Genomic DNA, 55,873 nt, shown 5'->3' on the forward strand with positions numbered 1-55,873 from the left:
AACCGCGGTGGTGGCGGTGACCGACACTGCCCCGGCCGAGTGAGCGGGTGTCACCGCCGTGATCTGTGTCGAGGAGTTGACCGTGAACGAGGTTGCCGGTGTCCCACCGAAACTCACCGCGGTGGCTCCGGTCAAGTTCGTCCCGGTGAGCACGACTGTCGCCCCACCGGCCGCCGACCCCGAAGCTGGATTGATGCTGGTCAAGGTAGGAACCGCACCACCGTAGGTGTAGGGCAGCGGATTGCTCGTGCCGTCCAGCAGTACCTGCACGGTCACGTTCACCGTGCCGGTTCCGGGCGGCACGATGGCTGTGATCTGGGTATCGGAGTCGATGGTGAATGTCGTTGCCGTCGTACCGAACCGGACAGTCAACGGACCGACATTGGCGAAGCCGGAGCCGGTGATGACTACAGAGTTGAAACCCGCCGGAGGGCCGAAAGAGGGCGTCAGCGAGGTGATAACAGGTGACATTTTTTTACCTTTTGTCGGTGAAGGTGAAATAGTCTCCAACAGCAGACAGGCCGGGCCTGTTGTTCCGCCGCCAATATCCAGTAGTCCTCCGGTGGCGACACTTTGGCAAGAAATTACCGGTCCGGTTGCGTCCGATTTGCTTTGCTTTAGCGACTCTGCGGGTAGCTCTTAGGAAGCTGAATAGTGGTTATGACCTGGATAGCAGCTTCTATCGACGCTTCTGTCCAGTTTAGATGCCTGAGTGTTGTTCGCTAATACTGGTGCCAGTTGTTTGCGAATTCCGACGTCAACTGTTCGCGAATACCGGTGCTGGTCGTTCGCTAATTCCGGAGTCAGTTGTTCACGAATTCCGACATCGGACGATCGACGGCACCGACATCGATTTGGCTGGCTGGTTCCCGATTCTGGTCGCGAGAATTGACATCGACCGACAGTGATCTGCCGCCGTAACGGTGTCGGAATTCGCGGTCACAAAAATCCCGAGTGATCTCGGGATTCACGAACAACTGCTGCCCGGATTCGCGATCAGAACCAGGTGCCGGCGGGAACCGTGTCATCCGGTACTCGACGCAGACTGTCCGATAGCCGGTGGTGGCGGATGCGGTTCGCCATGTGATAGGGGGACTTGACAGGGATGAGCTGATCGGTCGGTGGACGCTCGTCGGTGAAGAGGAGGCGGTCGCGTCCGGTCGTGGTGCGGCAAAGGTTGGGCACCACGGACCACGCGCGGGAAGCCCGCGGTGAACATCCGTAATAACGCCGACCTCTGACCCGGCACCCAAACCTACTGAGGGACAACGCAAGACACCGTCAGTGAGCGAGTCTCTGGACGTCGTCCGGCGAATCGTGGCGCGCGCGTTGAGGAATCGGCGCTGACGAATTCGAGCGACAGCGGCGGTTGATAGCATGTAACTATGGGATGCCCGGCAGGGGAGAGTGCCGATGTCTGATATGTCGAGAGTCGAGTTGTTCGCGGCGATCCGCCAGGATCTTCGTGCGGGTCTGTCCAAGCGGGCCATCGCGCGCAAGTATCGAGTCGGCTGGCACACGGTGACGATGGCGACGCAATCGGTGTGGCCGGAACCGCGCAAGAAGTATCCACACCGGCCACAGAAGCTGGACCCCTACAAGTCGATCATCGATGATGTGCTGCGCGCAGATCTGGATGCAACTGGTAGTCAACGTCATACGGCAACGCAGATCTATCATCGATTGGTCGAGGAGCGCGGCATGAGCGGCGTGTCCTACCAACGAGTCAGTGCCTATGTCCGCGAACGTAAACCCCAATTGCAGGCGGAGCAGGCGGCGACCCGTCGCCGTGACGATCGGCTGATCAGGGCGGCCGGGTTTCCTCGCCTCAAAACGTTGCGTGAGTTCGATTTCGAGGCTGATCCCAGCGTCGACCAGGCCCGGATCCACGCTCTCGCGGAGTGTGAATGGGTCCGAGAAGGGTTGCCGCTGTGCGTGATCGGCGGATCCGGCACGGGCAAGTCGCATCTGCTCATCGCGTTGGGCACTGAGGCTGCGAAGGCCGGATACCGTGTCCGATACACCTTGGCCGCCACGTTGGTCGGTAAGCTGCTCGAAGCCCGAGACGGCAAACGTCTCGCGAATGCCGTTGCCCGCTACAGTGGCGTCGACCTGCTCTGTATCGACGAACTCGGCTATACCGAACTGGGCAGTCGTGGCGCCGAATTGCTTTTCCAGGTGTTGACCGAACGCGGAGGTGGGCAGTCGGTGGCGATCGCGGCCGATCGGGGCTTCTCCGATTGGTCGACCATCTTCACCGACGCGAAACTGCGCGCCGCCGTCATCGAACGTCTCACTCTCGGCGGCACCATCGTCGAGACCGGCACCCACAGCTATAGCCGCGCCCGACCCCATGCATCACCTCCAGAGCCGTGAACTGAGCACGACCTCGCCTGCTCGCGACTGACGACGCCAACCCCGGGGCGAACCGCGACCGCCACGTTCCGCTGTCCCGGTCGTTACGAAAACGATTCCGGGCCGCCCCATGCAGAATGCGGGCAGAACTTTGATGTGTGCGCCGAATGTGGTTGGCTCCGAACATATCAGGCAGGACCTCGCCCCTGGAATCTGTCCCAGGGTGTGCGGGGCTGGACTTGTCGGACTCGTGCGGCATCCTGGTGCGGACGCGTACGCCAACTATCCTGCGGAGTGCATCATGTCGCTGGATCCTGCCGACCAGTCCCTGTCCGACAGCGACATTCAACAGATCACCGAGGAGATCGTCGGCGGCCGAGCAAGGACGGTGTGGTTCACCACGGAGACCATCGGTATGCAAGCAGGGCGTTCAGGAAAAGTGATCGCGATGGCTGCCCCGGACGAGATCGACTTCTGCGGGTGCGGCCCACCGGTTCCACCGATACATTGGCGTTCTCGCCCACTGAACTGACATTGAATAAACCACCGCAGTACCCAAACGAGCGACCACTCCGAAGACGAGGTCGCTCAAGCCTGACCCGTCTCCACAGACCCGGCTGTGGTGGCCACCACGGACAGGACTTGGCGCGGCGATGGCCGAAATCGGTGCTACATCGCGTCCTGATGGACACCTCCGCTGGCTCGGCGCGCTGCTGAGGAGTTCATGGGCTGACACCGGTGGCGGTGGTTTCCGGACCGGGGTCGGTGATGAGCACGACCACGGTCCCGCCACTGGGCGGGCCTGAGTTCGGCGTGACACCGGTGAGGGTGGGCACCGCGATATAGGTGAGCACGACTGTCGCCCCACCGGCCGCCGACCCCGAAGCTGGATTGATGCTGGTCAAGGTGGGAACCGCACCACCGTAGGTGTAGGGCAGCGGATTGCTCGTGCCGTCCAGCAGTACCTGCACGGTCACGTTCACCGTGCCGGTTCCAGGCGGGCTTCGCAGGCAGGGGCCTGGCCCAGATTTCGATCACCGCGACCACCGGCGTAACGGTCAACGGCGTGGTCCTGACCATCAACGGCTCCGTAACCCCTTCACGCGGAAAATATTGGTATCGGCCAATTTGAAGTTCACCGCAACCGTGGTGATGACGGCCCGTGATTGCCGTTGGGGCCAGGAGCACCTCCCCGATCGACGAGGCCGCTCACCACTATCGGATAGCAATCGCCGAATTCCAAGGATATTCCGTAGCACCCGGTGAGGCTGACTTGCGGATCTGGTTGCAGGACAGGGTGTTTAGTGTTCGGGTTGGCTGCCGATGAGGTTGGGCGGCGTGCCGGAAGGTGAAGTTCGTCGCGCGCGGGCGTTCGCGGCCAAGGGGCGCATCTGCGGGTTTTCCCGAGCTACACCGCCACACGTGGTAGGATAGATATATCGGCGAACTATCGTTACGTGGCTATTTCAAGGTCACGTCTTCGCTAGATTCGAATGAAACCTGCCGATTCACGGCCTGAACAGGAGTGGCGACCATGACGCTACCGACGACCTCGGCGTGCACCGGAGTGCCCGGCCCGCCCGTCGAACGCGCGTCTCGAGTGCTGTTGAAGATCGAAGCATCGAAGACCGGGTACGTCGACGGAGCGTGGTGGCCCTACACCGACGAACTGGGAAGGGAGCTTCCGGCCCTGCTGGCTGTCCTGACTGGGCGTCTCGGCCCCATCCATCGTGTGGCATACCGCCAGGATGAATGGGCGAAAACTTCCAGCGAACTCGAAATCGCCGGGCGCGCAGTGCGACTCGATGGACATCGCTACGGAACTGTTCACGCGATCGAAGCATTGGGAGAACGAGACCGCCGACTGGTCTTGCTGGTGATTCCGCCTTTCACGGACGCGCATCGTGCGTTCGCGACGATGGCGTCCGCGTCCGCCACGAACAACGAATCGGCCGTCGACGAGCTGATGACGATCAGCGTGCAGGAGCGCAGCGATCGCACGAAAAGAGTTGCCGCAGTGTGGCGTTGGATCTCCGATGGCAGAGCCTACTCAACTGTGTCGGCGTCTGCGGCGGTCGCGGTTGCCAGGGTGAACTCTGGACACTGCGTCGTGCCGCAGCACGGCTCCGTCACAGCGTTGCTACACGTGGTGCCTCAGCCTCCGCGGCGGTGACGAATTGTTATCATCGGAATCACAGGAGTGGTGGCCAGTGGTTTGCCGTTCTTCTACGGAGTCGTCGGCGCTATCGCTGCGGGCGGGCTGAGCTTTCTGTTGACTGGTTGGTGGCGCCCGGTCCGCCGAGGTGACACGACGCGATCCGATGTGGACCGTTCACATCCCGAGGAAACCGCGATCAGCCGAGACCTCAACGAAAATGCCGGTGGTTCGCGGCATATCCGCACCCACCCGAGTTGGCGAGACCGACGCGAGAACCACACGGACTCCTGATCCCCGTTCGGCGCCGTTCGAGCCGAGACGCATCGCGGCGGCCAGCGCAGGCCGGGTCCTCGTTGTCGGTCCCGTTATCGCGGTCGCAGATCACCCATCGCGCCGCTACCCGGGTCCGGGACTTCAACGGCTGACGTGCGATGTCCTGCGCGATCGGGCGTTGTGCGAACTTCGATCGGTTCAGTCGGTTGCGCCGCCCTCGTTATCCCACTGCTGTTCAGCGGTTTCGCGGTCGGTGCGCGCGCGCCGATCCCGCGTGTCGACCATGAGTAGGTCTTCGACGGTCGAGGTGTCATCGGGTCGGGTTGCGGCGGCCATGATCGCGGTGGCGGTGTCCGGACCGGTTGTCGGTGGGATGACCAGTAGGCCGATGGTGTGGCCGTCGACCCCGCGAACCAGAATGGTGTGGGCGGGTTTGTGGTAGTGGTATCCGTCGAGCCGAACCTTGCGTTCACCGACGGGGAGTTTCGCCGGTGTTTTCGACCATTCGTCGAGATGGAAGAGCACGCGTTCGATCGGTCCGAGCTGGGGGCTCAGGTATTCGAGCAGTTCGGGGAGTTCGGCGGCGAGGTCGTTGCTGTAGGGCTGCCATGCTGCGTCGATGTGACTGTGTGCAGGGGATTCGCGCCGGAGCCGCACCCGCAGATTCGGTGCTGGTGTCATGTGCGTGTTCGCGGTGTGTTGTAGCGTCACGTTCGGTGCTCCATACCCATGAGTTATTCATTCGGTCGAACGGCTCACACAGGTGAGGTCCGGTAGGTGGTGGGTTCGGCGGCGCTGCCGGGGATCGTTACGGGCGGGGGCGTCGACTGTGCCGGCGGTACGGGCGATGATGCTGCGGCCGCGGCGGTTTCGCGGGCGAAGAAGGTACCGATCTCGCCGATCGCGCTCATCAGCGGCGCCGGGAACACGACGGTGGTGTTCTTGTCGACGCCGAGTTCGATCAGTGTTTGCAGGTTGCGTAGTTGAAGGGCCAACGGGTGGGCCATCATGGTGTCCGAGGCATCGCCGAGCGCTGCGGCGGCCAGCGATTCCCCTTCGGCGGCAATGATTTTCGCTCGCTTCTCGCGTTCGGCTTCGGCTTGCCGGGCCATCGCCCGCTTCATGCTCTCGGGCAGCTGGATGTCCTTGAGTTCGACCAGGGTGACTTCGACACCCCATTCCAGGGTGGTGATGTCCAGGCTCTTGCGGATGTCGGCGTTGATGACCCCGGTTTCGGCCAACGCCTGGTCGAGGGTGTGCTGCCCGACGACCTTGCGCAACGTGGTCTGGGCGATCTGATCGATTGCCGAGTACACGTTTTCGATCGCGACAACCGATTTCTCGGCGTCGATGACCCGGAAGTACGCGACAGCGGAGATATCGACGCTGACGTTGTCACGGGTGATGATGCCCTGCGACTGGATCGGCATGGTGACGATGCGCACCGACACCTTCCGAAGCTGGTCGATGATCGGAATGATGAAGTTCAGGCCCGGTTCGCGGACCCCGACCACGCGTCCGAGCCGGAACACCACACCTTTCTGATATTGCAGTACTACCCGAATGGACAGCGCCGCCGCGATCAGCAGCACCACGACCACTACGAGAACAACAACCACGATGTTCACGACTTCTCCTTACGACTGCGATCATGTAGTGGCCACCGACGTGAACGGCAGCCGACGAGGCGAGCTCTGTTATTCCGGGGCATCCGAGACGCCGCGTTTCGGCTCGTTGTTCCCAGAATGCGCTCAGGGTGTATCGGCTTCCCAGAGGCCAATGGCTTTCGGCAGGGGGCACTTCGACGGCTACTACGGGGACCTGACCGGGGACACGCGGCGCGTCTCGCTCGAGCCGGACACAACCCAACCGATGGCAGGTGCGGTCGGCACCCGGCGGGCTTCACCCCGCCGCCGGTCCATTGTCGGCTATGTGGATCTCGAGCATGGCGTCGGGTTGGCTGACGTTGCGCCGTTCGCATGTGCATGGCTGGTTGTCTTCTGTGTAAGTCTGCTGGGCCGTGCCCGCATTGTGCGACCGCAAGAGTTTCTTTCGATCTCGTTCCAGTGTGGGAATCCGGGTCGGGAAGCGTCTGGATTGGCGGCTCGTGGGGCTGGTGTCCGAGGCGTCGGTGCTTTGCCTGTTCAAACGTTATTGCGGGTCAGGTGCTGGGCGGCCTTCCGTGGAGGCCGCGAAGCTGTGACGTGTGAATTGGGGAAGCGCTGAAGCTGTTTTGGGCCTGCGACGTGGCGAATCGCGTTGACCCGTTCCCGTTCCCGTGTCAGGTGCGCGTTGCCTGGTGCATCAGGTTGTCGGCTCGGTCGCGGGGAGTGTCGAAGGGGATGACGAGTAGGGTCGCCTGGGGGCCGCGCGACACGGTCAGGCGCATGATGCCAGGGGGTTGGTCGGCGCTCGGGTCGTGCATGTGTACGCCGTCGTCGTGATCGATGTGGCGTTGGGTGCGGCTGATCCGGTTCCAGTCGAAGCCCACTCCGGTGATCGGGCCGAGACGCGGGGTGAGGGCGGCGATCAGGTCGTGTAGTTCGGCGGTGAGGTTGGCTGTCCAGGGCCACCATGCGCCGTCGACGTCACCGGCGTGGGTACTGTTCCCGCGCATCAGTAGTCGTGGTGTGCGGGTGGGGGCGCCGAACGGTTGGATGTGACTTCCGGGTGGGCCGGTGCTCCTGCTCATGGCGAGGTGGTTCGTGATCGGGCGGTGCGTGGGCGTGTTGCCATGAATCATGATCTTGCTTCCTGGTCGAGAGGCTGACGTGCCGGTTGTAGCGCGGTGCCGATTCGGGTGGAACGTGCGCTGTAGTAGTCGGTGGCCGAGAGGACGACCTGCAGCACGAGCATGTTGTCGTCGCTGCCGAAGACGTACATCGTGTTGCCTGCCTCGAACGGGTAGGCGTCGAGTTGGACCTCGTGCTGGTCGACGGTCAAGGTGCGGGGTGTGGATGTCCAGCTTTCCCGGTCGTAGACGACGCGGCGGATAGGGCCCATCCGAGATTCCAGAAATGTCAGCAGGCCCGGTAGTTCGGTGGTGAGTTCACCGGACCGGGGCCACCAGGCGCCGTCGATGTATGCGTCGCTTTCGGGCTCGAGCAGCAATCGCGGCGTGTGTTCGGGTGGGCCGCGGTGCCGTGTGTTCCGGCGGCGAATGTGGAATCGTGCCATCGTGGTGCTCCCTGGGTCGGTTACCTTCAGTAGACGTCGTGCAGCGCTGTATGTCAACGTTGTAGATCTACAATATATGCGCTGGTGTGTTCCGAGGGATGGAGTTCGTCTGTGATGGCTGAATCGCCGAGTGGTCGAAACAGGGGCAGGGCTGGGCGCGGCGACGGTCCGCTGACTCGGGCAACGGTGTTGACTGCGGCGCTGGAGATTGTGGATCGCGACGGGATCGAGGGGTTGTCGATGCGGCGGCTGGCCGAGACGGTGGGCCGCGATCCGATGGTGATCTATCGGCATGTGCCGAACAAGGCCGCAGTGATCGATGGTGTCGCCGAAATCGTGTTCACGGAATTGTCCGTTGATGCCGCGGCGCCGGACTGGGTCGCCGAGGTACGCCGGGTGGCCCGGGAGTTCCGGCGGGTGGCGATGGGGCATCCACGGGTGGTGCCGTTGCTGGTGACGCGGCCGCTGGCGACGCCGTTGGGGCAGCGTCCGCCGGCGGTGGTGCGTCTGCTGGAGGACATGCTGACGTTGCTTATGCACGTCGGGTATACCGAGGTCGACGCGTTGCACATCTACCGCGCGTTGTTCGGGTTCTTGTATGGACATGTGCTCAACGAGTTGCAGGAACTCGTGGAACGTCCGGAGGAGACCGACGATCTGCTGCGGCTGGGGTTGTATCGGCTGCCGATCGGGGAGTTTCCGAGAGTGCGGAACTTGGCGTCGGTGCTCGCGAGCTACGACGGCGCGGTGGAACTCGAGCGTGGGCTCGACATTCTGCTGGCCGGTCTCGCGGCGACGTTGCCCGGGCCGGGCGATGTCACCGGTGCTGGCTCGGGCAATGCCGTGCTGCCCGGGCCCGAGGATGCGCCAGCTGGGCGGTGACCGGGCGGCCCCGGCCATTGTGTAGTTCATCGCAGACTCCTCGACTCTTCTGCCTGTTCAGCGACGTTGGTTCCACCGTGATTCTACACTGTAGACATACGTCGTATTCGAGCCTAGGGTTTAGTCGTGACCGGTTTTATGCGTCGACCGGTCGGCGATTGGCCGGCCGCGGTTCCGCAGCGCATCCGGGGATGGGACCATCCCGATGACCATCGGCGACAAGATCACCCACCAGGTTCGGGCAGTGAAGGCGAACCTGGACAAGCTGTTCGACAAGGCGGGAGGGGAAGGTCGCCATCGCACGGAAAGCGCCGGACAGCAGGCCCGCAGTGCAATCGACCGGGCCAGGAAACGGCTCGAGACGACATTCGAACGCTGATCCGGTTCCGCAGGCGCGCAGCGCGTTTGCGCAGGTGCCCGGTTGGTTCGGCCGGGCGCGACGTTCGGCGATTCGAGGGTCTGTGTGCCGATTCGATCCAACAGACCTCCGAGCGCCTCGCTCGGACCCGACGGCGGCCGGTCACGGTCGTCGCGCGGCGACGTGGGCGAGTGAGCGCATGAGCACGATCACCGTTTCCTACGCGCATTTGTTCCGGCTGAGCGACGAGTGCGGAATCTTCGAACATGCCAGGCTCACCGAGCCTCGGGTCGAGAACGGCTATTGCGTCGACGATGTCGCACGCGCCTTGGTCGTCGCTGTCCGCGAAACCGAACCCCCGCCGGAACTGCTCGCACTCACCGGGACGTACCTCGATTTCGTGATCGATGCGCTCACGCCCGACGGGCGCTGCCGCAACCGGCGCGGAGCGGACCGGTGCTGGCAGGACGAGCCCAGCCTCGACGATCACTGGGGCCGCGCGTTATGGGCACTCGGGACCGTCGTCGCCCGCAGGCCCGAGTTGGCGCCCACCGTGCTGCCGCACTTCACGATCGCCGCCGGGCAGCGCGCCCGCTCGGCCCGCAGCATGGCATTCGCCGCGCTGGGTGCCGCGGAGGTGCTGCGGGAGTATCCGGAGAACCGTTGCGCCCGTGATCTTTTGGTCGCTGCGGCGGGGGTGATCGGCGCACCCACACGCAGGCTGGACTGGCGGTGGCCCGAGCCGCGATTGCAGTACGCCAATGCTGTGCTGGCCGAGGCGTTGCTCGTGGCCGGTGCGCTTCCCGGCAAGGGCCGCACCCAGGCCGACGGATTGGCGATGTTGCGTTGGCTGCTCGAGGTCGAGACGGCCGGTGATCACCTCTCCGTCACCCCGGTCGACGGGTGGGAGACCGGGGAACCCCGGCCCGGATTCGACCAGCAGCCTGTCGAGGTCGCGACGCTGGCCGATGCCTGCGCCCGCGCCTACGACGCCACCGGTGAGCAGCGCTGGAAGGAGGCGGTGATGCTGTGCGAGGCCTGGTTCCGCGGCGTGAACGACGTCGCCACCGCGCTGCTCGACCCCGACAGCAACGGTTGTTCCGACAGGCTGGAACCCACTGGCCGCAACGAGAACCAAAGCGCCGAAGCGACACTCGCACTGATCTCAACCCAGCAGCAGGCCCGGCGGCTCGCGCGGAGATCCTAGGCGCGAAACAGGATTCGCCGAGGACTCGCACCGGGCGAGCCGCTACGGTACCCGGGCACCGTCGAATCCTTGGGTCGAGAAGTCGAATGGTCCAACCGGAGGGCCCGCAGACGCGGGCGTGGCGCGCGCGGAATCGCTCGTCGTCAGCGAATCTTCTCGGGGATCGTATCGAGGGCATTCAGTACCTGGACCGCGAGCGCGGTCGCGGCGGCGTCGTCGAGTTCCGAGTTCTTCCGCACCGCATCTCGGACGCGAGCCACTCGGCGCTCGTAGGGCGTTTTCGTCGCCATTTCTTATTCCTTTCGGTAATAGGTCTTCTGATCTCGTCGGTAATAGGTCTTCTGATCTCGACTCTTCGCATGGCCGGCGCTGTCGTCGCGGCCGGCGTGGGAGGCGATGTCGACCCCCTCCACTCCTCAGCGTATCCCGCGGTCACAATGGTGTCTACGGCGTAGAGTTACAGCGTAGGAAATATCCGGTCCGGCAGCGTCGAGCAACCGTCGGCGCGACGCTTCGGACAAGCACCGGACCCCGATCCGAATCACCATGGCGGACCGCAACGGCCGCGAGAGGAGTGTCGATCATGACACCACAACCGCACGTGACGAACGCCGGTCGACAGGCGTCGCCGTCCCGCAGTCTGCGGTTCGAACTTGATGCCGCCGGCGCCGGAGATGTCGACGGGGCCTGGTGGCCGCACAGCCGTGATCTCGTCGCGGAGCTGACGGATCTGCTCTCGGTGTTGCGGCCCGGCATCGGCCCGATCCGTCGCGTGATCTATCATCTCGACGAATGGTCAGCTGCGCCAAGGGAACTGGACAGCGCCGGGCGGCGCATCCGGCTCGACGGCTACCGGCACCGGCCCGCGCGCACGCTCGATGTGATCGGACGCGACATCGGCGCCACCCTGACCCTTCGGATCATCACCCCGGTCGCCGACGCCGATATGACTGCCGCACAGCAGCATTGGGATTCCGAACGCGGCGGGGGAACCGACGCCGCCGCGTGGCTCAGGGCTCGGTCGGCGGCGCGGCGGGGCCGCCGCGCAGGAAGTCCTGGTCATGCATCGAGGTAGTCGACCGGCGCGGGTCGGGCATCGCCTGCGGTTCCGGAAATCATCGGCATGGCGGCGATTTTCGCGCCGATCCGCGCAGGCGTCTCAGCGGCGTCGCTCGGCGTAGCGGGCCGAGCACGATGACGGCGCCGGTGGTCGCCGTCCAGGTCGGCAGTGGGTAGAAAACGAGTCGTTCGCTGATGCCGACCTGTTCGCTGATGCCGACCTGGAGGTCGATGGCGAACTGCCGTGCCGCGACTGTTCGCGTCGGCGAAGTGGTCGATGGGCTGGTTGGAGATCTGGTTCCATGGGGATCCGGGCGTGGGCCGCGGTGCCGCCGTCTGGGATATCTAAAGCGTAGACCTACAATGTTGACATCGCGTGCTCGTCGGCGTGTACTGGAAGGACTCCAAAAGAACCGAGGATCGTCATGATCGTCATCATCGGACTAGTCATCCTGATTGCCGCCGTACTCGTCGGCGTCGCGGGTGTGTTCGCCAACGGGGGCTCCACCCACGCTCTGACCGACAATTTCGCGGTGTTCGGCTATCACGTCACCGGATCCAGCGGGGTGCTGTTCCTCTACGGCATCGTGGTCGGTGGCATCGGAATCGTCGGGCTGAGCCTGCTCCTGGCAGGGGCTCGCCGCACCGCCCGCCGCGGGCGCGCTGCCCGCCGCGAACTCAAAATGACCCGGCACGACACCACTGTCGACGAGGTTCGCCACCCCGACCCGCCCAAGCCGTCCGGCGCGCCGCGGAACGCGCCCACCCACTAAAAAGCCACACCGGCACCACCGATGCCGCGGGCGAGGCACCCGGTAACAGCGCCACACAGCACATCGGTGACCAGCCCGCACCCGGGCGCCCAGGTCAGATGTTCGGCCGCGCCGACGGTGGCACTCAGCACCTCGACGCCCCGCTCCGCCGCCGAAGCCGATACCTCGCCCGCCATCACTCGGGCATCTGCTGCTTTTGGCGCTGACGGCAGTCGTCCACATCGCGTACGTTCGTGCTGCGATTGTCTGGGGCATCGGTCGTTCGACAGGGGCTGTCCGGTCGCCCACCGCATCCGGGTGGTGGCCTGTTCGGGCGCGATGCCGGCGGGGACCAGGAGCAGTGCCAGTCGTGCGCCCTGTAGGCCGAATAGGTGCATGATGCCGCCTTGCCCACCATCGCCGGTGGATGCTGTTGTGTTCCAATCGAATCCGATTTGCGCCAGTCGGGCGAGGCGTGGTGCGAGAACAGCGATTATCTCATGTAGTTCGGTCATCGGGTCCACGGTTCGCGGCCACCAGGCGCCGTCGATTGATCCGGTGGCGGTGTCTTGCTCGCGCAGCACCATCCGGCTTCACCCGTCCGACGATCTATCGGCATCTGTTTCCTTCGGGTGCGACGATGTGACCCAGCGTGCGCGTGGAAGTGGGGTGCGCCGAAGCCGATACCACCAGTGCAGACCGGCTACGTGTAAACGATGCGTTATCGACGCATTGTAGTCTCGGTGTGCTCGCGGCGGAGCAACTCGTCGACTGCGATACCGAGGCTGCCAACCGTCACGACCCCATGCGGCAATCACACGTGGTCCCATCCGGGTCCGGCAATGAAAACCGTCGCTGCGCAATCGACGCAGGTTCGCACGCCTGCGGCAGAACCTGTCGACTCATGTTGCGACCACAGCAACACGCACGTGGATACGATGCGCCTGGTCAGCGCGCTGCGGAGGGCGGCGATGGGTACATCGGCTCCCAGCATCGGGCCCGCGACGCCGTGTTCGGCCAGCGCAGCACGGACGGCCTCGAGTTGCAGATGGTGGTGCTCAGCGGGTAATCACGCCAGCACGATCGGAATCGTCGGCGGTCATCGCGAACTCGACAAGGGCCCTCTCGCCACAGTTGCCCCACGCGATTTGCCCGGTCGCACTTTCCGGCCCGCCATCTTCGGTACTACCATTGGTCGTCGGTGCCTCTGTGCTATTGCATCTGTCTTGCGTTATTGCTGCATTTTGTAAGCAACCTGCCAAAGAAGGAACGCCCGGATGGGTCGATACCTGCTGGCTGCAAGTGCGATACCTGGTCATGCGCTTCCGATGGCACGCATCGGGGCAGAGTTGGTGCGCCGTGGGCACCGGGTCCGGCTCGTGACCGGCCGCGCATTCACCGAGCTCGCCACTCGGCGGGGGTTGCCGATGGAGCCGTTGCCACGCGCAGCGGAGGTGTCCGCGGTGGAAAACCTCCACAGCCGTTCAAGGGTCCTGCGCCGCTGGCGTACCGGGCGCGCCGAGCTGCGGTCGGTGTTTGTGACCCCGCTCGCCGCACAATATGCGGCGCTGCGAGCGGCGATCGAACGCGACACCGTCGACGCGGTTCTCGTCGATATCGCTTTCACGGGCGCCATACCCCTGCTGCTGGCGGAACAGCCCCGACCAGCGACGCTGGTGTGCGGCCTCGGGCCGCTGCTGCTGTCCAGCGCCGACACCGCGCCGTTCGGTACCGGCTGGCGACCACGGCGCGGGATGCCCTACCCGATGATGAACCGATTCACCCACGGCATCCTGTTCCGCGATGTACAAGCCCAGCTGGATGCGATTCTGACGTCGCTGACGGGTCGGCGCGCGCCGGTGTTCCTCACCGACTGGCCCATGCTGGCCGATCGGATTCTCCAGCTCACCGTGCCCGCTTTCGAATACCCTCGCCGCGACCTGCCGGCGTCCGTGGTATTCACCGGCCCGCTGCCCGCCGAGGAGGACGGAGCGGACGAGTTCCCGGCGCCCCTCGGCCGCCGCAGACTCCATGTCACCCAAGGAACGTGGGACAACACCGATACCAACCAGCTTATCGTTCCTACCCTGATGGCATTGGACGGACGTGACGATCTCGAGGTGATCGTCACGACCGGACGCGCGGAGCCGCTGCCGGTCGTACCGCCGGCCAACGCGCGGATCGTCGAGTACTGCTCGTACGCGGCACTGCTGCCCACCGTCGATGTGATGATCACCAACGGCGGCTACGGGGGCGTGCACGCGGCACTTGCACACGGCATTCCGCTCGTCGTGGCTGGAGATACTGCGGACAAGCCCGAAGTAGCCGCACGTGTCGCCCAGGCCGGAGCGGGCGTGGCCCTGCACACCTCCAGGCCCGCTCCGCAGGACATCGCAGCCGCGGTCGACCGGGTACTGAACACCGCCTCCTACCAGCGCGCCGCACAACGACTGGCCCGCGACATCCTGGCGACCCGCCCATTCGACACGATCGAGCGGGCCCTGACCGCATATGACCACTCCGATTCGATTCGCAGTCGGGAATATCCGATCTTGCGGTCGCAGTCGCCCTCACGCCGAGCCGAGGAGTGCTCGTGAATGCCGCTGGTGATCAATCCGTCCGATCATCCTGGCCCGCGGTGTTTTTCGAGAGTCCTCATCGGAACGACACCGAAGCGGTCACCCGGTGGCAGGCCGTCGCACGCAATGGCGTGCTCGGCGAGCTCGACACGTTTCTGCGCGGCCACCGCCTTGGCGTCGTGCATGGCATCGCTCTCGACCACATCGCGCACCGATGTGTATCGGGCGGGGAAGGAAGTACCTGCGCTCGACCTTCATGTACGTGGGCTGGTTGTGTGGTGCGCCGCCCGACGCGGTGGTATCGCGCGCCGCGGCCGCACTACCCGAGCCGGCCCGCGGCCTGCTCGATGGTTTGGCATTCATCTGCGCTGATCGCAAGGTTCAAGAATGGAGGACGATGCGTACGATCACCGGTCGCAGCGACCATATCGTCGTCATCGGAGCCGGGCTGGCCGGCCTCTCGGCCGCCCTGCATCTGGCCGGCCGCGGCCGAGCGGTCACGGTGCTCGAACGCGAGCCCGTACCCGGCGGCCGCGCCGGTCGCGCTGATGTGCGCGGCTACCACCTCGACACCGGGCCGACCGTGCTGACCATGCCGGACCTCATCGAGGAGGTATTCGCCGCGGTCGGGGAGAATATGGGTGATCGGCTGTCGCTCGAGCCCGTCGAACCCGCCTATCGCGCACACTTCGCCGACGGACGGCAGCTGGACGTGCATACCGACGCTGAGCGAATGGCTGCCGCGATCACCGAGTTCACCGGTGCCGAGCAGGCAGCGGGATATCGGCGGTTGCGTGCCTGGTTGACCCGCCTCTATCGCTGCGAGTTCGACGACTTCATCGCCACCAACTTCGATACGCCGCTGTCGATGCTGACCCCCGCGCTGGGTCGACTCACCGCATTGGGCGGTTTCCGCCGCTGGGACCGTGCTGTCGCGGCGCACATCACCGACCCGGACTTGCGACGCGTGTTCACCTTCCAATCCCTCTACGCCGGCGTCGCACCGGCCCGAGCGATGGCCGCCTACGCGGTGATCGCCTATATGGACACCATCGGCGGGGTCTGGTTCCCACGCGGCGGAATGCGAGCGCTACCCGACGCCTTCTCCGCCGCCGCGACAACAGCGGGGGTGCGGATCCACTACGAAACCACCGTGACCGGCATGGATCGCACCGGGTCCCGGATCGATGCCGTCGTCACCGACGCGGGCGATAGAGTGCCGTGCGACGCGGTCGTGTGCACCACCGACCTGCCCGAGACCTACCGGCTGCTGCGACATCGGTCCCGGCGCCCGCTGCGGCCGACGGCGGCGCCGTCCGCGGTGGTCGTGCACATGGGCTGCGCGAGCGCACCCGAGGTTGCGCATCATTCGCTGCTGTTCGGACGGGCCTGGGACGAGGCGTTCGGTGACATCATGACCGGCGGACGTGTCATGACCGATCCGTCGCTGCTGGTGACCCGGTCCACGGCAGGCGACGCAGCTCTGGCCCCACCCGGTCGTGACCTGCTGTATGTACTTGCGCCGGTCCCCAATCTCGCTCGAGGCCGAATCAATTGGGATCGATTCGGCCCCGCCTACGCCGAGGAGATGTTGACGGCGGTAAACGATCGACTGCCCACACCGGTGTCCGACCCCGAAGTGCTACGAATCACGACGCCCGCCGATTGGGCCCGTCGGGGAATGCTGGCCGGCAGCCCATTCGCCCTGGCACACACCTTCGCTCAAACCGGTCCTTTCCGGCCCGCCAACATGATCCGTGGATTGGACAACGCGGTCCTGGCCGGTGGTTGCACCGTTCCGGGCGTCGGTATCCCGCCCGTGCTGATCTCCGGCCGATTGGCCGCCGACCGGATCACCGGACCGTCGGCGTCCTCACCCGTGGTGGGTCGGTACGCCGCCATGTCCGAGCAAGGGTCCTCCCGCCCAGCCAGCTGATCGGAGACAACATGCCTCGAAACGCATACGTGCGCGACAGCCGCACCGATATGCGACTTCGGCGGTCGTATCGGGCCTGCCGGATTCTCAACGCCCGCCACGGCAAGACCTTCTTCCTCGCCACCCGGCTGCTGGCACCCGATCAGCGCCCTGCGATCCACGCGCTCTACGGTTTCGCGCGCCGCGCCGACGACATCCTCGACGAGATCGACCCGACCCGACCCACCGCCGAGCGCGCCGCGCAGCTGGACACCCTCGCCGACCGGCTCCGCACCGGTGAAGCCGATGCCGACCCGATCTTGCCTGCGGTACTGGACACCGCGCGGTCCTACCGGATCCCCGGCGCACTGTTCGAGGCGTTCCTGGCTTCGATGCGCATGGACCTCACGGTGACCGACTATCCGGATCGGCGCGCCCTCGACCGATACATCTACGGGTCCGCCGAGGTCATCGGCTTGCAGGTGTTGCCGGTGCTCGGCACGGTATCGCCGCCCGACGTGGCCGCCCCGTACGCGGCCGCACTCGGAAAGGCGTTCCAGCTGACGAACTTTCTGCGCGATGTGGACGAGGACCTGGCCCGCGACCGGGTGTACCTACCTGCAGACGAGCTCGCCGCACATGATGTCGACCGCGATCTGCTGCAGTGGTGCCAGGCGCACCGTCGCACCGACCACCGCGTCCGCTGGGCCCTCCTCGCTCAGCATGAGCACACCCGTGAGGTCTACACCTACGCCCGGGCGGGCATCGCTTTGCTCGATCCGCGGTCCCGCCCCTGTGTATCCGCCGCGCTCACCTTGTACTCGGAGATCCTCGATCGAATAGAGGCCCTCGACTTCGACATCTTCTCCTATCGTGCTCGCGTCGGTATTCCGCGGCGGGCAGTGGTGGGAGGTCGCGGTCTCGCACATGCTCTCTGGTTCCGCAGGCACTCGTGGGCGCCGGCCCAGCGTGCTGCGCTGCGGCCGGTTTCCCATCCTGATGAGCAAGCGGGCTGACATGGGGCATTGGCACTATCTGACAATGCTGGCCGCGTGCCTGGTCTCGACCGCGCCCCTGGAACTCCTCGGCTCCGGGGTCTACCGACGCCCTCGCCGGACGTTGCTCGCGGTGGCGCCCGTCGCGGTGCCGTTCCTCGGCTGGGACATTCTTGCCACAGAGCACGGGGTGTGGCGTTTCGATTCGCGCCAGGTGATCGGTTTCACCGTCCCCGGCGGACTGCCGATCGAGGAGGTGTTGTTCTTCGTGGTGATTCCGCTGTGTGGATTGTTGACCTACGAGGGCGTTGCCGCCGTGACCGCTCGTATTCGTCGCCTCGGACGGGCCGTATGACCTTCGGACCTGGTTATACCCTCCCCGCCCTGGGTGCGGTCGCGGCCACGTGCATCGTCGAGGTCATCGTGCTCCGCACAGGTCTTTTCCGGCGTCCCCGGTACTGGGTCACCATGGCGATCGTGCTGGCATTCCAGGTTCCCGTCGACGGCTGGCTCACGCACGGCGAGCCACCGACCGTCGCCTACAACCCCGCCCACATCACCGGTATCCGAGCGCCCCTGAACATACCGCTCGAAGACTTCCTGTTCGGCTTCGCCCTGGTGACGTTCGTACTGCTGATCTGGGAACACCTGCGACAACGCGAAAGCGGTGAACGATGACCACCTCGGTCCACCACGGCCGGACATCGATCGGCACCGATCCCCGCCGGGTCCGTCACCCCGCCGCTCCCGGAAGACAAGACCTCGCCGCCGCAGGCCGTCCGCCACGCGTGGCCGTCGTCGGGGCGGGTATCGCCGGTTTGGCCGCGGCAACCGGGCTGGCTGAGCGCGGCGTCACCGTCGACCTCATCGAGCGCGAACGTTTTCTCGGCGGTCGGGTCGGTGGCTGGAACGAGCGGCTCGCAGACGGCAGCACCGTAAGCATGAACCGAGGCTTCCACGCCTTCTTCCGTCAGTACTACAACCTGCGAAAGTTGTTGTGCCGCAGCGACCCTGGTCTACATCGGTTGATCCCGGTCGACGACTACCCGCTGATCGATGCCGATGGCCGCCGCGACACCTTCCGCCACTTGCCACGCAGGCCGCCATGGAATGCGCTCGCGTTCGCGATACGCAGCCCGACCTTCCGGCTCCGCGATCTGGCGCATCTCGATACGCGCGCAGCCGCACCGCTGGCCGCGGTATCGGTCCCCGACATCTACGCCCAGCTCGATGACTGCGACGCTGAAACCTTCCTGCACCGAGTACGTTTCCCCACCGCGGCGCGGCATCTGGCCTTCGACGTGTTCTCCCGCAGCTTCTTCGCACTCCCACAGGACATGTCCGCAGCCGAACTCGCCGCGATGTTCCACATCTATTTCCTCGGATCGAGCGAGGGACTGATCTTCGATGTCGCCGAGGACAATTTCGACACGAGTCTCTGGGAGCCACTGCGGGACTACCTGACCGCCGCGCACGTCCCCGGCCGGCCCGGCACCGTCACGATCCACACCGGCGTCACCATCGCCGGCATTCACCGCCACGCGGATCACCGCTTGCGGCTCCACGACACCACCGGCGCCACCCTGGACTCCGACGCGGTCGTGCTGGCCACCGACGTCGACGGTTTGCGCGATATCGTCGCGCGCTCACCCGACCTCGGCGATCCGCCGTGGCGCGCACGCATCGCAGGACTGCACATCGCTCCCCCATTTCTGGTGCACCGGTTGTGGCTCGACCGGCCGGTGCACGCCGACCGTCCCGCCTTCGTCGCGACCGGTGGCCTGAGCCCGGTGGACAACATCAGTGTCCTGGACCGATACGAGCGTCAGGCGGCGAGCTGGGCACGCCGCCGCGGAGGCAGCGTCGTGGAACTGCACGCCTACGCCGTAGCCGGCGATGCGCAACCCGACGACCTGCGCGCACGGATGTTGGCTCGGCTCCACCGGATCTACCCCGAAACCCTGCGGGCTACCATCGTGGGCGAGACAGCGGTGTGGCGGCAGGACTGCCCACGCTTGGCTCCGGGCGATTTCGCGAACCGTCCGGGCGTATGCACCCCCGACCCACACCTCGTCCTCGCCGGTGACGGCATCCGCATCGATCTTCCGGTCGCTCTCATGGAACGTGCCGCCACGACCGGCTGGACCGCGGCCAATCTTCTGCTGAATCGGTGGGGAGCGGCCGGGCACGGACTGCAGACGGTACCGACCCGGGGACGCTCCTGGGTACTGCGCACACTCGCGAACCGAAGGATACAGTCGTGAAGTTCACTCCGCAGATTCCCGCGCATTGGTGGAAAACCTCTCCATTGCAACCCTTCTCACCCGAAACCTGGGCCGAGCAGCGGCCGACCTACGCGCAGGCTCAGCCCGATCTGATCCGATCCACGTTGTCCGCGGTGCTGCGTCGCCCCTCCGGAAACTGGTACGTCATCGCCGCCAGCCGCGACATCACCACCGCGCATCCCTTCGGGGCAACTGTCGCCGGTGTGGAGATTGTCGCGTGGCGCGATACCCGAGGAAAACTGCACGCCGGACCCGGCGCGTGCCCGCACCTGGGTGCAGACCTGGCCACCGCGCACGTCAGCGACGGTGCACTGATATGCCGCTGGCACGGCTTGCGCATCGACAGCCGATGCGCCCCGCGGTGGGAGCGGTTTGCGAGCTACGACGATGGCGTCCTGGCCTGGGTACGACTGGACACAGTCGGCGGCGAACCGCCCACCGACGCGCCGGTTCTCGCCACACGCCCGGCCGATACCCGGGTACACGCCGTGACAACCCTGACCGGCGCCTGCGAACCCGCCGACATCATCGCAAACCGGCTCGACCCCTGGCACGGAGCATGGTTCCATCCGTATTCGTTCGCCCGGCTCGAGGTCACCGAGACGCCGACCCCCGACAACGATCACCGGTTCGTGATAGCGGTGACCTTCCGTGTCTCGAGGCATCTCGGTGTGCCCGTCGAAGCCGAGTTCGTCTGTCCCGACCCTCGGACCATCGTCATGCGCATCCTGTCGGGAGAAGGCGCCGGCAGTGTCGTCGAAACCCATACCACACCGGTCGGACCCGGTGCCGACGGCTACCCACGCACGAACGTCGTCGAAGCGATCATCGCCACCTCGGCCCGTCCCGGATTTCGTGTCGCGCGCCATGCGGTGCCACTGCTACGCCCCCTCATGAGCCGGGCCGCGGCACGCTTGTGGCGCGATGATCTGGCCTACGCCGAACGCCTCTACCAACTGCGCAACCGGACCATGGAAAACGAGGTGTCATGCGCCAAGCCCCGAGCGCAATCGACGCCTGACAGCTGACCTGATGAGGCCACTGTGCCGGGTCCATCATGCGGATCCAGAACCCGTGATGAGTGGCGAACCGGCCCGTCGGGGGCGCGGTCAGCGTGGGGATCTTGCCGCGCAACCGCAGCGGGCCAGATCGGCCATCGCGGCCGGATCGGTGTCATCGGCGATCAGCGCTTCCAGCATCGCTCTCCCGGACATTCCCATGATGTGATGATTGTCGGTGGCCACCGACGACAACTTGATCCCGGCGTCCTCGACGATCTTCTCGATCTGCTGGACCCGTCGGCGACGATCACGAGCCACCGTGGTCCGTGCCCGAGGCAGGTCTCGCAATACGTCTCCGCCGCCCTCGGCCGTGCGATCGGACGGTGGTCAGCTCGGGACGTCTGTGGATCGGGGTGCGGGTGTGGTGTGTGATGGGTTGAGCGTGTCTTTCGAGGTTCGGTATGTCGGTGGTGTGGCGGGGGAGCGTAACGCTGCTGCGCAGGCGAAAGCGCTTGCCGCACTGTTGAAATGGCAGGCGGATTGCTCGGGAGTTGGCGGGTCATGAATCCCGGTGAGTTATCGGCCGGGTTGCCCATGTTTTGTGTTTCCTGGGGGCTCGTACCAGGGCAACTGTTTGACCTGCACGTTTTCGGTTTCGTCGGCGATCCGGAGGCGACGTGCGGGTCAGGTGCACCCGCTGAACTGCGGAAACGTGTCGCAGGTTTGGTGCCCCCGGCGGGGCACACCGAACATGGGAACGGGTACGACCTGCGGTTTTCAGTAGGACAGCTGATAATTGAAGCCGATTACCAGCTATGAAAGGGTGCCGTATGTCGCTGGTATGCCTCGAGGCAGGGCGTCCACTTTGCGTAACCGTGTAGTTGGCTTCGGCTGTCTCCAGTCGCGTGTGGTGTCCTCGGATCGGGGTGGTTCGGTCTCCTCTTCGCTGGGCTCGACGTCGTATCGGTCACAAGAAATCCCACGGATCGGTACTCGGCGTCTCAGAGAGCAGGTCGCCCGGACCGCGATAGTGCAGGCGAATCCCAGTGTCGGCGTGGTGTCGTCGAGCACGCAAAATCCCTTGGCGTTTTGCGGTTGAGGTAAACAGTAGCTTCGCCGAGCAGGTCGAAGCCCGTTGACCAGATCTCGATCTTGTCTAGAACAAGAGTGACGGCAACATTCTCTACCGGTTTTAGGTTGGCCGGACTCACCGAGTCGATCGGGGAGTCCGAGGCGGGGGCGAGCAGGGCCATGACTTTCTCCAGACTATCGATTCCCCCCGGCCGATGGCCCCGGCACATCTGCGGAACGATATCGCCGGGTGCCCTCGAGTGTAAATCATCTAGTTGGTTGACTTATGCGTGTGTGCCACGTCATGGGGGTGGTGCGGCCGGCGTGGGGCAAGCGAACTCCAAGCACGCTTGCCGCCCGCGATGTCGACAACGGGATCGGTGATCTACCAACCCGTTGGTTGACTCCGGGAGGTGGTCGCTGATAGCTTCGAACCGAATTCAACCGGCCCAGTGTCTTCAGAGATGCGCGTTACGCCTGAGGGGAGTGGTGAATGACCGACCGTGCGCGAAGTGGGATCGAGTTCGACTTCGCCTCCACGATCGAGCTTGTCGCGCGAACATTCCCTGATCGTCCGGCGATCATTCACGGGATGAGGCGAGAGACGTTCAGCGACTTTGTCGTTCGTGCTCGTCGCTTGGCTCGGTTTCTCAGTGATCGGGGTTTCGGCTGTTTCGCCGAGCGCTCGGAGCTCGCCGGACATGAGGTCGGGCAGCACCTGATGGCGCAATACCTCCACAACAGTCCCGAGTATCTCGAAGGCATGATCGGCGCGTACCGGGCACGAGTGGCGCCGTTCAATATCAACTATCGGTACGGGGTCGACGAGCTCCGCTATCTCTTGCGCGATGCTCGGCCCGCGATCATCCAGTTCCACTCGACGTTCGCACCGGTGCTGCGAGAAGCACTGGGCTCCGAGTCGGCGGGCATACTCCTGCTGCAGGTCGCCGATGATTCCGGTGAGCCACTGCTGCCCGGTGCTATCGACTACGAGCAGGCATTGGCCGCAGTAGAGCCCGTAATCGACGTCACACCACGCGCCGACGATCTGTACGTGCTGTACACCGGCGGAACGACCGGAATGCCGAAGGGCGTGCTGTGGCGTCAAGCCGATATCGCGGTGACCGCATGTGGGTTGCAAGATCGACGCAATCGTCGGGAATGGGCTTCGATCGAACAGTTCATCAGCAGTCTGCCCGCGGTGGGGGGACGAGTAATGCCATGCGCGCCACTGATGCACGGTGCCTCACAGTGGGGCGCGCTGCAGGCGCTGACATCGGGCAATGCGGTGGTCCTGCCGAGCGACACAGCCCGCTTCGATCCTGCCGATGTGGTTGATACGGTTTTGCGCGAAGGCGTCACCCAGGTGGGGATTGTCGGTGATGCGTTCGCGGTGCCGCTGCTTGCGGAACTCCACCAGAGACCGCGAGCGCTGGCGTCGCTGCGTTACCTCGTGAGTGGCGGTGCGGCGCTGCAGCCCACACATAAGCAGCAGCTGCTGGCCACGATTCCCGGATTGCGGATCGTGGAGACGATCGGATCATCCGAGTCCGGTATTCAAGGGCGCTCGGAAGCTCGGGACACGACCGGCGCCGAAGAACGCGGCTTTCGTCCCGCGGCGGGAACAGTTGTGGTGGCTGACGATCGCAGCAGTCTGCTCGGCGCCGGGCACACCGGGATCGGTTGGATAGCCAGCCGCGGGCGTGTTCCGCTGGGCTACCTAGGCGATGAGGAAAAGACTCGCGAGTCGTTCCCGGTCATTGATGGTGAGCGCTTGAGCGTGCCAGGCGATCGTGCGCGGCTGCTGGACTCGAATGTCGTCGAGTTGCTCGGGCGGGATCGTGCCACCGTGAACAGCGGCGGCGAGAAGATATTCGTCGAGGAGGTCGAGGCCGCCGTCAAAGCGCACCCCGCGGTGGCGGACGCGGTCGTGTGCGGTCGGCCGAGCGAGCGTTGGGGTAACGAGGTTGTGTGCATTGTCGCGGTACGGCTTGGTGCCTGCGTGAGCGAGCAGGAGCTGAGGGCCTGGTGTGGTCAGCGTATCGCCGATTTCAAGGTACCGAAGGCGGTGATCTTCGTGCCTGCCGTTCAACGGAGCGCGGTGGGCAAGGTCGACTACCGGTGGGCCGCAGCGCAGGCCGCAATCTAGGTCGGTGGGCCACTGGCGACCTACTGCGGTTTTGAACACCGCGCGCCGCGCCTCGGCAGCGCAGACCTCACGAGAGGCAGCGGAAATGACGACCATACCGCCTCCGGCGTCCGATAGGGACCGTCGGCGTAGCCGCTCATAAATCCCGCCTCCGATCGGAAATCGATCCGGTTGACCAGTGTTCGTGGACTGTGGCCGGTGACCCAGCATCACAGTGGTCTCGGGACGGCCACATCGGAGACTGCCTTGGGCGGCGATATGCCCGGCGTGCTGGGCATATCGCCGGGAGATGTTGCGCTGCTGCGATAAGCAGCTCGAGGCGCGCCATGCCCAGCCTCAGGGTGATGTGCTCTCGGCGTGCTCACCGCGGATATCGGTGGTCGGGCCACGCCCGAAGACGAGTTGCGCGGGATGTTTCTGCTGCTGATGATCGCGCGGGCACGAGACGACGGCGAACGCGCTGGCTGAGCATCCGGAGCAGCGGCGTCGCATGGTCGGGGACCCGGAGCTTCTTCCCATGCGGCGATCGATGAGTTCCTGCGGTACACCTTGGCGGTCCGTGGTCCGGCGCGGATGACGACTCGCGATGTCGAGGTAGGTGGCCTTGTGACGCCGGAAGGGTCACCGGTCGCGCTGATGTTCAGTTCCGGTAGTCGCGACGTAAAGGTGTTCGAGGACGCCTGCGCGCACGCCGCTATCGGCTCGATCACAGCCAGAGCCTTTGACAGGGTGCCACATCGCGTCATACGCTCAACCAACAGGTTGGTTGAGAGGAGCGTGGCTTGACTACATCGAGCGAGCCGGTCTCATTGCGAGACAAGGTGTCGGCCGAGATCGCCGACTGTCTCGTCGGGTATGTCGCGGCGCCGCCGACTGTGCTCGGCGCGGGTAGCGATGACATCGAAGGCCCCCGCGAATTCTTGCGGGTGCTCGCCCCGACCGGATGGGTCGTGCCGCGCTGGCCCACTCGATTCGGGGGCCGGGATTGTTCCCCGGCCGAGGCGCGCGTGGTGCGGCAAGTGCTCGACAGTTTTCATCCGCCGGATCTGTACCCCTTCCAGGTAGGTCTGGCGCTCGTCGGTCCAGCGCTGTTGCAGCACGCGACCGAGGAGCAGTGCGCGCGGTGGCTACCCGATATCAAGTCGGGTGCGACGATCTGGTGTCAGCTCTTTTCCGAGCCGGGTGCCGGATCGGATCTCGCCGGTCTGGCCTGCCGTGCGGAGCGCGATGGTGACGGCTGGCGGCTGACCGGCACCAAGATATGGTCCAGTCGCGCGCATTACGCCGATCTGGGGATTGTGCTTGCGCGCTTTGATTCCGATCTACCCAAGCACGCGGGCATTGTCGCGTTCGCCGTCGATATGAAATCGTCCGGAATCGACGTTCGTCCGCTACGGCAGATGAATGGCGACAGCCATTTCAATGAAGTCTTCCTCGATGATGTATTCGTGCCGGACTCGTCCAGGATCGACGCTCCGGGTGCCGGTTGGAATGTCGCTCGCACGATTCTCGGCTTCGAGCGGCAACTGTTCGGCGCGGAGGGCAGTGGCACCGGTGCCGGTATTCGGCAGCGGCTTGTCGAGCTGGCCCGTTCCAGCGATATCGCGGGCCGTCCCGTCTACCGGGATCGACTCGTGCGGGTCTGGTGTGAACTGGAGGTTGCCAAGCTGACGAGTCGACGCGCTGCGGCGCTGGCCGCGAGTGGCAAGTCGGCGGCCGCGGCGGGCGCCGGTGGGAAGTTGCGGATGGCCAAAAATCTGCAGGCGGTGGCCGACCTGGCGGTCGACCTGCAGGGCATCGCCGGTACGCGCGCGGCCGACAGTTGGGCCGACCTCGTGCTGACGTCGCCATCGCTATCTATCCGCGGTGGCACCGATCAAATCCAGCGCAACACGATCGCCGAGCAAGTACTCGGGCTGCCCAAGGAACCACGCGTCGATGCGGGTCCGTTCTCAGCGATCGACAGGGGTCGGGCATGAGCAGCGTCGATCAGATCGTGCCCGTCGCGGAGTTTCGGCTCGAGGCGCGCGCCTGGCTGGCCGAGCAGAAGCCGCCGGAGCCGACCGAAGACAGCGAGCGGCGATTCGATGACCTGCGCCGGTGGCAGCGCTGCTTATCCGACGCTGGGTGGTTGGGCTTGACGTGGCCCGTCGAGTGCGGTGGGCGGGGATTGACCGCTCTGCACCAAGCGACTTTCAATCGCGAACTGGCCCGCGCCCGCGCGCCTCGCCCGGCGGGCGTTGTGGGTATCGAGGTGGTAGGGCCGACGATCGTGGCCTTCGGCTCGGAATCGCAGCGACGTGAGCTACTTCCTCGTGTGCTCTCCGGTGCGGACATATGGTGTCAGGGTTTCTCCGAGCCCGAAGCGGGTTCGGACCTTGCCTCGTTGCGAACTCGTGCCGAGCGAGTAGCCGATGGTTGGCTGCTCAACGGTCACAAGGTGTGGACCACCTGGTCACACAAGGCCACCAAGTGCGCCGTACTCGCCCGAACGAACGCGGCGGCAAAGCCGCACCATGGCATTTCCTACCTGATTGTTCCACTCGCGCTGCCTGGGGTAACTGTCCGCCCGCTGACCCAGCTCAACGGTGACACCGAGTTCGGCGAGGTGTTCTTCGACAATGTGCTCCTACCGGAAGACGCTGTGGTCGGTGAGGTCGACAAGGGTTGGTCCTACGCGTCGCACACCTTGTCCTCCGAGCGCGGTTCGCTCGTATTGCGTCGTGCTGCGGACCTGTCGGTGGCCTTCGACGACCTTGTCGCGGAGCTGTCGGCCGGCGGGCCGATCGATGACGACCAACTGGTGTCGATCGGAGACCTGGCGACAGATTTGTTTGCACTCGACGCGCAATGCGATCGGATCGTCGAGCGGATGACATCGGCTCCCGACGCACCCAGTCCCGTCGATTCGCTCGACAAGGCGATGCTCACCCGGTTCGAACAATCGCTGTTCGGCTTTGCACGTGACTGCCTCGGCCCGTGGGCGCATCTGCCAGGGCGTCGTCCACACGGTCTGGATTCGACCCGCTGGTCGCACGACTACTTCTACGGACGCGCGGCGTCCATTTATGGAGGCACGGCGCAAGTGCAGCGCAACATCATCGGCGAGCGACTGCTCGGCCTGCCCAGGGAGCCGCGCGGATGACCGGCGCAGAGTCCGCGGCGGACGCGGACGACATCGTCCAGCTCGTGCAAGTGGCCGAGCGCTTTCTGTCGGAACAATGGCCGCTCGAGGGCGAGCAACCGATCGGCGGGGTACCGCCGGAGCGTGCGCGAGACCTGTGGAAGAGAGCGGCGGAACTCGGGTGGGCGTGGATCGCGCAATGCGAGCGTCCAGAACAGGCGGCGCCGACGTTGGCGGCACTGTTCGGAGCCCTGGGACGGCACCCCGCTCCCATCCCGCTCGCCGCCCTCGCGATCTCGTATCCAGTACTGGCCGCAGCGGAGGGCGCCGAGTTGCTTGCCCCATTCGCCGACGGCGAGCGGTTGCTCGCGTTCGCCACCCGATCGGATGAGCGTCACCCCGAGGATGATGTGTGGGCCGGTGTCGAGCTGACGGCCGGTCGGCTCACCGGGACCAAGATCGCGGTGCCGGCGGGTGTCGTGGCGGACGCGTTCGTCGTGAGCGCCTCGTCGTCTGATGGGCCCTGCTATGTCCTTGTCGAGCGAGAGCAACCCGGTGTCCGCGTCGAGCCGATGCGGTCCCACGACCGCCTGGACATGCCTGCCGAAATCAGCCTGCGGGATGCGGAGGGTGTTGTACTCGTACGTGGCTCGGCAGCCGAGCAGGCCGAGCGGACCATTGCGACCCTCGTTCGGATGGCGACCGCCGCCGAGTTGGCGGGCCTGGCAACCGGGGCGGTGCGCCTTGCGGTCGACTATGGCACGCAGCGGGTGCAGTTCGGGCGTCCGATCGCCGGCTTCCAGGCGATGAAGCATCTGCTGGCGGATGCGTGGATCGATGTCTACGCATCTGAGTCAGCGGCGCTCGCAGGCGCCCGCCGAGTCGCGACGGCCGCGACTGAAACCGACGCACGCTACGCGGCGGACCTCGCACTCAGCTTCACGGTCGGGGCGTCTCGCCGCGCACTGGAGACCTCGCTGCAGGCACACGGCGGTATCGGCTTCACGCTCGACTATCAGCTCAACTGGTACTTCAACCGGGTGTTATCGCATTCGGCCGTGGCCGGTTCACCACGACGGGCACGGCTGGAACTGGGACGCGCGACCGTGGAGGGCCGATTCACATGACGCTGCCACTGGCCGGCCTGACAGTCGTCGATCTGACATCGGTGATCATGGGGCCCTACGCGACGCAGATCCTGGCCGATCTCGGGGCTGATGTGATCACCGTCGAGGAACCAGGCGGCACGCTGAGCCGGGTGATGACACCAGGTCCGCATGCACAGCTGTCGGGCATCGCCCTGAATCTGCTGCGTAACAAGCGCAATGTGGTCTTCGACCTCAAACAGCCCGCCGGGCGGGCGGCATTGCTGCGGCTCATCGAGACGTCCGACGTTTTTGTCACGAATCTTCGCCCAGCCGCAATATCACGGCTGGGCCTGGATTATCACGACTTGACGGCGTTACGGGCCGACATCATCTACTGCCAGGCACAAGGCTGGCCATCGGACTCCGCCGACGCCAACCGACCGGCATATGACGACATCATCCAGGCCGCGACGGGGGTCGCCGATGCGGGCTTGCGTGCGAACGGTTCGGCTCAGTTCGCGCCGACAATCCTGGCCGACAAGGTGTGTGGCCTGACGATCGCCTATGCCGTGATGGCCGCGGTGATACATCGTGACCGCACCGGCCAGGGCCAGCACGTCGAGGTGCCGATGGTCGATGTGATGTCGAGCTTCATGCTCGTCGAACATGGCGCTGGGGCGATCGGCCTCCCACCCCAGACACCCGCCGGCTACCAGCGCATCCTGAATTCCGAACGCCGCCCGCAGCGTGCGCTCGACGGCTGGGTCAGTGTGCTGCCCTATTCGAGGCAGAACTACCAGGATCTGTTCCGCGCCGGCGGTCGCGCGGATCTGGAGGACGACGAGCGGATCGCCTCGGCTCGTTCCCGGGTGCGCCATGCCGCGTCGTTGTACCGCGACGTCGCAGAAATCGTCGCCAAGGAAACCGCCGCGCATTGGCTGGATTTCTGTGCGCGAACCGGCATCCCGGCCACACCGGTCGCGAGTCTCGACGATCTCGTGGACGCACTACCCGTACAAACCCACCCGGTCGCCGGTCCGTATCGAGTTACTGCGCAGCCGGTGCGATTCACGGCAGCTACGACCGAGCCGACCGTGCGACGGCCGGCAGCGCTTTCAGGTGAGCACACCAGCGAGGTGCTCACCGAATTGGGATTTGACGCATCGATGATCGAAGCCGTGATCGAGGAGGCGACGCAGCCGAGTCGCGGCAGAAAACCTCAGCCAGCACAAAAGGAGAACACGTGAGCATCGGACGCCCGCCACTGGAGGTGTGGAACAGTAGTTTCTCGATACCGCGATGGACAGCTCGGCAAGGTGTGATCGTCGAGGAGCTGGGTTTCGATGGGATCACGGTCAGCGACTCGCAGAACTTGAGTTCGGATCCCTACGTCACCATGATGGCGGTTGCCGCCGCGACGTCGACGCTGAAGGTCGCGCCGTCGGTAACCAACCCGGTGACCAGGGACGCTGCGATCACGGCATGTGCGATTGCGAGCGTGCAGGCCGAGAGCAAGGGCCGTGCCGTGCTCGGTATCGGTCGAGGGGACTCCGCGCTCGCGCATCTGGGCCTTGCTCCCGCGAGCGTGAAGCGCTTCGAGGACTATCTTTCGCGTGTCCAGGGTTACCTGCGCGGCGAGGACGTGCCCTTCGAACGCTCAGCGCACCTGCAAGCCGGTGTTCGTGATGTGGAGACGCTGGGGCTGGTGAATGCCCCGACGTCCAGTGTCATGTCCTGGATTCGCACCGACTTGCCGAAGGTCCCGGTGTATGCGACAGCCACTGGACCGAAAGTCATCGATGCCGCGGCCCGAACCGCGGACGGCATCAACTTCGCGGTCGGGGTCGACCCGACCCGGGTGAAATGGGCTATCGACCGTGCACGGTCGGCCAGGGCGGCGGCTGATCTGGATCCGGACACGTTGTCACTGGGCCTGTATGTCAGCGTTGTTCCCGAGAGCGACCAGAGCAAAGCACGCAGGTTGATCTCCGGCGACGTGGCTTCATTCGCCCGGTTTTCGGTGATGCACGGGGAAGCGGTCGGCAACGTGAGTGAAGAGAGCAAACGAGTACTGCAGGACATCCACAGCACTTACGACATGAACGGCCATTTCCGCGATACGTCGCCGCAGGCGCAGGTGCTGACCGACGAGTTCATCGACAGCTACGCGGTTACCGGGGAGCCTCGACGCTGCCTGGACCAGATCGCCGAGCTACTCGACCTCGGAATCGACCGCCTGCTCGTCTCGACATCGGTGCGCGGGTCCGACCGTGCATCGGCCGACGAGTACCGGACAATATTCGCCGGTGAGATCCTGCCCGGTCTGCGCGATCTGCGTCGGCCCTGATGAAAACAGCGCGTTGGGGAGCGTCATGAAGGTTGTCACCGACTTCGGCGACGTGTCGGTCGAGGTCGACGACGACGCCATAGGGACCGTTCGTCTGTGCCGTGGTCCGTCGAATTTCTTCGATACCGCGTCGGTCGGCGACGTGCGCCGCGCGTTGACCTTCGCCGCGGAGAAGAACGCCCGGGTTGTCGTTCTCGCCAGTGAGGGCAAGCATTTCTGCGCCGGAATGGACTTCGGCAACGACAAGCGTTCGGCACCGGAAGAGTTGTACGCGCACGCCGCGGGCATCCTCGAGACCCCGCTGCCGATCATTGCCGCGGTGCAGGGCTCCGCAGTCGGCGGCGGACTGGGATTGGCCTTGGCCGCGGACTTCCGGGTGGCCTGCCCCAGCACCCGGTTCTGGGCCAACTTCACCCGGCTCGGCCTGCACCACGGTTTCGGGATCACGGTGACGCTGCCCGCTGTGGTAGGACAGCAGCGAGCAGCGGAGATGCTGATGACAGCGCGGCGCGTCGACGGCGCAGAGGCGCTGGCCATCGGTCTGTGCGACCGGCTCGTCGATGAGCCGAATCTGGCGGCCGAGGCGAGACGGTTCGCGGCCGAAATCGCTGCGTGCGCGCCGCTCTCGGTGCGGGCGACTCGGGAGACACTGCGTGGTGACCTCGCCGACCGGGTGCGTGCGGCAACCAAGCGAGAGCTGGAGCAACAGTTGCTGCTGGGACGCACCGAGGACTTCAAAGAAGGTATTCGCGCGTCGCGCGAACGGCGGGAACCACGCTTTCTGGGCCGCTGAAGTGATCGGTCCGCCGACATCGCTGCCCAGCCGATCCAAACCAAGTACAGAGGTGAAGAAATGATCGATTGGTCCGAGGAGCAGCGACTGATCCGCGACAGTCTGCGTCGCTTCGTGCAGACCGAGATCGAGCCACACCGTGACGAGCTCGAACACGGGGACTTGGCGCCCTATGACATTCTGCGGAAGATGTACACCTCGTTCGGGATGGCCGAGCTGGCCCAAGAGCGTTATCGCAGGGCCCTTGACCCATCGGCGTCATCGACCAGCGACAAGCGGCGCGACCCGACCGAGCTGGCTGCCGTGTTGTTGCCGTTGGTCGAGTTGTGTCGGTGTTCACCCGGGATGGTGACCGCGCTCGGAGTATCGACCAACCTGACGCCGGGTGCGATCATGAAGTCGGGCAGCCGCGAACAGATCGAGCGGTGGGTGGCGGACTTGGTCACCTTGCGCAAGGTCGGCGCATGGGCGCTCACCGAGCCAGGCTCGGGCTCGGATGCGTTCGGCGGTATGAAGTCCACCGCTGTTCGCGAGGGTGACGAGTACGTCCTCAACGGCTCGAAGACCTTCATTACCAACGGTCCGCATGCCGACACCATCGTGTTCATCTGCAAGGAGGCCGGATCCGGGCAGGACGGATCGCGGCCGCGGATACTGTCGTTCGTACTCGATCGGGGTATGCCGGGGCTCGTGCAGACACCACCGTTGCGCAAGATGGGTATGCACTCCTCGCCGACCGGCGAGCTGTTCGTCTCCGACGTGCGCGTTGGCGCCGATCGATTGCTGGCGGGCCGGCCGGATCGCGCGAAGTCCACCAGTCGCGACGGCGCCAAGGGGACCTTCGCCTCCGAGCGGGCGAGTATCGCCGCGATGGCACTGGGCATTATCGAGAAGTGCCTCGAGGCATCAATCGAGTACGCCCGTACCCGCGTCCAGTTCGGGCACCCGATCGGCGAGTTCCAGTTGATCCAGCACAAGCTGGCACAGATGGAAATCGCCAGGCTGAACGTGCAGAACATGCTTTTTCGCTATATCGAGTCCCTCTCCACAGGGCATGGCGTCAGTCTGGCGGAGGCGTCGGCGATGAAGCTGTATTCGGCGCGCGCGTCGGTGGATGTCGCTATGGAAGCGGTGCAGATCCACGGTGGCAATGGATATATGAGCGAGTTCCGGGTGGAACAACTCGCGCGCGATGCCAAGGTCTTGCAGATCTACGCCGGCACCGACGAGATCCAGACCATCGCAATCGCCAAGGACTTGCTGCGCGTCAGCTGAGCGGGGCTTGTGTGGTTTCTCCACACAGTGCTGCCCGAAGTTCCTCGTGAAGGCTCGATCGAGGCGTTTGAGTCCCGATTCGAACTGGCATACGTGCCCAACCAGAATCTCTTCGATCAACTATCCGGGTTGGTCGAAGAGATTCTGCTTTGGCTACGAATTCGCCGACCGCTCCAGAATGTGTACGCCGCAGGCTGAGCCGAGGCCGATGACATGAGCCAGACCCACCCGTGCGTCCTCGATCTGGCGCTGTCCCGCTTCCCCGCGTAGGTGGTGGCAGATCTCCCACACGTTTGCGATACCGGTCGCGGCGATCGGATGCCCCTTCGATTGGAGGCCGCCGGAGACATTGACCGGCATGCTGCCGTGGCGCCAGGTGGCACCAGATTTGAAGAAGTCGACCGCACCGCCTCGAGCACACAACATGAGGTTGTCGTAGTGCACCAACTCGGCGGTGGCGAAGCAGTCGTGTAATTCGACAAGATCGAGATCATCTGGGCCGATGCCGGCTTGGTCGTAGGCCTGACGTGCCGCGTCGCGGGTGAGCGTGTTGACGTTCGGCAGTACCTGACAGCCTTCTTCCCACGGATCAGAGGTGAGCACCGAGGCCGAGATCTTCACTGCCCGCCGACGTTGTTCCAGCGATAGCGTCCGCAGTTTCGCATCGCTCACCAGGATTGCCGCCGCCGCGCCGTCGCAGTTGGCCGAGCACATCGGTCTGGTGTTCGGATACGCGACCATGGTGTCGTTCATGATCTCTTCGAGGGAAAATCGTTTCTGGTAGGTCGCGAGCGGATTCAGCGTCGAATGCGCGTGGTTCTTCTCGCTGACTCGCGCGAACAGTTCGAAATCGGCACCACCATAGGTATGGCCGTATTCGGTGCCGACTTGCGCGAAGACCCCGGGCATCCCTTGGGTGCCGATCCTGCCCTCGATCGGTCCGAGCGCGCCGAACCTGCCACTGGCCGTCCAGGTCGTCGGTTCACTGACCGGTGCGCCGGCGCTGCCCAGCAGACCGGCCCCGGCGAGTTTCTCGACGCCGACGGCCATGCCCATATCGCATTCGCCCGCTCGGATCGCCATGATGGCCACCCGAAGCGCGGTGGCTCCGGTGGCGCAGGCGTTGGCGACGTTGTACACGGGAATTCCGGTCTGGCCGATCTGCTTCTGCAGCTGCTGGCCGATCGAGTTGGCGCTCATCAGATTGCCGTAGGCGAGCACGCCGATATCGCGCATAGTCACGCCGCCGTCGGCCAGGGCTCCGAGCGCGGCCTCGGCCGCGAGGTCGACGATGTCCTTATCGGGGTATTTTCCGAATTTGGTCATCGTGATCCCGAGGATCCACACTGCGTCGCTCATGCCTGCGCCTCGCTTTCCAGCGGTTCGAACCCGAATCCGATTGCTTCATTACCGAGTTGGTCGATTCCGAGTGAGTAGGTGGACAGCCGGACGGACATGCCGAGTCCGACATGATCCAGGTCGGGCGGGCAGCCGACGATATTGCCTCGAACGCTCGTCCCCGCGCAGTCGACCACCGCCGCGACGAACGGTACGGGTACACCGGGTGCGGCGACCGAGACGATGGTGAAGGCCTTGACGGTGCCGGTTCGCGAGATCTCGACAGGTTCGAACTCGCCGCGTCCGCAGGCGGCGCAGGCGTTTCGGCGGTCGAAGTAGCGCGCCCGGCACGACGAGCATTCGGCGGCCCGCAGATGGGGTGCATCGCCGAGGACTAGATAGTCGACGAAGGGTAATTGACCTGGCACGCTACTCACTTCCCTGACCTTGCCTGTCTCGGAACAGATCCATGGCCACCATATCTCTCTATCAACCGGTTGGTACAGTCGAATGGCGGAACTTTGTGATTTAGTTCAACTAACTGGTTGGGTGGTTTTCGGGCTATCGTGGTTCCATGCGGTCGAAGCACCGCCTATCACGAGGAGGCTTAGTTGGACATCAAAGGTGTATCTGCGATCGTGACCGGAGGCGCGTCGGGACTCGGGGAAGCCACCGCGCGTGCCCTCACCGACCGAGGCGCTCGGGTCGTGGTGCTCGACCGGCAGGAAATCGGGCAGAAAGTGGCAGATTCGATCGACGGTGTCTTCGTCTCCGCCGACATCACCGATGAGGGTGAGGTGGCGCAGGCGGTCGCCGCCGCGGCCGACCTCGGACCGCTGCGAGTGTTGGTCAACTGCGCCGGTGTCGCCAGGGTGACCAGGACACTGGATCGGCAGGGAACGCCACTGGCCCTCGGGAAGTTCGACTTCGTGCTGCGAGTGAACGTCTTGGGCACGTTCAACTGCATTCGGCTTGCCGCGGAGGAGATGGCCAAGACCGAACCGGACTCGTTCGGCCAGCGTGGTGCAATATTGAACACCGCTTCGGTGGCGGCGTTCGACGGGCAGATCGGGCAGGCGGCCTACTCGGCTTCCAAGGGGGCGGTCGTCGGAATGACGCTTCCTATCGCCCGCGACCTCGCCGTCGTCGGGATCCGGCTCAACACAATCGCGCCGGGCCTGTTCGACACTCCGATCTACGGCACTGGTGAGGAGGCCGAGGCGTTCAAGGCGAAGCTGGGGGAGAGCGTGGTGTTCCCGCGTCGACTCGGCCGCTCCGATGAGTTCGCGACGCTGGCCACCGAGCTCATCACCAACGATTACATGAACGGCGAAGTCGTCCGGCTCGACGGCGGCATCCGATTGCAGCCGAAATGAGTACTGCGATGAATCAGGAACCTGCCGGTGACGCGGGTAATGAAGTATTGACCGAGGTCCGAGGGCGAGTTCTCGTCATCACCCTCAATCGGCCCGCCGCGGTGAACGCCATCGACACCGCACTCGTTGCGGGTCTGGGTGCGGCGGTCGAGCGTTTGGACACCTCCGACGATCTCGCGGTCGGGATTCTGACCGGTGGGCCGACGGCCTTCTGTTCGGGGATGGATCTGAAGGCGTTCGCGAAGGTCGGCCTGCCCAAGGGATTGCACGAATTCTATGCCAACGGCAGCCGCAAGCCACTGATCGCCGCCTTGGAGGGTCCCGTCCTGGCCGGCGGCTTCGAGCTGGCTTTGACCTGCGACATTATGGTCGCGTCCGCGACCGCGAAGTTCGGGATCCCCGAAGTGAAGGTTGGCTTGTTCGCTGCGGGCGGTGGTCTGATTCGGCTCCCACGCCGGGTCGGCCACGGGATGGCGATGGAACTGGCGATGACCGGTGATCAGATCGACGCGCCGACCGCGTACCGCATCGGTTTGGTCAACCATCTCACCGAAGCCGGACGGTCACTCGAGAAGGCACTCGAGATCGCCGATCGGGTGGCCCGTAATGCGCCACTGTCGGTGGCCGCGTCGAAAGAGCTGATCCAGGCCCAGCACAACCACACCGAAGAGGCGTTCTGGGCTCTTCAGCGCCCCCTCATCCGCACGGTCTTCCGTTCGGAGGATGCGAAGGAGGGGCCGCGCGCGTTCGCGCAGAAGCGCTCGCCGCGGTGGCAGGGGCGCTGACTCGACCGGCGCCGTGGTGATCGGCTCCGCTCAGACGCCGATCACCACGACTTGCTGGGCCCGCGCGAGCAACGTGCCGCGCTGATTCCATAACTCACCGTCGTCTTCGGCGTACCCGTCGCGCGCCGATCCCGACCGGAACACCGCCAGCGCATAGTCCCGCGAGCGCTCGTTTTCCAACGGGAGCGGGCACAGGAACTGTACGAAGTACACAAGTGTGAGCATCCGACTTGCCGCGACCTTCGTCGTGGCCGCGGCCACCCAAGAGTCGAGGAATGTGACGGCCGAGAGATAGTCCAGTGGCTGCGGGTCACTGAGCCTGATCCAACCGCCGACATCGAATGTCTTGCGGGCACTTTCGGCGAGTCGCCGTCGTTCGAACCGCGCATGCAGCGGGAACCGCGCTCGCACCTCGGCCCGTACGGTCAGCGGCTCGGACAGCTCAGGCGGATCACCGACCGGCATCGAGTGCTCGTCGAGCAGCGGCCCGCCGCGATCACGACCGAACGCGACCACGGCGAAGGCCCGGCACGATCCGCCCTGCGACAGAGTGGCGGTTACCGTGGAACTCGATCGCCCTGCACTGACGGCGCGTGTCTGGACCTCGGCTGGACCGGGGCGCACCGCCGAGATGAAGTGAACGGTCAGCGACAGTGGCCGCTGATCCTGCCCGCATTCGGCCTGTGCGGCCCGGAGCAAGAGCGCGGCGAGGTAGCCGCCATACGCAGTGCCCTCGATCCACCAGGCCGGGGACAGTGCTACTTTGGCGATGCCGGCCCCGACCGGTTCGAGCGAGGTGGCCAATTCGAGCGAGGTGGCCTCGGTCGTCATGAGTGTTGGCGTCCGTTCTGTTCCCGTTCGACCGGGACATCGAGTCGTCGAAATGTCGTGGGCAATCAGTGGATCGGCTCAGAGACCGAGCTGTTCAGCGATCACTGTGCGGTGGTGCGCCGGATCGCCGAGATAGAGTTCGGAGCATTTCGCCCGGCGGTAGTACAGATGGGCGGGATGTTCCCAGGTGAAGCCGATGCCGCCGTGGATCTGGATATTCGTCTTGGCGGCGTGGTAGTACACCTCCGAGGTGACCGCTTGTGCCAGGCTCGCAGCAACCCGCAGATCGGCGGAGTCCTCGTCGGCTGCCCAGGTGGCTTCGTAGACGGCCGAGCGTGCGCCTTCGACCGCGAGGAGCAGGTCGGCGCAGGCGTGTTTGATCGATTGGAAACTGCCGATGGCGCGGCCGAACTGGGAGCGCAAGATGGCGTATTCCGTGCTCATCTCGAGTAGGCGTTGTGCGCCGCCGAGTTGCTCGGCGGCGAGGCTTATTGCCGCCAGATCCAGCGCCCGCTGGATATCGGGCCAGGAATCGTCGGATTCCCCGACGAGCTCAGCGGTGACGTCGTGGAATTGCAGGTGGGCGTATTTGCGGGTGTGGTCGACGAGCTCGGCGGGTTCCGCGCTCAACCCGGCAGTGGGGGCTGTCACCGCGAACAGGCCGATACCGGCCGATATTCGCGCCGTCACGAGAACGAGGTTGGCGGTCGCCCCGTCGACAACCCAAACTTTGCTGCCGGTGAGGCTCCACCGGCCGTCGCGCTCGGTCGCGGTCAAGGTCACCGTGTCCGGGCCCCAGTGGCCGTCGGCTTCGAGGTGGGCCAGGGTCGCCGTGGTCGAGCCGTCGCTGATCCCGGGCAGGTAGCGCTGCTGCGCCTGCTCGTCCTGGCTGGCCAGTAGCGCGTTGGCCGCCATCGCCACGGTCGAGAACAGCGGTGCGCATGCCAACGCGCGTCCGAACTCTTCGAAGACGACGGTGAGTTCACGCTGTCCCGCGCCCGCCCCGCCGAAGCGCTCCGGCACGATCAGCGAAGTGAGCTCGAGGTCCTTGGTGAGCTGTGACCAGAACGCTGGGTCGTAGCCGTCGGAGGTCGCCATCAGGCGCCGCACTTCGGACTCGGGCGACTTGGCTGCCAGGAACCCGCGCACCGAGTCGCGCAACTGGTCGTGTTCGTCGTCGAAGACCAACTTCATCGGTACTCCTCCTCGAGGCGCATGTCGCGCCAAAATATCGATCGGTGGCCGTCGCTTGCCGGTGCAGAAGGCGCGACCGGGTCGGTGGCCCGGACCCCTTGGCGGATACGGGCCGCCGTCGCCGCGAGTTCGTCGTCGGAGACGACGTGGTCGGGCTCGATCTCGTCGGCCCCGTCGCGAGGAAAGATGTGCACGTGCACATGCGGCGCGTGCTTGTAGTCCGGCTCGCCGTCGGAAAGGAACATCTTCACGTCGGCACCGGGTAGGTCAGAGGCGAGAATCGCTCGCTGTAGACGTTGCGTCACGGCGAGCAGATCGCGCCCCATCTCTGGCGGCAGGTCATCGAGATAGTTGGCGTGTGCTTTGAGCATCAGCAGGACATGGCCGGCCACGGCGGGTTGCCGGTCCAGGACGGCCAGGGTGTGCTTGTCCTCGTAGATCGGATGGCTCGGCACGTGTCCAGCGACGATCGCACACAGCGGGCATGTCGACTCAGGGACGGTCATGGCTGAGTTCATTCACACTCCCGGTTGTCGCGATTCAGTGGATGGTTGCGGCTGTCTGCCATCGGCTTGACATCACGCCACAGTCTCAGCGTACTGTATCAACCAACGGGTTGGTAGACAATGAGAGGAGGCGACGTGGAAGGGTGGCCGTACACCACGTTTCCCACCGGATGGTTCCAGATCGAATGGTCGAAGGAACTCGCCAGTGGCCAAGTGAAGACCCTGCGCTACTTCGATCGAGACATCGTGCTGTATCGCACCGAGTCGGGCCTGCCGGTTGCGACCGACGCCTATTGCCCGCACCTGGGCGCGCACCTGGGGCGCGGCGGTTGTGTGATGGGCGAGAACCTGCGTTGCCCCTGGCATGGGTGGCAGTGGGATACCGAGGGGCGCAATGCCGAGATCGCGTTCGTCGATATGACGCACCCGAAGGCTCGCCTCGGGCAATGGGAATTGCGCGAGATGAACGGCCTGATCATCGTCTGGTATGATGCGCTCGGTCGACCGCCGATGTGGGAGTTTCCGGGTGTGCCGGAGTACTCCGACGCGGGCTATTACGAGCCGTTTACCGCGGTGATGGGTCCGGCGGTGCTCAATCCGCAGCAGCCCCGCGAGAATACTGCGGATCTCTATCATTTTCCGTTCGTGCATGGTTCCGCCGAGCCGTCCGAACTGGCCGAAATGGAGGAACGCGAACATATTCTGTACGAGACGATGGATCTGAAGCTCGGTGGTGGGAAGGCCTCGACCTGGCTCACACCCAATGGCCCGGTCAACGCGCAGATCGTCACCAATCTCTACGGACTGGGACTGGGCGTTGATCGGGTTATCGTCGACGACGACCTCACTGTGGTCCAGGTGGTGGCGGTGACTCCGGTGACGAAGACGGAGTCGGTGCTGCTGAGCACGACGGCGGGTACGCGTGAGCCGGGGACGACGGAGCCCACCGGGCGTTCGAAGCGGATGATGGAGAGCCAGCATCTTCAGATCGGCAACGACTTCGAGATCTGGGCGCACCAGAAGTACGTGACGAAGCCGTACTACGCGCCTAAGGAAGGTCGCTTCTTCAACCGGGTGCGCTCCTGGGCGCACCAGTTCTATCCCGCGGACCAGCACGAACTGGTCGAGCACGATGGCTGAGAACGGGATTCTGCCGGAGTTCGAACGGATCCGGACCCGGCTCGTCGGCCGCGTATTGGTGGCGACTCTCGACCGGCCGGCGGCGCGTAATGCGATCGATGTGGTGTTGCGCCGCGAGTTCCGCGAGTTGCTGGCTGCGCTGACCAACCAGCGGGCGATCGGCGCGATGGTGTTGACCGGCGCCGGTGACGCGTTCTGCGCGGGTGGCGATGTCGGCATGATGACGGGGTTCATCCAGTCGGACTGGCGGGATCGCGCACGCAATCTCGAACACGGCCTGCTGACCCTGCGCGACCTGCTGTCGGTGCAACAACCCGTCATCGCGGCGGTCAACGGTCCTGCGACCGGTCTCGGTGCGACGATCGCGATGGCGTGCGACCTGATCGTCATGGCGGACACGGCGACGCTGGCCGATACGCACGTGAATGTGGGCATCGTCGCCGGCGATGGCGGCACGTTGCTGTGGCCGGCCGCGATGAGCACTGTGCAGGCCAAACAGTACCTGCTGACCGGGCAGAAGATGACGGCCGCCGATGCCGAACGCTTCGGTGTCGTCAATGAGGTTGTGCCCGTGGCCGATGTCGTGGACCGTGCCGTAGAGATAGCGCGCGGACTGGCCGCCGGCCCTCGATTCGCGATCGAGTGGACCAAACATGCGATCAATATGCGGTTGATCCGCGACCTGTACGAGCAGATGCCGCTATCGCTCGCCTTGGAGGCGGCCACCTTCGAACAGCCGGACCTGGCGGAGGGCATCCGTTCCTTCCGCGAGCGGCGCCCGGCCGCGTGGCCCAGCGTCGCGCCCGAATGAGCGTGCGACACAGCGCGTTCGGAGAAGAAGTGGAGGACAGGAACTATGCGGGATAGTCAGATCGTCATCATCGATGCGGTGCGGACACCCATCGGACGCCGCAAGGGAGGGCTGGCTCCGGTGCATCCGGTCGACTTGCTGGCGACGGCACATGCCGGTCTCATCGCACGCACCGGCATCGATCCCGCGCAGGTCGGGCAGGTCGTCGGCGGGTGTGTGTCGCAGATCGGCGAGCAGTCGTTCAACGTCACCCGGACCGCGTGGCTGGCCGCCGGGCTGCCGTATACGGTGGCCGCGACCACGGTCGACGCTCAGTGTGGGTCGGGGCAGCAGTCGGTCAACCTTGCCGCGTCGCTGGCCGCGTCCGGCACCGTGGACGTCGCGGTTGCTTGCGGCGTCGAGGCAATGAGCCGTATCCCGATCGGAGCAAACTCGAGTGGTGATTTCGGTCGCCCCATCAATCGCGGCTACCGGCGCCATTACAACTTCGTGAGCCAGTTCGAGGCGGCCGAACGGATCGCCGCGCAGTGGAAGGTCACCCGGCGCGACGCGGACGAGCTGGGCGTTATATCGCAGGAACGCGCGGCCAGGGCGTGGGCCGAGGGGCGCTTCACCGACCAGATCGTGCCGGTCGATGCCCCGGTACCAGGTCCGGATGGCAAGCCGACGGATCAGCATGTGCGGGTAGATCGAGACGAGGGCCTGCGCCCGACGAGCCTGGATACGCTCGCGGGGCTCAAGGCGGTGGGTCGCGATGACGCCGTGCACACCGCCGGGACTTCCTCGCAGATCTCCGACGGTGCGGCCGCTATCCTGATGACGACCGCGGCCCGCGCCGAAGCGCTGAGCTTGCGGGCTCGGGCTACCATCCGGGACACCGTCGTGGTGGGCGTGGATCCCGAACTCATGCTCACCGGCCCGATCGACGCGACTCGCCAGCTCCTCGACCGCAATGGGCTCACGATGCAGGATCTCGATGTGATCGAGATCAACGAGGCGTTCGCCTCCGTCGTGGTCGCCTGGGCGCGTGAGCTGAAGGCCGATATGGAACGGGTGAACCCCAACGGTGGCGCGATCGCCCTCGGGCATCCGCTCGGCGCCAGTGGTTCTGTGTTGGTGACCAAGGCGCTCAACGAACTCGAACGCGTCGACGGCCGCTTCGCCCTGATCACCATGTGCTGTGGCGGTGGCCTCGGCACCGGCACCCTGATCGAACGCCACTGAGCAGGTTCGCGCTTGTCTCAAAGTCAGATGGGGACGATCTCGACCAGGTCTTCGAGATCGATAAGGTCGCTCGCATTGCGGGTGTACGGACGGGCGTCATAGGCGTGTGCGGTGGCCGCGATGAGGTCGAAGTCGCGCTGTAGCGCAGCCAAGCGGCGCAGTCGTCGCGTCCGTGTCGCCCGGCTGGCGGCGACCAGAACGCCGGAGCGCAGTCCGGCGACCGTCGCGGAACTTATGGCCAACTCCCCCCAAGGGAACGATCACGCTCGGCGGGCGGCGCATCGACCGACTCCGCGCCGAAGCGCGAGCAAGCCTCGGCGTCACCCGGTCGTTCCAGTCGATCGAACTGTTCGAAGATCTCACCGTGCGCGACAACCTGGCGGTGGCGTGCGAGCCATGGTCAATGTTCACAGCCGTGCGCGACATGTTCCTGCCGAAGAGATCGGTGCTATCCGATGCGGCGCTGACCGCCATCGCGGACTTCGACTTGGAAGGCGTGCTGGACCGTAGGCCCGATGTGCTCTCCTTCGCTCAACGCCGGTTGATCGGTATCGCCCGTTCGGTCGCCCGAGGGACATGCTGGCCGATGACCAGGTCCGGGCGTCGTACACCGGTGCCAAGGCGGCGCACCGTCGGCACGACGAGGAGCCGGCCCGCCATCCGTCGACGGATGGCGCACCGTCCGGTCATGCCGAGCGGTTGGCCCGGCGCGGCTGGGCCCGTCGGCGGGCGGGCTTGGCCGGTACCGCGGACCTGTCGACCAGTAGTCCGCCGAGGAATATCCTGCTGAACTCGTGAGCGACATCGCGCGGGCTGTACCGGCTGTTCGGGTCATACCACCGGTAGAACCAGCTCGTCATGCCGATGAACCCGACCGTGAGCATGGTCAGATCGTAGTTCTGGAATTCTCCGCCCGCGATACCTCGCTGCAGGATGCCGCGTACGTGGCGCTCGAAGTTTTGCTCTCGTTTGCGAATCTCGGTTACCTGATCCGCGGCGAGCCACTGGTCGAGGAATGGTGATTCCTGAAAGTACACCGCGGCTTGCGCGAGATCGGAAGAGATGAGCTCAAAGGTGCTGAAGACGTAATTTTTGAGCTGGTCGGCCGGTGATGCGGCGCTCTCCGCCTCGTCGAGGATCGCGGTGATCTCGTCCGTCGCCTTGAGGTAGAGGTCGAAGAGGATCGAGGCCTTGCTCTCGTAGTAGTGGTACAGAGTCGCCTTGTTGAGCTGGGCGGCCTCCGCGACGTCGTCCATTCGGGTGCCGTGATAGCCCCTCGTCCGGAAGAGGTCGGTCGCCACTCGGAGGATGTCCTGTTTGCGATTCGAACCTCTGGGAGTCGCCTGTTTCGGTTGAGCCACGGGCTTATATGTTAACCGACCAAGTGGTCGTACGGGTGGTGCGGTGGCGGTACCCGTGGCTATTGGGTGAGTTCGACCAGAAGGTCCGTGATCCGGTCGGGTGCGGACAGGAGTGTCGGCCATGGCCGCGAGTAGGTGCCCGTGCGCCTGTGGCGTCGACAGCTCTCTGCGCGGCGGCGCGGTGTCCTCGGCGGGCGTGCCTCGGTGCATACCGATTATGACCAACCCGTTGGTTGACTCTTTTTTGTGCCGCTGGTAGCTTCGAATTGAATTCGACCAGCCAGTGTCTTGGAGATGCGCGTGGACTTTGCTGAGAGCAGCGAACATTCGATGTTGCGAGCGGCTATTGCGAAGTTGGCGGCCGGCTTCGGGCACCGTTATTTCCTGGAACGGTCCCGTGATGGCCGCGGGATGGGTGAGTTGTGGGACGCGGTCTTCGCCAATGGCTTCGGTGCGGTGAATATCCCGGAGGAATTTGGGGGCGGCGGCCGGGGAATTCAGGAGCTGGCGATTATCGTCGAGGAACTCTGCGCGGCCGGTTGTCCATTGTTGATGCAGGTTGTCTCGTCGGGTATTTGTGGCTCCGTGCTGGCCGCGCACGGCACCCCGGCCCAGCGGGACGACTGGCTGCCGAGACTTGCCGAGGGCCGGGCGAAGATGTGCTTCGCCATCACCGAGCCCGACGCCGGATCCAATTCACACAAGATCGCGACCAGGGCGAGGAAGGACGGGGACCGTTGGATACTCAACGGCTCCAAGTACTACACGACGGGTGTGGACCAGGCGGATGCGGTGCTCGTGGTGGCCAAGACCGGCACCAGGGAGAATGGCCGCGGTGTTCTGTCGCTGTTCATCGTCGACGCCGATGCGTCAGGTTTCGTGAAGAAGCCGATCGAGATGGAGATCGTCGAGCCGGAGAAGCAGTTCCTCCTCTCGCTGGACGACGTCGTCGTCCCGGCGGAGGGTCTCGTCGGGGCGACGGACGGGGCCGGCCTCAAGCAGATGTTCGCCGGACTCAATCCGGAGCGCATCACGGCATCGGCGAAGGCCACCGGACTTGGCCGGTATTTCCTGGACCGTGCCACCGCTTATGCCCGTGACCGGCAGGTCTGGGACGTGCCGATCGGGGCGCATCAGGGGATCGCTCATCCGCTTGCCGCGGCGAAGGTCAAGCTCGAGCTGGCTCGGCTTGCCACTACGCGGGCGGCGTGGCTGTATGACAACGGTCTCGATGCGGGGGAAGCGGCCAACATGTCGAAGCTCGCGTCTGCCGACGCGTCGATCGACTGCTTCGAAGCCGCGATCCAGACCCATGGCGGCAATGCCTATGCGACGGAATTCGGGATCGCGCATCTGTGGGGTCTGACCCGGCTTGCGCGGAGTGCGCCGGTGAGCCGGGAGATGGCGCTGAACTACGTTGCCATCCACAGCCTCGACCTTCCACGTTCGTACTGACCGCGGGGTAGGCGAGCGATGACTATTCCCTTGAGAGCCGGGCTCGTCAATGTGGATCCGGCCTCGGCTGTGCACGATGCCCGGCTGGCCGAAAAACTGGGTTTCGACCTGCTGGCTTCGGGCGATCACGTGTTCTTTCGCCGTCCGGTGCCCAGCACGTTCGTTCAACTCGCGGTTGCCGCGGGAGCCACCGAGCACATTCGGCTCGTCAGCACCATCGCCTTGCTTCCGCTGTATCCCGCGGCGCTGTTGGCCAAGCTGGCCGCCAGCCTCGACCAGGCATCGCAGGGCCGCTTGGAACTCGGTTTGGGAGCCGGCGGAGAGTTCCCCGCCGAGTTCGCCGCGGTCGGTGTCGACCCGGCGACACGCTTCCGCCGGATGGACGAGGGCTTGACGGTGCTTCGCCTGCTCTTCACCGGTCGGTCCGTGCGGTTCGAGGGCGAGTTCACCAAGCTTCACGACGTGGCGCTGAACCCGCCGCCGAGCCGGCCGGACGGACCGCCGATCTGGCTCGGCGGCCGCAAAGACAAGGCCATCCGACGCGCGGGCCGGTTCGCGGATGTGTGGCTGCCCTATCTGGTGACACCGGAGATGATGGCGAGCGGTATCGCCAAGGTGCGTGGGGCGGCGGTCGAGGCCGGTCGCCAGGCCGAGGAGGTGCGCGGAGCGGTGTTTGCCTGGATGTGCGTCGATGAGGACGAACACTGGGCGCGCCGCACCGGTATCGAGGAGGTCAGTGCCGCCTATCAGCAGGACTTCCAGGCGATGGCCGACCGTTACCTCATAGTGGGCAGTCCTGCGTCGGCCCTTCGCCGGCTTTCCGAGTTCGCCGATGCCGGGGCCGAGACCGTGATCATGCAGGTCGCCGCGCCACCGGACGCCCGCGCGCGGGTCATCCAGACGATCGCCGATCAGGTTCTGCCCGAGCTTCGTTCCCACGCATAGTCGGAGGCCCAATTGTCAGCCGGAAGCGGTCCGCTGAGTGGTGTGAAAATCGTCGAGCTGGCCGGTATAGGCCCCGGGCCGTTCGCCGGGATGGTGCTGGCCGACATGGGAGCCGACGTGGTCCGGGTGTCTCGCCCCGGGGACACGAGGTACGCCGCGGCCCAGTCGATCCTCGAGCGCGGCAGGCGGTCCGTAGTGGTCGATTTGAAGGCCGAGGGCGGGGCCGAGGTCGTGTTGCGGCTCGTGGAGAACGCGGACGGGCTGATCGAAGGTTTCCGTCCGGGTGTCGCCGAGCGGCTCGGCGTCGGGCCGGAGCCGTGCCTGGAACGCAATCCACGCCTGGTCTACGGCCGGATCACCGGATGGGGACAGCACGGGCCGCTGGCGCACACCGCCGGTCACGATATCGACTACATCGCATTGACGGGCGCGCTTTACTCGATGGGGCATGCCGACCGCCCGCCGGCTCCGCCGCTGAATCTCGTCGGGGACTTCGGGGGCGGCGGCTATTTGCTGGCTTATGGGCTCGTATGCGGACTGTTCGACGCTCTGCGGTCGGGAAAGGGCCAGGTCGTCGACGCGGCGATCGTGGACGGGACGGCCGTGTTGCTGGCGAATCTCTTCGGCATGCGGTCACAGAGCCTCTGGACTGCCGAGCGCGGTGCGAATCTGCTCGACGGCAGCCGGCCGGAGTACTCCACCTACGAGTGCTCGGACGGGACGTTCATCGCGGTCGGTGCCCTCGAATCACAGTTCTATGACGCGTTCATCGACGGGCTGGGACTCGAGGACCCGCCGGACCGCCGGGAGCGCGACCAGCTCCGAACGCGGATCGCCGAGCGGTTCCTGACCCGTTCGAGAGATGAGTGGATGAAGATCTTCGAGGGCACCGACGCTTGTGTCGTTCCCGTGCTCACGCCTGCGGAAGCGGCGACGCACCCACACCTGACAGCCCGCGAGACCTACCTCGAGGTGAATGGCGTCACGCAACCGGCGGCGGCGCCGCGCTTCAGCCGGACTCCGGGGCGAACAGGTGGTCCGGCCCCTGAACTGGGGGCCGACACCAGGGCGATATTGCGAGAAGTGGGTTACGACGACCCGGCCGTCGGCGAACTCATCCGTACCGGTGTCGTGGCAGCTTTGGACTGAAACCTCTCATTCATGATTCGAGTGCGGTAAGGGAGTCGAGATCGATTGTGGCCTGGGCCATTCGCTCGATGTTGGCGAGGCAGATGTCGTCCGGCTGCATCTTCGGCTGCAGGGGTCCGTAACCTATGGTGTAGAGCCAGAAAAGCAGAGCGTGCAGGGTCTGCTGCCGGTAGGCGAGCCAAGCTTGGTCGAAGTCGAGGGACCTCACGCCCTGCCGGTGCAGCGATTCCACGTAGTGTGCGATCAGGTCCCGTTCATACGCACGACGATCCTCGACCGTCAGCGCCGCGGCGATGGTATAGGCGACATCCTTGGCCCAGCCGCCGACGGCCATGCACTGCCAATCGAACAGACCCATGCGATCCGCTTCCGGTCAGCCGCTCGGTTACGAGGTGGGTGCCGATTCGTGTCATCGTCTTGGCGACGTGGATCTTGCTTTTGAGGGTCACAGTATGTCTCCATCGGGGTGGCGGCTGGATGGCCGCGCCCGGGGCGGGGGTCAGCGGGTCCGTTGGTGGTAGCGGCGGCCGTCGGGGTCGATGACCTCACGAATGAGCCGTAACTGCTGGGGTGAGGGTGCCGGTGTGGTGCCGATCGACTCGGGAAGTACCGGTTCGAAGCCTGTGGCCGTGAGAACCTGCTCCAGGGTTACGCCGGGATGAAGGGACTTCAGGCGCATTCGCTGGCTGTCGGGCGCGAAGTCGAACACGGCGAGGTTGGTGACGACGAGTTCGGGGCCGCCGGCCAGGCCGAGCTGGGCGCGTTCACCGTAACCGCCGAGGAATCCTGCTGCCGACCGGAAATCGACGCGATCGACCAGGGTTCGCGGACTGTGGTCGTTCACCCAGTACAGCAGCCGCTTGGGCATCGAGCCCATATCGGCCAGCCCGGCTGTGCCGGGCAGGCGGACCTTGGGGTGGTGATAGTCCTGCCCGATCACGGTGTTGTTCATGTTGCCGAATTGGTCGACCTGCGCCCCGCCGACGCAGAACTTTTGAAGATAACGTGGGCTGGCTATGAAGTTCCAGAAGTCACGCTGGTCGACGTACATGCCCGGGCACCGTTGAACGCATATCCGTGCGCGATGAGACAACCCTTCGGCATACCGGTGGTTCCCGAGGTGTAAAAGATCGCTATCGGGTCCTGGGGACGCACCGCCACGGCCGGTGTGGCGTGGCCGGTTTCCAGAAGGTCCTCGTAGTCGATATCGGGCCGTGGATCCGGCCCGTCGAATCGCCCCACGCCGATGAGGGCTTTCAGTCCGGTCAGGTCCAGATTCAGCCGTGCCACGGTCTCCGTGGCAGCGGCATCGACGATCACCACCGACGGGTCCGCGTCATGCAGTTGGTACCGCAGGAACTCGCCTTTGAGATACGCGTTCAACGGCACCGCGATGGCACCCAGTTTCGCGCTCAATCCAACGACCTCCGGCTACTCAGCGGTTAACGGACTTTTGGCAGTACTGCTGCCCTGCTGCATGGGATAGATCGTCTTCAACTCCAGGTACGGCTGGATGCCCTCGGGGCCCAGTTCGCGACCCAGCCCGCTCTGCTTGAATCCGCCGAACGGGAAGTCGTTTCCGGACACCATCGTGTTCACCCGGACCTGGCCGGCGTCGATTCGCCGGGCGAGCGCGAGCCCGCGCTCGGCGTCGCCGGTCAGGACCGAACCCGACAGCCCATAGTCCGAATCGTTGGCAATGGCAACCGCTTCGTCGTCGGTGTCGTAGGGGATCACCGCGAGGACCGGGCCGAAAATCTCCTCCTGCGCGATTCGCATCGAGTTAGACACATGCCTGAACACAGTCGGTTCGAAGTAGAAGCCCCGGTTCAGATCCTTGGGCCGTCCACCGCCGAGAACGATTTCGGCACCTTCGCTCTTTCCGAGCTCGACATAGGATTCAACACGGGCCCGCTGCCGATCGGCGACCAGTGGCCCGAACGCGGTGCCGGGGTCCTTCGGGTCGCCGACCTGCCCGGCTCGCATCGCCTCGGCCACCATCTCGACGATCTCGTCGTAGCGCGTGCGGGGTGCGAGGATCCGCGTGTTGGACACACAGACCTGGCCCGAGTAGGGAGAACAGAGGGGGACGACCACCCGGGCCACCGCATCGAGGTCGGCGTCGTCGAGCACGATCGCGGCGGATTTGCCGCCCAGTTCCAGTGTCACGCGCTTGAGCTGCGCGCCGGCCTCGGCCGCGATGATCTTCCCTGCCGCGGTCGATCCCGTGAACGCGATCTTCGAGACGAGCGGATGCGCGACGAGCGCCGCGCCGGTCTCCCGGCCGCCGGTCACGATGTTGACCACGCCGTTCGGAAGGCCGGCCTCGATCACCGCGGCGGCGAAGGCGTTCATGTCGAGCGAGGTCTCGGGAGCGGGTTTGATCACCGTCGTGCACCCGGCGGCGAGCGCGGCACCGAGCTTCCAGGCCAGGATGATGTGGGGCGAGTTCCAGGGCACGATGAGACCCGATACGCCCACGGGCTGGCGGCGCACGATGCCGGTGGCGCCGTCGCTGACGCGAGTTTCTTCGATGGGGAGTTCGCGAGCGAGGTTCGCGAAGTACCGGTAGGCCTGAACGACCAGCGGTCCGTTCAGGTAGGACGACATCGAGATCGGCATGCCGTTCTGCTCGGTGAGCGACATCGCGATCTGGGAACTACGGGCCTCGAAGGCGTCGGCGAGCTTGTCAATGTATTGTGCTCGGTCCTCGCCCCGCAGTTCAGCCCATCCCGAAGAGATGAACGCCTCGTGCGCGGAGCGAACCGCAGTGTCGACGTCCTGGGCGTCGCTATCGACGATCTCTCCGATCTTTTCTTCGGTCGCGGGGTTGACGACTGTGCACGTCTGCTGCGAGTGAGCGTGGATGAACTGGCCTCCGACGAAACTCATCGAGGTTGCCAATGTCATTTGCGTTCTCCAATACTGGCGGATTGATGAATTCGAGTCGGGGCACATGATCCAGCGGAGAACGACCAGGCGTTGCTCATTGCGGATTGATGGCGACCAGTCCCCGGATGAGCTTGCCCTCGTCGAGATCCTGATTGCCCTGGCCAACCTCAGCCAGGTCGTATCGGTGCGTTATCAGCTCATCGAGTTCGAGGTGCCCGGTCCGATACAGGCCGAGAAATTTCGGAATGTCGTTGCGCGGGTTGCAGCCGCCGTAGAGCGAGCCGAGTATTCGCTTGGAGTACATGGAAAGAATGCCACCGGGAAGCTGCTCCGTGCCCTTCCTGATGTGCTCGTCGGAGTAGCACAGTCCCGCGTAGGCGACCCTGACGAGCGCCTCGCCGGCGCGGGGCGGATCGAGTTCGAGGTCGGCGAGCTCCCAGTTTCCTCCCATTTGCCGACAAACGATGGCGGCAGTCTTCACAGCTGACCTCGTTTCATCAGGTGCGTCCCAGGCGCCTCGCCACTAGTGACGCCTTCGATCCGAACGTTAGCTCCCGACCCACTAGTTGGTCAAGTATTGGCGGTAGGTGATGACCGTGATCGATAGCGAGCGAACACGCGCGATCCATGCCCAGCGGAACAGTCGGCGGGCTCCAATTCCGGAAGCAATTCGACGAGTTGCGGCGAGTAACAGAAGAAATCGCGGTAGGTGTACAGAGAGAATTTGAGTCCCGCTGCGATTTCGTCCGAATTTGCGGCACCGGCACGATCACGTCGGCCAGATACGATGTCTCATTGCGGTACCGGTCGGTGCTGACGAGGTAGTCGAGGGATCAGGCTCGTCTGCAAGGTCGCGTAGCGATCGTCACTGGATCCGCCGGAGGCACCGGCATTGAGACCGCGACGAGTCGCAATCGGGAGCGCGGCGAGCCGTTCGTCCGGGCGCTACAGAGCTTGAATCGTCGGGGTTAGCGCACGGCGTGTCGGGCTTAGTCGTGTTCGATCCGCCAGCGGATCTTGGCCAGTCGCACCAGTGTCTTGATCGGAGTGTCGGCGGGCAGGGCGGACAGCCGGTAATCGGTGGCTCGGGCTCACCGGGTGGCCATTCGGCCAGCAGCCTGCATTCCGGAAGGCTACCGCCGGTCTCGCGACTGCGAACTCGAGACCTGCCTCGGACCGACTCACTTCGAGGGCCGTCGTCGAGCACTTCCGCAAGGGCGAGCTGGCGCTGTCGGACATGCTGGGCCCGCGCCTGCCGCTGGAGCGGGTGTCGTCAACGGCGAGACGTACGACAACCGGTACCTCGCGGTCTGGCCGTAGTGGTCGCCGAGGCAGCGCCGACCCAGCTGTCACCTCGGCCACATCGGGCAAAGGATCTTGGACAGTGCGGCCTTTCGAGCCATAGTCTCAACCAATAGGTTGGTTGGGGGGAGTCGGTTGAGTCCAACGAGCGAGCAGGCGGCGCGACTGGAGCCGTGCTGGTGACCAAGAGGCTCAACGAGCTCGAATACGTCGACGGCCGGTTCGCGCCTGGTCACCATGTGCTGTTGCGGCGGGCTGGGCACCGGAACCCTGATCGAACGCCACTGACCGTCGCCCACCGGGCATGAAGGCGCCCTGGTCCGTTTCGTCCGGGGCAGGGCACTGCTCGGGTTCAGCGCCGTCGGTACACGAGTGCTTCGTCCTCGCCCTGCTCACTCGTGGCCTGGCCGCGCGTGACGAGTACGTCCAGATGCGCTCCGGTCTCGTTCACGGCCAGAACCTGGTCGAAGACGCTCAGCTCGGTGAAGGCCAGCTCGCGGCGGGTCCACGGGATGAGCTGCGCGACCTCGTACGCGGTGGCCGTTTCACCGATGCCTTCCAACGTCTCGGTGAGCCGCCGCTCGTGATGCTCGAGCAGCTCGTGCACGCGGGCGTGGACGCTCCCGCCCGCCGGGCCGTGTGCGGGCAGCAGGCGAGCGTCGGGCAGTGTCAGCATCAGCCGGAGCGAGTCGAGGTAGTCGGCCAGCGGCCCGAGATACGGTGCCGGCTGAAAGCCGATCGACGGCGTAATGTGCGGGAGTACGTGGTCGCCGGCGAACAGCAGCCCGGCCGCGGCGTCCTGGAAAACCACGTGGCCACTGGTGTGGCCGGGGGTCGCGAGCACGCGGAGCTTCCGCCCGGCGACGTCGAGTTCGGCGTGGTTGTTCAGCCACCGGTCGGGCATTTCCCACAGTTCCGCGGTGGGCTGCTGTCGATGGGAGGCGGCGGCCTCGTCCATCAGTTTCCTCGCCCCGCCGCGGCGCAGCCTGGCGAGATAGCTGGGTTCGGTCGTGCCGTCGATGACCCCCTTGATGTACGCCAGGTTCTGGCGCTCCCGCTCACCGATCGCTATAGCGCTGCCGAACAGTCGCCTGATTTCGACGGCCATCGTGTAGTGGTCCCGGTGCGCGTGGGTCACGAAGAACTCGTGGATGTCGCCGAATTCGCGATCGAGGCCCTTCAGGGCCCGGCCGAGCTCGGCCTTCGCCTCGGCGAGTGCCCAGCCCGCGTCGATCAGCGTGACGCCCCCGTCGTCGAGGATCGCGTAGACGTTGACCGCGCGCAGCCCGTCGCTGGGAAGCGGCAACGGAATGCGGTAGACGTCGGGGGCGACCATCTCGACGCCTGATTCTGCCCAGGCGTGGCGGGATTCAGAACTCATTCGGGAACGTCCGTTTCGGTATGTGGGTTGCTGGGGGTACTGAAAGTCGCGCACCATGCCACGCCCCCGGGGCCGGCCGAACGGATGTCCCCAGGGGCCCCTGCGCAGTCGGCCACCGCGTTTTCCTTCGTGTCCGGCCGGACGCGGTGACGGGCCGGCCCGGGCCCGTTGTGGCCTCGGGTAACCGATCTCGTTCCGCGCCCGGCGTTGTTGACGTTACCTGGACCTCCAACTACTCTCAACCGAGTAGTTGGTTGAGGCGGTGACAGCCGTGAAAGGGAGTTACGTCTGGTGCGGCTCCAATTGAAGGACAAAGTAGCGATCGTGACCGGGGCCTCCCGGGGAATCGGCCGCGCGATGACGGAGTCGTTTGTGGACGCCGGGGCGCGGGTCATGATGGTGTCACGGAAACTGCTGGGCCTGGAGCAGGTGGCCGCCGAGTTTCCCGATGGTGTCGTCGACGTGTTCGCGGCCGATGCGGGCAGCCCGGAAGCGCCGGTGCGTGCGTCGAGGCGACGCCGGGACGCTTCGGGCGGCTCGACATTCTCGTCAACATGCGGCGACCAACCCCTACTACGGCGGCGTGATGGATATCGAGACGTCGCAATTCGACAAGACGATCGAAGTGAACCAGCGTGGGTCGCTCGTGTGGACCCAGTGTGCCTACCGTCAGGCGCTCGTGGTCGTCCTCAACATTTCCAGTATCGGTGCTTTCCGTACCGTGAAGAACCTTGCCGTGTACAACATGAGCAAGGCCGCCCTGGTTCATCTCACACAGCAGCTCGCCTACGAACTCGCTCCCGGTGTGCGGGTGGCAGGGATCGCGCCCGGCCTTGTGGAGACCACGATGGCGAAGTCGCTGACCGACCCTCGACCTGCGGGCGGCGAAGCTGCCGATGAAACGGATCGGCCAGCCGGCCGACATCGCGAACATGGCGCTCTTCCTGGTCTCCGACGCGGCGAGCTGGCTCACTGGGCAAACGATCGTGATCGACGGCGGAGCGAGCCTCCGGCCGCTTTCAAATTGACTCTTGACTTAATACATTGATCGCGAGCGGATCCCGGATCGCTCGCCGGACGTAAGGAATGTTCGCACCGATGGATGTTGGGATGCGGGTCGTACGCGAGGTGTTGCGCCGTCGAGCCAATGAGGAGCCGGACCGGAACTTCGTCAAGTGCGGCAGCGACGACTGGATCACGTTCGGCGACATGGCCGGCCGCGCCGAGCGCCTGGCGGCGGGTTTCGCCGCATTGGGCGTCGAAAAGGGTGATCGGATCGGTGTCCTCTCCGACACTCGTGAAGAGGTCTTCGCCACGCTCATGGCCTGCTCGCAGGCGGGTGCGATCAACCTCGGGCTGAACACGTTCCTCAAGGGCGACTTCCTCAAGTACCAGCTGGTCGATGCCGGGGTCAGCGTGCTGGTCGCGGACCGGGCCGGGTGGAACACGGTGCGCCCGTTCGTGTCCGAAACCCCGCTCCGGCACGTCATCCTGCTCGATGGCGAGGCGGAACCGGTAGGCGGCGTCGCCGTGCACCAGTTCGCCGAGGTCATGACGATCGGTACCCGGGTGCCCGAGCCCGACCTGAGTCCACGGGATCTGCTGGGCCTGCTGTACACCTCGGGGACGACGGGGAACCCCAAGGGCTGCATGCTCAGTCACGGCAACTACACCAACGTGCCCAGCTCGTACCTGGCCAGCGACCGGATCCGGCCGGGTGACCGCATTTTCACCGCGTTCCCGTTCTTTCACACGGCAGGCCAGATCATCATCCTGATGAGCGGCCTGGTCGCGCCGCTGGAGGTCGTGTACGAGCCGAGGTTCAGTGCCTCGACCTACATGAAGCGTGCCAGAGAAGAGAAGGCGACCCTCCTGTGGGGCGTGGGGGCGATGGCACTCGCGGTGCTCGCGCAACCGGAGTCGAGCGACGACGCCACCGGGTCGTTCCGCCTCGCGCAGTTCCAGCCACTGCGGCCCGACCGCCAGCTCGAGTTCAAGGAGCGTTTCAACGTTCCGGTGATCGCCGAAGGCTACGGTCAGACGGAATGCGTTCCCATCACCACCAGCAGGCTGAGCGACGAACGCCGCCGGGGGAGTGTCGGCAGGCCCGTCGACCACCTCGAGGTGCAACTGGTCGACGAAAACGACGAGCCGGTGCCGGTGGGCACCGTGGGCGAGATCGTGGCACGCCCACGTCGTCCTGAGGTCATGTTCCAGGGCTACTGGGGGAAGCCGCAGGAGACCGTGAAGTCGATCCGTAACCTCTGGCACCACACGGGCGACTTCGCGACGCAGGACGAAGACGGGTTCATCTACTTCGTGGACCGCAAGAGCGACGCTTTGCGCAGGCGCGGCGAGAACATCTCCTCGGCCGCGGTGGAGGGCGTCATTCGCACCCATCCGGCGGTCGACACCGTGGCCGTCGTGGGTGTCCCGTCGGACTTCACCGAGGACGAAGTGAAAGCGGTGGTCGTCCTGCACGCCGGGGCGGAGTTGCAGCCCGGCGAGTTGTTCGAGCACTGTAAGGATAAGTTGCCCTACTTCGCGGTGCCACGCTACGTCGAAATCGTCGACGAGCTGCCGACGAACGCCCTCGGCAAGATCAGGAAATACGTCCTCCGGGAAAACGGGATCACCCCGAACACGGTGGATCTGGAAGCGCTGGGGTTCCGGATCGAGCGTCATGAGCGGCGCTGACGAAGCCTGCCGTGGTGGGAGCCGGGAGAAGGCCATGAACGCTGCGCCGGGTGCGGAAGCCGGGGCATTCGAGCACAACGACGGGCGAGTGACGACGAACGGTCGTGGCACGGATCCACGTGACGGGCGCCCCTATCGGGTCGTCCAGTGGACGACCGGGTTCGTCGGCCGGTCGGCGCTGCGCTACCTGCTCGACCGGCCCGGTTTCCAGGTGGTGGGCGCGAAGTGTCACAGCCCGCGGAAAGAGGGCCGAGACGTCGCCGATCTCGTCCGACGGCCACCGATCGGTGTGCGGGCGACATGCGACGAGTCGGCACTTCTCGCGCTCGACGCGGATTGCGTGGTCTTCACCCCGCACGATTCCGGGCAGCGCGACCCGACAGTTCCCGGCACGCTCTCGCACGAGCACTTCCAGACCGCGCTGCGGATCCTGCGCAGCGGCAAGAACGTGGTCAGCTCGCTGTGCCCGCCGACCCATTTCCGTCACCTGGCGGATCCGGAGCTGTTCATGGGGGAGATCGAGGCGGCCTGCCGGACGGGGGAGAGTTCGATTCACTTCACCGGGGTCGACCCGGGCTTCTTCACCGACGCTCTCGCCGTGGCCGTGTCCAGCGGGGTAGGCCGCGTGGACCGGATCCGTACC

Annotated in this window: 59 protein-coding genes and 2 pseudogenes (1 of these 61 cut by a window edge); 37 read left to right on the forward strand and 24 right to left on the reverse strand. The window is 65.1% G+C overall.

Annotated elements, in window-relative coordinates:
- Positions 1-471: IPT/TIG domain-containing protein (locus tag NV1_RS28490; RefSeq protein WP_174557490.1), on the reverse strand; the 471-nt coding region annotated here is incomplete at its 3' end.
- Positions 472-1,413: 942 nt separating this feature from the next.
- On the opposite strand from NV1_RS28490, the gene NV1_RS46485 reads away from it, so the two are divergent.
- Positions 1,414-2,376, forward strand: a complete 963-nt coding sequence (locus NV1_RS46485; RefSeq protein ID WP_169813425.1) for an ATP-binding protein — start codon at positions 1,414-1,416, stop codon at positions 2,374-2,376.
- Between the two features lie 280 nt (positions 2,377-2,656).
- Positions 2,657-2,887: a hypothetical protein gene (locus NV1_RS28505; RefSeq protein WP_157117427.1), complete on the forward strand. Its 231-nt coding sequence runs from the start codon at positions 2,657-2,659 to the stop codon at positions 2,885-2,887.
- Between the two features lie 190 nt (positions 2,888-3,077).
- Here the strand turns inward: NV1_RS28505 and NV1_RS28510 are convergent, their stop codons facing one another.
- Positions 3,078-3,338 carry a hypothetical protein gene (locus NV1_RS28510; protein WP_067898072.1) on the reverse strand — a complete coding sequence of 87 codons (261 nt, stop codon included), beginning with the start codon at positions 3,336-3,338 and terminating at the stop codon, positions 3,078-3,080.
- Positions 3,339-3,889: 551 nt separating this feature from the next.
- Here NV1_RS28510 and NV1_RS28515 point away from each other — a divergent pair.
- Positions 3,890-4,528, forward strand: a complete 639-nt coding sequence (locus NV1_RS28515; protein WP_245713971.1) for a DUF5994 family protein — start codon at positions 3,890-3,892, stop codon at positions 4,526-4,528.
- Positions 4,529-4,984: 456 nt separating this feature from the next.
- Here NV1_RS28515 and NV1_RS28525 read toward each other — a convergent pair whose 3' ends face one another.
- From NV1_RS28525 to NV1_RS28540, 4 genes are all read right to left on the reverse strand, one after another.
- Entirely contained in the window at positions 4,985-5,497 is a 513-nt protein-coding gene (locus NV1_RS28525) for a DUF5994 family protein (protein WP_174557491.1), read from the reverse strand.
- Between the two features lie 44 nt (positions 5,498-5,541).
- Positions 5,542-6,414 carry a slipin family protein gene (locus tag NV1_RS28530; protein WP_084525866.1) on the reverse strand — a complete coding sequence of 291 codons (873 nt, stop codon included), beginning with the start codon at positions 6,412-6,414 and terminating at the stop codon, positions 5,542-5,544.
- Between the two features lie 653 nt (positions 6,415-7,067).
- Entirely contained in the window at positions 7,068-7,478 is a 411-nt protein-coding gene (locus NV1_RS28535; RefSeq protein ID WP_067898241.1) for a DUF5994 family protein, read from the reverse strand.
- 47 nt (positions 7,479-7,525) lie between these two features.
- A complete protein-coding gene (locus NV1_RS28540; RefSeq protein ID WP_067898082.1) occupies positions 7,526-7,963 on the reverse strand; it encodes a DUF5994 family protein in 438 nt (145 codons plus the stop codon).
- Between the two features lie 114 nt (positions 7,964-8,077).
- Between NV1_RS28540 and NV1_RS28545 the strand changes: the two genes are divergently transcribed.
- The 3 genes from NV1_RS28545 to NV1_RS28550 all read left to right on the forward strand — a co-directional run bounded on the left by NV1_RS28545 (position 8,078) and on the right by NV1_RS28550 (position 10,410).
- Positions 8,078-8,845 (forward strand): TetR/AcrR family transcriptional regulator C-terminal domain-containing protein, encoded by a 768-nt coding sequence (locus NV1_RS28545; RefSeq protein WP_084525867.1) that lies wholly within the window; start codon positions 8,078-8,080, stop codon positions 8,843-8,845.
- Between the two features lie 205 nt (positions 8,846-9,050).
- A complete protein-coding gene (locus tag NV1_RS43900; RefSeq protein ID WP_157117428.1) occupies positions 9,051-9,224 on the forward strand; it encodes a hypothetical protein in 174 nt (57 codons plus the stop codon).
- Positions 9,225-9,402: 178 nt separating this feature from the next.
- Positions 9,403-10,410 (forward strand): glycosyltransferase, encoded by a 1,008-nt coding sequence (locus tag NV1_RS28550; protein ID WP_067898085.1) that lies wholly within the window; start codon positions 9,403-9,405, stop codon positions 10,408-10,410.
- A 143-nt stretch (positions 10,411-10,553) separates the two neighbouring features.
- Here NV1_RS28550 and NV1_RS44680 read toward each other — a convergent pair whose 3' ends face one another.
- Entirely contained in the window at positions 10,554-10,700 is a 147-nt protein-coding gene (locus tag NV1_RS44680; protein ID WP_169813426.1) for a DUF6307 family protein, read from the reverse strand.
- Positions 10,701-10,993: 293 nt separating this feature from the next.
- Here NV1_RS44680 and NV1_RS28555 point away from each other — a divergent pair, with 293 nt between their 5' ends.
- Both NV1_RS28555 and NV1_RS28560 read left to right on the forward strand, forming a co-directional pair.
- Complete coding sequence (locus tag NV1_RS28555; RefSeq protein WP_157117429.1) at positions 10,994-11,485, forward strand: DUF5994 family protein; 492 nt, start codon at positions 10,994-10,996, stop codon at positions 11,483-11,485.
- 409 nt (positions 11,486-11,894) lie between these two features.
- Positions 11,895-12,242: a hypothetical protein gene (locus NV1_RS28560; RefSeq protein ID WP_067898090.1), complete on the forward strand. Its 348-nt coding sequence runs from the start codon at positions 11,895-11,897 to the stop codon at positions 12,240-12,242.
- Here NV1_RS28560 and NV1_RS28565 read toward each other — a convergent pair.
- Entirely contained in the window at positions 12,239-12,808 is a 570-nt protein-coding gene (locus NV1_RS28565) for a DUF5994 family protein (protein ID WP_067898093.1), read from the reverse strand. The genes NV1_RS28560 and NV1_RS28565 overlap by 4 nt on opposite strands.
- 741 nt (positions 12,809-13,549) lie before the next feature.
- Between NV1_RS28565 and NV1_RS28575 the strand changes: the two genes are divergently transcribed.
- Positions 13,550-14,818, forward strand: a complete 1,269-nt coding sequence (locus tag NV1_RS28575) for a nucleotide disphospho-sugar-binding domain-containing protein (protein ID WP_067898099.1) — start codon at positions 13,550-13,552, stop codon at positions 14,816-14,818.
- Positions 14,819-14,844: 26 nt separating this feature from the next.
- On the opposite strand, the gene NV1_RS43905 is transcribed toward NV1_RS28575, so the two are convergent.
- Positions 14,845-15,012, reverse strand: coding sequence for a hypothetical protein (locus NV1_RS43905; RefSeq protein WP_157117431.1), 168 nt, complete (start codon positions 15,010-15,012; stop codon positions 14,845-14,847).
- A 185-nt stretch (positions 15,013-15,197) separates the two neighbouring features.
- On the opposite strand from NV1_RS43905, the gene crtI reads away from it, so the two are divergent.
- Genes crtI through NV1_RS28605 form a run of 6 tightly spaced genes read left to right on the forward strand, consistent with a single transcriptional unit; the run spans position 15,198 to position 21,023 of the window.
- Entirely contained in the window at positions 15,198-16,736 is a 1,539-nt protein-coding gene (crtI, locus tag NV1_RS28580; RefSeq protein ID WP_067898244.1) for a phytoene desaturase family protein, read from the forward strand.
- A gap of 11 nt (positions 16,737-16,747) precedes the next feature.
- A complete protein-coding gene (locus NV1_RS28585; RefSeq protein WP_067898101.1) occupies positions 16,748-17,731 on the forward strand; it encodes a phytoene/squalene synthase family protein in 984 nt (327 codons plus the stop codon).
- Positions 17,715-18,065 (forward strand): lycopene cyclase domain-containing protein, encoded by a 351-nt coding sequence (locus NV1_RS28590; RefSeq protein ID WP_157117432.1) that lies wholly within the window; start codon positions 17,715-17,717, stop codon positions 18,063-18,065. The genes NV1_RS28585 and NV1_RS28590 overlap by 17 nt, the downstream gene beginning before the upstream one ends.
- Positions 18,062-18,388, forward strand: a complete 327-nt coding sequence (locus tag NV1_RS28595; protein WP_067898108.1) for a lycopene cyclase domain-containing protein — start codon at positions 18,062-18,064, stop codon at positions 18,386-18,388. Before NV1_RS28590 ends, NV1_RS28595 begins: the two co-directional genes overlap by 4 nt.
- Positions 18,385-19,974: an FAD-dependent oxidoreductase gene (locus NV1_RS28600; protein ID WP_067898111.1), complete on the forward strand. Its 1,590-nt coding sequence runs from the start codon at positions 18,385-18,387 to the stop codon at positions 19,972-19,974. The genes NV1_RS28595 and NV1_RS28600 overlap by 4 nt, the downstream gene beginning before the upstream one ends.
- Complete coding sequence (locus NV1_RS28605) at positions 19,971-21,023, forward strand: Rieske (2Fe-2S) protein (protein WP_067898113.1); 1,053 nt, start codon at positions 19,971-19,973, stop codon at positions 21,021-21,023. Before NV1_RS28600 ends, NV1_RS28605 begins: the two co-directional genes overlap by 4 nt.
- An 81-nt stretch (positions 21,024-21,104) precedes the next feature.
- On the opposite strand, the gene NV1_RS28610 is transcribed toward NV1_RS28605, so the two are convergent.
- Positions 21,105-21,314, reverse strand: a complete 210-nt coding sequence (locus NV1_RS28610; protein ID WP_067898116.1) for a hypothetical protein — start codon at positions 21,312-21,314, stop codon at positions 21,105-21,107.
- Positions 21,315-22,560: 1,246 nt separating this feature from the next.
- On the opposite strand from NV1_RS28610, the gene NV1_RS28615 reads away from it, so the two are divergent.
- From NV1_RS28615 to NV1_RS28650, 10 genes are all read left to right on the forward strand, one after another.
- Positions 22,561-24,216, forward strand: a complete 1,656-nt coding sequence (locus NV1_RS28615) for an AMP-binding protein (RefSeq protein WP_067898118.1) — start codon at positions 22,561-22,563, stop codon at positions 24,214-24,216.
- A 357-nt stretch (positions 24,217-24,573) separates the two neighbouring features.
- On the forward strand, positions 24,574-24,684 hold the full coding sequence (locus NV1_RS45200; RefSeq protein WP_218027229.1) for a cytochrome P450: 111 nt from the start codon (positions 24,574-24,576) through the stop codon (positions 24,682-24,684).
- Between the two features lie 57 nt (positions 24,685-24,741).
- Positions 24,742-25,002: a hypothetical protein gene (locus NV1_RS46960; RefSeq protein WP_373864667.1), complete on the forward strand. Its 261-nt coding sequence runs from the start codon at positions 24,742-24,744 to the stop codon at positions 25,000-25,002.
- Positions 24,999-26,195 carry an acyl-CoA dehydrogenase family protein gene (locus NV1_RS28620; protein WP_084525869.1) on the forward strand — a complete coding sequence of 399 codons (1,197 nt, stop codon included), beginning with the start codon at positions 24,999-25,001 and terminating at the stop codon, positions 26,193-26,195. The genes NV1_RS46960 and NV1_RS28620 overlap by 4 nt, the downstream gene beginning before the upstream one ends.
- On the forward strand, positions 26,192-27,361 hold the full coding sequence (locus NV1_RS28625; protein ID WP_067898124.1) for an acyl-CoA dehydrogenase family protein: 1,170 nt from the start codon (positions 26,192-26,194) through the stop codon (positions 27,359-27,361). Before NV1_RS28620 ends, NV1_RS28625 begins: the two co-directional genes overlap by 4 nt.
- Positions 27,358-28,467: an acyl-CoA dehydrogenase family protein gene (locus NV1_RS28630; RefSeq protein ID WP_067898127.1), complete on the forward strand. Its 1,110-nt coding sequence runs from the start codon at positions 27,358-27,360 to the stop codon at positions 28,465-28,467. Before NV1_RS28625 ends, NV1_RS28630 begins: the two co-directional genes overlap by 4 nt.
- Positions 28,464-29,675: a CaiB/BaiF CoA transferase family protein gene (locus NV1_RS28635; protein WP_067898131.1), complete on the forward strand. Its 1,212-nt coding sequence runs from the start codon at positions 28,464-28,466 to the stop codon at positions 29,673-29,675. Before NV1_RS28630 ends, NV1_RS28635 begins: the two co-directional genes overlap by 4 nt.
- Positions 29,672-30,775, forward strand: a complete 1,104-nt coding sequence (locus NV1_RS28640; RefSeq protein ID WP_169813427.1) for an LLM class flavin-dependent oxidoreductase — start codon at positions 29,672-29,674, stop codon at positions 30,773-30,775. Before NV1_RS28635 ends, NV1_RS28640 begins: the two co-directional genes overlap by 4 nt.
- A 25-nt stretch (positions 30,776-30,800) precedes the next feature.
- Positions 30,801-31,568: an enoyl-CoA hydratase/isomerase family protein gene (locus tag NV1_RS28645; protein ID WP_067898137.1), complete on the forward strand. Its 768-nt coding sequence runs from the start codon at positions 30,801-30,803 to the stop codon at positions 31,566-31,568.
- 60 nt (positions 31,569-31,628) lie between these two features.
- Positions 31,629-32,843, forward strand: a complete 1,215-nt coding sequence (locus tag NV1_RS28650; protein WP_067898140.1) for an acyl-CoA dehydrogenase family protein — start codon at positions 31,629-31,631, stop codon at positions 32,841-32,843.
- Positions 32,844-32,996: 153 nt separating this feature from the next.
- On the opposite strand, the gene NV1_RS28655 is transcribed toward NV1_RS28650, so the two are convergent.
- Both NV1_RS28655 and NV1_RS28660 read right to left on the reverse strand, forming a co-directional pair.
- Positions 32,997-34,202 (reverse strand): thiolase family protein, encoded by a 1,206-nt coding sequence (locus NV1_RS28655; protein ID WP_067898143.1) that lies wholly within the window; start codon positions 34,200-34,202, stop codon positions 32,997-32,999.
- The gene (locus NV1_RS28660) at positions 34,199-34,609 is read right to left on the reverse strand and encodes a Zn-ribbon domain-containing OB-fold protein (RefSeq protein ID WP_067898146.1); all 411 of its coding nucleotides are present in this window, start codon (positions 34,607-34,609) and stop codon (positions 34,199-34,201) included. Before NV1_RS28660 ends, NV1_RS28655 begins: the two co-directional genes overlap by 4 nt.
- Positions 34,610-34,792: 183 nt before the next feature.
- On the opposite strand from NV1_RS28660, the gene NV1_RS28665 reads away from it, so the two are divergent.
- Positions 34,793-35,557 carry an SDR family NAD(P)-dependent oxidoreductase gene (locus tag NV1_RS28665; protein WP_067898149.1) on the forward strand — a complete coding sequence of 255 codons (765 nt, stop codon included), beginning with the start codon at positions 34,793-34,795 and terminating at the stop codon, positions 35,555-35,557.
- A gap of 8 nt (positions 35,558-35,565) precedes the next feature.
- On the forward strand, positions 35,566-36,342 hold the full coding sequence (locus NV1_RS28670) for a crotonase/enoyl-CoA hydratase family protein (RefSeq protein ID WP_245713972.1): 777 nt from the start codon (positions 35,566-35,568) through the stop codon (positions 36,340-36,342).
- Positions 36,343-36,372: 30 nt separating this feature from the next.
- Here the strand turns inward: NV1_RS28670 and NV1_RS28675 are convergent, their stop codons facing one another.
- From NV1_RS28675 to NV1_RS28685, 3 genes are all read right to left on the reverse strand, one after another.
- Positions 36,373-37,173: an acyl-CoA thioesterase gene (locus tag NV1_RS28675; protein ID WP_067898154.1), complete on the reverse strand. Its 801-nt coding sequence runs from the start codon at positions 37,171-37,173 to the stop codon at positions 36,373-36,375.
- Between the two features lie 78 nt (positions 37,174-37,251).
- Positions 37,252-38,367: an acyl-CoA dehydrogenase family protein gene (locus tag NV1_RS28680; protein ID WP_067898158.1), complete on the reverse strand. Its 1,116-nt coding sequence runs from the start codon at positions 38,365-38,367 to the stop codon at positions 37,252-37,254.
- Complete coding sequence (locus NV1_RS28685; RefSeq protein ID WP_169813428.1) at positions 38,364-38,873, reverse strand: HIT family protein; 510 nt, start codon at positions 38,871-38,873, stop codon at positions 38,364-38,366. The genes NV1_RS28680 and NV1_RS28685 overlap by 4 nt, the downstream gene beginning before the upstream one ends.
- Positions 38,874-38,993: 120 nt before the next feature.
- Here NV1_RS28685 and NV1_RS28690 point away from each other — a divergent pair, with 120 nt between their 5' ends.
- Genes NV1_RS28690 through NV1_RS28700 form a run of 3 tightly spaced genes read left to right on the forward strand, consistent with a single transcriptional unit; the run spans position 38,994 to position 42,048 of the window.
- Positions 38,994-40,013 carry a Rieske 2Fe-2S domain-containing protein gene (locus NV1_RS28690; protein ID WP_084525872.1) on the forward strand — a complete coding sequence of 340 codons (1,020 nt, stop codon included), beginning with the start codon at positions 38,994-38,996 and terminating at the stop codon, positions 40,011-40,013.
- Positions 40,006-40,824, forward strand: a complete 819-nt coding sequence (locus tag NV1_RS28695; RefSeq protein WP_067898168.1) for an enoyl-CoA hydratase/isomerase family protein — start codon at positions 40,006-40,008, stop codon at positions 40,822-40,824. The genes NV1_RS28690 and NV1_RS28695 overlap by 8 nt, the downstream gene beginning before the upstream one ends.
- Before the next feature lie 45 nt (positions 40,825-40,869).
- On the forward strand, positions 40,870-42,048 hold the full coding sequence (locus NV1_RS28700; protein ID WP_067898171.1) for a steroid 3-ketoacyl-CoA thiolase: 1,179 nt from the start codon (positions 40,870-40,872) through the stop codon (positions 42,046-42,048).
- 23 nt (positions 42,049-42,071) lie between these two features.
- Here the strand turns inward: NV1_RS28700 and NV1_RS28705 are convergent, their stop codons facing one another.
- Positions 42,072-42,290 (reverse strand): PIN domain-containing protein, encoded by a 219-nt coding sequence (locus tag NV1_RS28705; protein ID WP_218027230.1) that lies wholly within the window; start codon positions 42,288-42,290, stop codon positions 42,072-42,074.
- A 444-nt stretch (positions 42,291-42,734) separates the two neighbouring features.
- Entirely contained in the window at positions 42,735-43,349 is a 615-nt protein-coding gene (locus NV1_RS44685; protein ID WP_169813429.1) for a TetR/AcrR family transcriptional regulator, read from the reverse strand.
- A 360-nt stretch (positions 43,350-43,709) separates the two neighbouring features.
- Here NV1_RS44685 and NV1_RS28715 point away from each other — a divergent pair, with 360 nt between their 5' ends.
- Genes NV1_RS28715 through NV1_RS28725 form a run of 3 tightly spaced genes read left to right on the forward strand, consistent with a single transcriptional unit; the run spans position 43,710 to position 46,958 of the window.
- Positions 43,710-44,864, forward strand: a complete 1,155-nt coding sequence (locus NV1_RS28715) for an acyl-CoA dehydrogenase family protein (RefSeq protein WP_067898247.1) — start codon at positions 43,710-43,712, stop codon at positions 44,862-44,864.
- An 18-nt stretch (positions 44,865-44,882) separates the two neighbouring features.
- Positions 44,883-45,809, forward strand: a complete 927-nt coding sequence (locus NV1_RS28720) for an LLM class flavin-dependent oxidoreductase (protein ID WP_067898178.1) — start codon at positions 44,883-44,885, stop codon at positions 45,807-45,809.
- A gap of 42 nt (positions 45,810-45,851) precedes the next feature.
- Positions 45,852-46,958, forward strand: a complete 1,107-nt coding sequence (locus NV1_RS28725; RefSeq protein WP_281181906.1) for a CaiB/BaiF CoA transferase family protein — start codon at positions 45,852-45,854, stop codon at positions 46,956-46,958.
- 10 nt (positions 46,959-46,968) lie between these two features.
- Here the strand turns inward: NV1_RS28725 and NV1_RS28730 are convergent, their stop codons facing one another.
- The 7 genes and pseudogenes from NV1_RS28730 to NV1_RS28755 form a co-directional block, all read right to left on the reverse strand.
- Positions 46,969-47,316: a protein kinase family protein gene (locus tag NV1_RS28730; protein WP_067898184.1), complete on the reverse strand. Its 348-nt coding sequence runs from the start codon at positions 47,314-47,316 to the stop codon at positions 46,969-46,971.
- A gap of 141 nt (positions 47,317-47,457) precedes the next feature.
- Positions 47,458-48,009 carry a CoA-transferase gene (locus NV1_RS28735; protein ID WP_084525873.1) on the reverse strand — a complete coding sequence of 184 codons (552 nt, stop codon included), beginning with the start codon at positions 48,007-48,009 and terminating at the stop codon, positions 47,458-47,460.
- The gene (locus NV1_RS28740) at positions 47,973-48,374 is read right to left on the reverse strand and encodes an AMP-binding protein (RefSeq protein WP_067898190.1); all 402 of its coding nucleotides are present in this window, start codon (positions 48,372-48,374) and stop codon (positions 47,973-47,975) included. Before NV1_RS28740 ends, NV1_RS28735 begins: the two co-directional genes overlap by 37 nt.
- A 15-nt stretch (positions 48,375-48,389) precedes the next feature.
- A complete protein-coding gene (locus tag NV1_RS28745) occupies positions 48,390-50,015 on the reverse strand; it encodes an aldehyde dehydrogenase (protein WP_307630363.1) in 1,626 nt (541 codons plus the stop codon).
- Positions 49,945-50,331 (reverse strand): hypothetical protein, encoded by a 387-nt coding sequence (locus NV1_RS28750; RefSeq protein WP_157117435.1) that lies wholly within the window; start codon positions 50,329-50,331, stop codon positions 49,945-49,947. The genes NV1_RS28745 and NV1_RS28750 overlap by 71 nt, the downstream gene beginning before the upstream one ends.
- A gap of 511 nt (positions 50,332-50,842) precedes the next feature.
- Positions 50,843-50,991 (reverse strand): annotated as a pseudogene (locus tag NV1_RS47240) (IS701 family transposase); the annotation flags it as partial.
- 513 nt (positions 50,992-51,504) lie between these two features.
- Positions 51,505-52,533: an MBL fold metallo-hydrolase gene (locus tag NV1_RS28755; RefSeq protein WP_067898199.1), complete on the reverse strand. Its 1,029-nt coding sequence runs from the start codon at positions 52,531-52,533 to the stop codon at positions 51,505-51,507.
- 324 nt (positions 52,534-52,857) lie between these two features.
- Here NV1_RS28755 and NV1_RS46965 point away from each other — a divergent pair.
- The 4 genes and pseudogenes from NV1_RS46965 to NV1_RS28770 form a co-directional block, all read left to right on the forward strand.
- Positions 52,858-53,007 (forward strand): annotated as a pseudogene (locus NV1_RS46965) (SDR family NAD(P)-dependent oxidoreductase); the annotation flags it as partial.
- Between the two features lies 1 nt (position 53,008).
- Positions 53,009-53,581, forward strand: coding sequence for an SDR family oxidoreductase (locus NV1_RS45210; protein WP_444980813.1), 573 nt, complete (start codon positions 53,009-53,011; stop codon positions 53,579-53,581).
- A gap of 38 nt (positions 53,582-53,619) precedes the next feature.
- Positions 53,620-55,230: an AMP-binding protein gene (locus NV1_RS28765; RefSeq protein WP_067898202.1), complete on the forward strand. Its 1,611-nt coding sequence runs from the start codon at positions 53,620-53,622 to the stop codon at positions 55,228-55,230.
- Between the two features lie 34 nt (positions 55,231-55,264).
- Positions 55,265-55,873 carry the 5' portion of an NAD(P)H-dependent amine dehydrogenase family protein gene (locus NV1_RS28770; RefSeq protein ID WP_067898205.1) on the forward strand. Its footprint extends 588 nt past the window's final position, so only the first 609 of its 1,197 coding nucleotides appear in the window; its start codon is at positions 55,265-55,267; its stop codon lies beyond the right edge, outside the window.

Source organism: Nocardia vaccinii NBRC 15922, from assembly GCF_001613305.1.
Taxonomy (GTDB): domain Bacteria; phylum Actinomycetota; class Actinomycetes; order Mycobacteriales; family Mycobacteriaceae; genus Nocardia; species Nocardia vaccinii.

Excerpts from the sequence above, each read along its gene's own strand:
- NV1_RS28545 (WP_084525867.1), top strand. The coding sequence starts at position 8,078 with ATGGCTGAATCGCCGAGTGGTCGAAACAGGGGCAGGGCTGGGCGCGGC.
- NV1_RS46485 (WP_169813425.1), top strand. The coding sequence starts at position 1,414 with ATGTCTGATATGTCGAGAGTCGAGTTGTTCGCGGCGATCCGCCAGGAT.
- NV1_RS28560 (WP_067898090.1), top strand. The coding sequence starts at position 11,895 with ATGATCGTCATCATCGGACTAGTCATCCTGATTGCCGCCGTACTCGTC.
- NV1_RS44680 (WP_169813426.1), bottom strand. The coding sequence starts at position 10,700 with ATGGCGACGAAAACGCCCTACGAGCGCCGAGTGGCTCGCGTCCGAGAT.
- NV1_RS28585 (WP_067898101.1), top strand. The coding sequence starts at position 16,748 with ATGCCTCGAAACGCATACGTGCGCGACAGCCGCACCGATATGCGACTT.
- NV1_RS28700 (WP_067898171.1), top strand. The coding sequence starts at position 40,870 with ATGCGGGATAGTCAGATCGTCATCATCGATGCGGTGCGGACACCCATC.
- NV1_RS28685 (WP_169813428.1), bottom strand. The coding sequence starts at position 38,873 with ATGACCGTCCCTGAGTCGACATGCCCGCTGTGTGCGATCGTCGCTGGA.
- NV1_RS28635 (WP_067898131.1), top strand. The coding sequence starts at position 28,464 with ATGACGCTGCCACTGGCCGGCCTGACAGTCGTCGATCTGACATCGGTG.
- NV1_RS28765 (WP_067898202.1), top strand. The coding sequence starts at position 53,620 with ATGTTCGCACCGATGGATGTTGGGATGCGGGTCGTACGCGAGGTGTTG.
- NV1_RS28540 (WP_067898082.1), bottom strand. The coding sequence starts at position 7,963 with ATGGCACGATTCCACATTCGCCGCCGGAACACACGGCACCGCGGCCCA.
- NV1_RS28675 (WP_067898154.1), bottom strand. The coding sequence starts at position 37,173 with ATGACGACCGAGGCCACCTCGCTCGAATTGGCCACCTCGCTCGAACCG.
- NV1_RS28680 (WP_067898158.1), bottom strand. The coding sequence starts at position 38,367 with ATGAAGTTGGTCTTCGACGACGAACACGACCAGTTGCGCGACTCGGTG.
- NV1_RS28555 (WP_157117429.1), top strand. The coding sequence starts at position 10,994 with ATGACACCACAACCGCACGTGACGAACGCCGGTCGACAGGCGTCGCCG.
- NV1_RS28505 (WP_157117427.1), top strand. The coding sequence starts at position 2,657 with ATGTCGCTGGATCCTGCCGACCAGTCCCTGTCCGACAGCGACATTCAA.
- NV1_RS28600 (WP_067898111.1), top strand. The coding sequence starts at position 18,385 with ATGACCACCTCGGTCCACCACGGCCGGACATCGATCGGCACCGATCCC.
- NV1_RS28645 (WP_067898137.1), top strand. The coding sequence starts at position 30,801 with ATGAAGGTTGTCACCGACTTCGGCGACGTGTCGGTCGAGGTCGACGAC.
- NV1_RS28720 (WP_067898178.1), top strand. The coding sequence starts at position 44,883 with ATGACTATTCCCTTGAGAGCCGGGCTCGTCAATGTGGATCCGGCCTCG.
- NV1_RS28615 (WP_067898118.1), top strand. The coding sequence starts at position 22,561 with ATGACCGACCGTGCGCGAAGTGGGATCGAGTTCGACTTCGCCTCCACG.
- NV1_RS28630 (WP_067898127.1), top strand. The coding sequence starts at position 27,358 with ATGACCGGCGCAGAGTCCGCGGCGGACGCGGACGACATCGTCCAGCTC.
- NV1_RS28695 (WP_067898168.1), top strand. The coding sequence starts at position 40,006 with ATGGCTGAGAACGGGATTCTGCCGGAGTTCGAACGGATCCGGACCCGG.
- NV1_RS28670 (WP_245713972.1), top strand. The coding sequence starts at position 35,566 with ATGAATCAGGAACCTGCCGGTGACGCGGGTAATGAAGTATTGACCGAG.
- NV1_RS28650 (WP_067898140.1), top strand. The coding sequence starts at position 31,629 with ATGATCGATTGGTCCGAGGAGCAGCGACTGATCCGCGACAGTCTGCGT.
- NV1_RS28735 (WP_084525873.1), bottom strand. The coding sequence starts at position 48,009 with ATGTACGTCGACCAGCGTGACTTCTGGAACTTCATAGCCAGCCCACGT.
- NV1_RS28575 (WP_067898099.1), top strand. The coding sequence starts at position 13,550 with ATGGCACGCATCGGGGCAGAGTTGGTGCGCCGTGGGCACCGGGTCCGG.
- crtI (WP_067898244.1), top strand. The coding sequence starts at position 15,198 with ATGCGTACGATCACCGGTCGCAGCGACCATATCGTCGTCATCGGAGCC.
- NV1_RS28535 (WP_067898241.1), bottom strand. The coding sequence starts at position 7,478 with ATGAGCAGGAGCACCGGCCCACCCGGAAGTCACATCCAACCGTTCGGC.
- NV1_RS28590 (WP_157117432.1), top strand. The coding sequence starts at position 17,715 with ATGAGCAAGCGGGCTGACATGGGGCATTGGCACTATCTGACAATGCTG.
- NV1_RS28515 (WP_245713971.1), top strand. The coding sequence starts at position 3,890 with ATGACGCTACCGACGACCTCGGCGTGCACCGGAGTGCCCGGCCCGCCC.
- NV1_RS28690 (WP_084525872.1), top strand. The coding sequence starts at position 38,994 with ATGAGAGGAGGCGACGTGGAAGGGTGGCCGTACACCACGTTTCCCACC.
- NV1_RS28565 (WP_067898093.1), bottom strand. The coding sequence starts at position 12,808 with ATGGTGCTGCGCGAGCAAGACACCGCCACCGGATCAATCGACGGCGCC.
- NV1_RS43900 (WP_157117428.1), top strand. The coding sequence starts at position 9,051 with ATGACCATCGGCGACAAGATCACCCACCAGGTTCGGGCAGTGAAGGCG.
- NV1_RS28655 (WP_067898143.1), bottom strand. The coding sequence starts at position 34,202 with ATGAGCGACGCAGTGTGGATCCTCGGGATCACGATGACCAAATTCGGA.
- NV1_RS28550 (WP_067898085.1), top strand. The coding sequence starts at position 9,403 with ATGAGCACGATCACCGTTTCCTACGCGCATTTGTTCCGGCTGAGCGAC.
- NV1_RS45210 (WP_444980813.1), top strand. The coding sequence starts at position 53,009 with ATGCGGGCAGCCCGGAAGCGCCGGTGCGTGCGTCGAGGCGACGCCGGG.
- NV1_RS28625 (WP_067898124.1), top strand. The coding sequence starts at position 26,192 with ATGAGCAGCGTCGATCAGATCGTGCCCGTCGCGGAGTTTCGGCTCGAG.
- NV1_RS28755 (WP_067898199.1), bottom strand. The coding sequence starts at position 52,533 with ATGAGTTCTGAATCCCGCCACGCCTGGGCAGAATCAGGCGTCGAGATG.
- NV1_RS28595 (WP_067898108.1), top strand. The coding sequence starts at position 18,062 with ATGACCTTCGGACCTGGTTATACCCTCCCCGCCCTGGGTGCGGTCGCG.
- NV1_RS28730 (WP_067898184.1), bottom strand. The coding sequence starts at position 47,316 with ATGGGTCTGTTCGATTGGCAGTGCATGGCCGTCGGCGGCTGGGCCAAG.